This is a genomic window from Algoriphagus sp. AGSA1 (genome assembly GCF_021390545.1).
GTDB lineage: Bacteria > Bacteroidota > Bacteroidia > Cytophagales > Cyclobacteriaceae > Algoriphagus.
Genome location: NZ_JAJUWR010000012.1, coordinates 115343 through 173013, shown reverse-complemented (window position 1 = coordinate 173013; position 57671 = coordinate 115343). Strand labels below are relative to the sequence as shown.

47 protein-coding genes (2 of these 47 running past the window's edge) are annotated in these 57671 nt (G+C 37.6%); 45 read left to right on the top strand and 2 right to left on the bottom strand.

Annotated features, from left to right (window positions below; translation table 11 throughout):
• From LZF95_RS11550 to LZF95_RS11350, 41 genes are all read left to right on the top strand, one after another.
• Positions 1–1705 carry the 3' portion of an ABC transporter ATP-binding protein gene (locus LZF95_RS11550; protein ID WP_233755152.1) on the top strand. Its footprint begins 95 nt before the window's first position, so 1705 of the gene's 1800 nt are visible here — the last part of the coding sequence; its start codon lies beyond the left edge, outside the window; it ends in the stop codon at positions 1703–1705.
• Between the two features lie 6 nt (positions 1706–1711).
• On the top strand, positions 1712–2722 hold the full coding sequence (pseB, locus tag LZF95_RS11545) for a UDP-N-acetylglucosamine 4,6-dehydratase (inverting) (RefSeq protein ID WP_233755151.1): 1011 nt from the start codon (positions 1712–1714) through the stop codon (positions 2720–2722).
• 1 nt (position 2723) lies between these two features.
• Positions 2724–3950, top strand: coding sequence for a UDP-4-amino-4,6-dideoxy-N-acetyl-beta-L-altrosamine transaminase (pseC, locus tag LZF95_RS11540; RefSeq protein WP_233755150.1), 1227 nt, complete (start codon positions 2724–2726; stop codon positions 3948–3950).
• A 38-nt stretch (positions 3951–3988) separates the two neighbouring features.
• Positions 3989–4678 carry a pseudaminic acid cytidylyltransferase gene (gene pseF, locus LZF95_RS11535; protein WP_233755149.1) on the top strand — a complete coding sequence of 230 codons (690 nt, stop codon included), beginning with the start codon at positions 3989–3991 and terminating at the stop codon, positions 4676–4678.
• Positions 4675–5865, top strand: a complete 1191-nt coding sequence (locus tag LZF95_RS11530; RefSeq protein WP_233755148.1) for an ATP-grasp domain-containing protein — start codon at positions 4675–4677, stop codon at positions 5863–5865. Before pseF ends, LZF95_RS11530 begins: the two co-directional genes overlap by 4 nt.
• A gap of 16 nt (positions 5866–5881) precedes the next feature.
• Positions 5882–6862, top strand: a complete 981-nt coding sequence (locus LZF95_RS11525) for a hypothetical protein (protein WP_233755147.1) — start codon at positions 5882–5884, stop codon at positions 6860–6862.
• Between the two features lies 1 nt (position 6863).
• On the top strand, positions 6864–7394 hold the full coding sequence (locus tag LZF95_RS11520; protein WP_233755146.1) for a DapH/DapD/GlmU-related protein: 531 nt from the start codon (positions 6864–6866) through the stop codon (positions 7392–7394).
• Positions 7369–8394 (top strand): pseudaminic acid synthase, encoded by a 1026-nt coding sequence (pseI, locus tag LZF95_RS11515; RefSeq protein ID WP_233755145.1) that lies wholly within the window; start codon positions 7369–7371, stop codon positions 8392–8394. Before LZF95_RS11520 ends, pseI begins: the two co-directional genes overlap by 26 nt.
• Positions 8395–8469: 75 nt before the next feature.
• A complete protein-coding gene (locus tag LZF95_RS11510; protein WP_233755144.1) occupies positions 8470–9720 on the top strand; it encodes a hypothetical protein in 1251 nt (416 codons plus the stop codon).
• A 57-nt stretch (positions 9721–9777) separates the two neighbouring features.
• Positions 9778–10872: a Wzz/FepE/Etk N-terminal domain-containing protein gene (locus LZF95_RS11505; protein WP_233755143.1), complete on the top strand. Its 1095-nt coding sequence runs from the start codon at positions 9778–9780 to the stop codon at positions 10870–10872.
• A gap of 42 nt (positions 10873–10914) precedes the next feature.
• Positions 10915–11811: a glycosyltransferase family 2 protein gene (locus LZF95_RS11500; RefSeq protein ID WP_233755142.1), complete on the top strand. Its 897-nt coding sequence runs from the start codon at positions 10915–10917 to the stop codon at positions 11809–11811.
• Positions 11808–13109 (top strand): hypothetical protein, encoded by a 1302-nt coding sequence (locus LZF95_RS11495; protein WP_233755141.1) that lies wholly within the window; start codon positions 11808–11810, stop codon positions 13107–13109. Before LZF95_RS11500 ends, LZF95_RS11495 begins: the two co-directional genes overlap by 4 nt.
• Complete coding sequence (locus tag LZF95_RS11490; RefSeq protein WP_233755140.1) at positions 13099–14232, top strand: hypothetical protein; 1134 nt, start codon at positions 13099–13101, stop codon at positions 14230–14232. Before LZF95_RS11495 ends, LZF95_RS11490 begins: the two co-directional genes overlap by 11 nt.
• On the top strand, positions 14229–15137 hold the full coding sequence (locus LZF95_RS11485; protein ID WP_233755139.1) for a glycosyltransferase family 2 protein: 909 nt from the start codon (positions 14229–14231) through the stop codon (positions 15135–15137). Before LZF95_RS11490 ends, LZF95_RS11485 begins: the two co-directional genes overlap by 4 nt.
• A 7-nt stretch (positions 15138–15144) precedes the next feature.
• Positions 15145–16800 (top strand): hypothetical protein, encoded by a 1656-nt coding sequence (locus LZF95_RS11480; RefSeq protein ID WP_233755138.1) that lies wholly within the window; start codon positions 15145–15147, stop codon positions 16798–16800.
• A gap of 126 nt (positions 16801–16926) precedes the next feature.
• Positions 16927–17742, top strand: coding sequence for a glycosyltransferase (locus LZF95_RS11475; protein ID WP_233755137.1), 816 nt, complete (start codon positions 16927–16929; stop codon positions 17740–17742).
• Positions 17739–18719 (top strand): NAD(P)-dependent oxidoreductase, encoded by a 981-nt coding sequence (locus LZF95_RS11470; RefSeq protein WP_233755136.1) that lies wholly within the window; start codon positions 17739–17741, stop codon positions 18717–18719. Before LZF95_RS11475 ends, LZF95_RS11470 begins: the two co-directional genes overlap by 4 nt.
• Before the next feature lie 215 nt (positions 18720–18934).
• Positions 18935–20200 carry a hypothetical protein gene (locus tag LZF95_RS11465; protein ID WP_233755135.1) on the top strand — a complete coding sequence of 422 codons (1266 nt, stop codon included), beginning with the start codon at positions 18935–18937 and terminating at the stop codon, positions 20198–20200.
• Positions 20201–20471: 271 nt separating this feature from the next.
• Positions 20472–21887 (top strand): capsule assembly Wzi family protein, encoded by a 1416-nt coding sequence (locus tag LZF95_RS11460; protein WP_233755134.1) that lies wholly within the window; start codon positions 20472–20474, stop codon positions 21885–21887.
• 268 nt (positions 21888–22155) lie between these two features.
• A complete protein-coding gene (locus LZF95_RS11455; protein ID WP_233755133.1) occupies positions 22156–23460 on the top strand; it encodes a nucleotide sugar dehydrogenase in 1305 nt (434 codons plus the stop codon).
• A 38-nt stretch (positions 23461–23498) separates the two neighbouring features.
• Positions 23499–24332 carry a polysaccharide biosynthesis/export family protein gene (locus tag LZF95_RS11450; RefSeq protein WP_306422321.1) on the top strand — a complete coding sequence of 278 codons (834 nt, stop codon included), beginning with the start codon at positions 23499–23501 and terminating at the stop codon, positions 24330–24332.
• Positions 24333–24343: 11 nt separating this feature from the next.
• Entirely contained in the window at positions 24344–26719 is a 2376-nt protein-coding gene (locus tag LZF95_RS11445) for a tyrosine-protein kinase (protein ID WP_233755132.1), read from the top strand.
• A 25-nt stretch (positions 26720–26744) separates the two neighbouring features.
• Positions 26745–27449, top strand: coding sequence for an acylneuraminate cytidylyltransferase family protein (locus LZF95_RS11440; RefSeq protein WP_233755131.1), 705 nt, complete (start codon positions 26745–26747; stop codon positions 27447–27449).
• Positions 27449–28381, top strand: a complete 933-nt coding sequence (locus LZF95_RS11435) for a D-isomer specific 2-hydroxyacid dehydrogenase family protein (RefSeq protein WP_233755130.1) — start codon at positions 27449–27451, stop codon at positions 28379–28381. Before LZF95_RS11440 ends, LZF95_RS11435 begins: the two co-directional genes overlap by 1 nt.
• Positions 28374–29453, top strand: a complete 1080-nt coding sequence (locus tag LZF95_RS11430) for a glycosyltransferase (protein ID WP_233755129.1) — start codon at positions 28374–28376, stop codon at positions 29451–29453. Before LZF95_RS11435 ends, LZF95_RS11430 begins: the two co-directional genes overlap by 8 nt.
• Before the next feature lie 10 nt (positions 29454–29463).
• On the top strand, positions 29464–30858 hold the full coding sequence (locus tag LZF95_RS11425) for a hypothetical protein (RefSeq protein ID WP_233755128.1): 1395 nt from the start codon (positions 29464–29466) through the stop codon (positions 30856–30858).
• A gap of 2 nt (positions 30859–30860) precedes the next feature.
• Positions 30861–32012, top strand: a complete 1152-nt coding sequence (locus LZF95_RS11420) for a glycosyltransferase family 4 protein (protein WP_233755127.1) — start codon at positions 30861–30863, stop codon at positions 32010–32012.
• A gap of 185 nt (positions 32013–32197) precedes the next feature.
• Positions 32198–33577 carry a glycosyltransferase family A protein gene (locus LZF95_RS11415; RefSeq protein ID WP_233755126.1) on the top strand — a complete coding sequence of 460 codons (1380 nt, stop codon included), beginning with the start codon at positions 32198–32200 and terminating at the stop codon, positions 33575–33577.
• Positions 33570–34589 carry a glycosyltransferase family 2 protein gene (locus tag LZF95_RS11410; RefSeq protein ID WP_233755125.1) on the top strand — a complete coding sequence of 340 codons (1020 nt, stop codon included), beginning with the start codon at positions 33570–33572 and terminating at the stop codon, positions 34587–34589. The genes LZF95_RS11415 and LZF95_RS11410 overlap by 8 nt, the downstream gene beginning before the upstream one ends.
• A gap of 12 nt (positions 34590–34601) precedes the next feature.
• Complete coding sequence (locus LZF95_RS27685; protein WP_233755124.1) at positions 34602–35732, top strand: glycosyltransferase; 1131 nt, start codon at positions 34602–34604, stop codon at positions 35730–35732.
• Entirely contained in the window at positions 35729–36808 is a 1080-nt protein-coding gene (locus LZF95_RS11400) for a glycosyltransferase (protein ID WP_233755123.1), read from the top strand. Before LZF95_RS27685 ends, LZF95_RS11400 begins: the two co-directional genes overlap by 4 nt.
• On the top strand, positions 36809–38266 hold the full coding sequence (locus tag LZF95_RS11395) for an O-antigen ligase (protein WP_233755122.1): 1458 nt from the start codon (positions 36809–36811) through the stop codon (positions 38264–38266).
• Positions 38229–39500 carry a glycosyltransferase family 4 protein gene (locus LZF95_RS11390; RefSeq protein WP_245405112.1) on the top strand — a complete coding sequence of 424 codons (1272 nt, stop codon included), beginning with the start codon at positions 38229–38231 and terminating at the stop codon, positions 39498–39500. Before LZF95_RS11395 ends, LZF95_RS11390 begins: the two co-directional genes overlap by 38 nt.
• A complete protein-coding gene (locus LZF95_RS11385; protein WP_233755120.1) occupies positions 39497–40405 on the top strand; it encodes an NAD(P)-dependent oxidoreductase in 909 nt (302 codons plus the stop codon). The genes LZF95_RS11390 and LZF95_RS11385 overlap by 4 nt, the downstream gene beginning before the upstream one ends.
• On the top strand, positions 40402–41697 hold the full coding sequence (locus tag LZF95_RS11380) for a phenylacetate--CoA ligase family protein (protein WP_233755119.1): 1296 nt from the start codon (positions 40402–40404) through the stop codon (positions 41695–41697). Before LZF95_RS11385 ends, LZF95_RS11380 begins: the two co-directional genes overlap by 4 nt.
• Before the next feature lie 52 nt (positions 41698–41749).
• Entirely contained in the window at positions 41750–42769 is a 1020-nt protein-coding gene (locus tag LZF95_RS11375; RefSeq protein WP_233755118.1) for a glycosyltransferase, read from the top strand.
• A gap of 17 nt (positions 42770–42786) precedes the next feature.
• A complete protein-coding gene (locus tag LZF95_RS11370; RefSeq protein ID WP_233755117.1) occupies positions 42787–44592 on the top strand; it encodes an ABC transporter ATP-binding protein in 1806 nt (601 codons plus the stop codon).
• A 27-nt stretch (positions 44593–44619) separates the two neighbouring features.
• Positions 44620–45531: an alpha-1,2-fucosyltransferase gene (locus LZF95_RS11365; protein ID WP_262912237.1), complete on the top strand. Its 912-nt coding sequence runs from the start codon at positions 44620–44622 to the stop codon at positions 45529–45531.
• A gap of 36 nt (positions 45532–45567) precedes the next feature.
• Complete coding sequence (locus LZF95_RS11360) at positions 45568–46608, top strand: glycosyltransferase family 4 protein (protein WP_368670773.1); 1041 nt, start codon at positions 45568–45570, stop codon at positions 46606–46608.
• Positions 46609–46668: 60 nt separating this feature from the next.
• Positions 46669–47658 carry a class I SAM-dependent methyltransferase gene (locus tag LZF95_RS11355; protein WP_233755115.1) on the top strand — a complete coding sequence of 330 codons (990 nt, stop codon included), beginning with the start codon at positions 46669–46671 and terminating at the stop codon, positions 47656–47658.
• Positions 47659–48381: 723 nt separating this feature from the next.
• Positions 48382–49401 (top strand): glycosyltransferase family 2 protein, encoded by a 1020-nt coding sequence (locus LZF95_RS11350; RefSeq protein ID WP_233755114.1) that lies wholly within the window; start codon positions 48382–48384, stop codon positions 49399–49401.
• A gap of 23 nt (positions 49402–49424) precedes the next feature.
• Here the strand turns inward: LZF95_RS11350 and LZF95_RS11345 are convergent, their stop codons facing one another.
• Both LZF95_RS11345 and LZF95_RS11340 read right to left on the bottom strand, forming a co-directional pair.
• A complete protein-coding gene (locus LZF95_RS11345; RefSeq protein ID WP_233755113.1) occupies positions 49425–50444 on the bottom strand; it encodes a DUF563 domain-containing protein in 1020 nt (339 codons plus the stop codon).
• A gap of 6 nt (positions 50445–50450) precedes the next feature.
• Positions 50451–51233, bottom strand: coding sequence for a glycosyltransferase (locus LZF95_RS11340; protein WP_233755112.1), 783 nt, complete (start codon positions 51231–51233; stop codon positions 50451–50453).
• A gap of 187 nt (positions 51234–51420) precedes the next feature.
• On the opposite strand from LZF95_RS11340, the gene LZF95_RS11335 reads away from it, so the two are divergent.
• The 4 genes from LZF95_RS11335 to LZF95_RS11320 all read left to right on the top strand — a co-directional run.
• The gene (locus LZF95_RS11335; RefSeq protein ID WP_233755111.1) at positions 51421–53421 is read left to right on the top strand and encodes a hypothetical protein; all 2001 of its coding nucleotides are present in this window, start codon (positions 51421–51423) and stop codon (positions 53419–53421) included.
• Between the two features lie 217 nt (positions 53422–53638).
• Positions 53639–54625, top strand: a complete 987-nt coding sequence (locus LZF95_RS11330; protein WP_233755110.1) for a hypothetical protein — start codon at positions 53639–53641, stop codon at positions 54623–54625.
• A 123-nt stretch (positions 54626–54748) separates the two neighbouring features.
• Positions 54749–55708 (top strand): glycosyltransferase, encoded by a 960-nt coding sequence (locus LZF95_RS11325; RefSeq protein WP_233755109.1) that lies wholly within the window; start codon positions 54749–54751, stop codon positions 55706–55708.
• A gap of 158 nt (positions 55709–55866) precedes the next feature.
• Positions 55867–57671, top strand: the start of a protein-coding gene (locus LZF95_RS11320; protein WP_233755108.1) for a PKD domain-containing protein. Its footprint extends 6853 nt past the window's final position; the window shows 1805 of its 8658 coding nt (coding positions 1–1805); its start codon is at positions 55867–55869; its stop codon lies off the right edge, out of view.

Here is a 57671-nt window from a genome sequence, read left to right as displayed (position 1 = left end):
AAGCCTTTCAGTTGGGCTCCTTGATGGTTTTGGTTTGGCTATGTTTTTACCATTACTCCAAATGGTAGATGGAGGTACCTCTGCTACATCAGAAGATTTGGGAGGACTGAGTTTTTTAGTTGAATCCCTTGATTTTTTAGGAATTGACTTGAGTCTAACGAATGTTTTATTGGTTATTTCTGTATTTTTTGTAACGAAAGGGATCGCTAAGTTTTGTGAGTCATACTATAACGTACTCGTACAGCAATATTTCATTAAAAAATTACGATATGACAATATTGATATTTTAGGAAAATATAGCTATAAGAAATTTGTGATGGCTGATTCGGGTCGAATTCAGAATACCTTAAGTGGAGAGGTAGGGAGGGTGTCAAGTGCTTATTTAAGTTATTTTGCAGCCATGCAATTTGGAGTCTTGGTTTTTGTTTATGTGATATTGGCATTTTTAACGAATCCACAATTCGCTGTTTTGGTCGCTTTTGGCGGTTTTTTATCCAATTTCCTTTATAATAAGATTTATAAAAAAACGAAAGCTACTTCAAGCAAAATAACCAAGGGGGGACATGTTTTCCAAGGCCTTTTGATTGAAAAAGTAGCTTTCTTTAAATACCTGAGAGCAACAGGTTTAATGACCGAATATGGCCTAAAAATAAAAAAAGCAATTGATTATATTGAGAATAGCAATAAAAAAATAGGGCTTTATAATTCAATACTTGTGGCGACAAGAGAACCCATGGTCATTCTTATTGTAATGTCCGTAATTTTTGTGCAAGTCAACTTTTTTTCTGAAAAAATAGGAGTAATAGTCTTGAGTCTACTCTTTTTCTATAGGTCACTCAATGCCCTGGTTCAAATGCAAAATCACTGGAACAGATTTCTGAATAATTCAGGGTCTCTAGTAAATATGACCGAGTTTATGGAAGTATTAAGAATTGAACAGGAAGATGATGGTGAACTAATGATCAATGGATTTAAAGATACTATTCAATTAGAAGATGTGAGTTTTAGTTACCGTGATACTGAATTGATCTTAAGGAATTTGCACTTGACAATTAACAAGAATAAAACTTATGCATTTGTTGGTGAAAGTGGCAGCGGCAAAACTACTTTGGTAAATTTAATTGTTGGAATGCTACCGGCTAATATTGGTAAGGTATTGGTTGATGATGTACCTTATGAGCAAATTAATAAACTGAATTTTTCAAAACACATTGGATACATTACGCAAGATCCTGTTATTTTTTCTGATAGTATTTTTAACAATGTGACGAGATGGGCTTTGCCCACTTCAGAAAACAAAGCGAAATTTTGGAAGGCACTAGAAAAAGCAGCTATTGTAGAGTTTGTAGAAAGTTTACCCGAAAGGGAAAATTCATTTTTAGGAAGCAACGGTGTAATGGTCAGTGGTGGACAAAAACAAAGAATTTCAATTGCCCGAGAACTTTTTAAGGACGTTGATATTTTGATTATGGATGAAGCAACATCTGCATTAGACTCTGAAACAGAAAGAGTAATACAGGGAAACATTGAAAAGTTAAAAGGGGAATATACAATCCTAATAGTTGCTCATAGATTATCCACAATTAAGAGTGCAGATGAAGTTATATTATTGAATAATGGGATGATATCAGGTAGAGGGACTTATCATGAATTGATGAATCATTCCCAATCTTTCAAAAAAATGGTTGCTTTACAAGAAGTTTAATAAAAGATGTTTACTGACAAATCAATTTTAATTACCGGCGGAACGGGATCCTTGGGCAAAGCACTTACCCAATACATCTTGGAGAACTATCCACAAGTAAAACGTTTAGTGATTTTTTCAAGGGATGAGCAAAAACAATATCAAATGTCTTTGGACTATCCTCCTGATCAATTTCCTATGATTAGGTTTTTTATAGGTGATGTTAGAGACAAAGATAGGCTGATTAGGGCTATGAAGGGTATAGACTTTGTCATTCATGCGGCAGCTATGAAGCATGTCCCCATAGCAGAGTACAATCCTGATGAATGTATCAAAACAAATGTTTACGGAGCTCAGAATGTGATAGACGCTTGTTTCGTGACTGGAGTAGAGCGGGTAGTGGCTTTATCCACCGATAAGGCATGCGCTCCAATTAATCTGTATGGTGCAACCAAGTTGACTTCTGATAAGCTGTTTATTGCGGCGAACAATATTAAAGGAGAAAATCCAATAAGATTCTCTGTTGTTAGATATGGTAATGTAATGGGATCTAATGGCTCCGTAATTCCTTTTTTCCTTTCCAGAAAAGAAAGTGGGGTTTTGCCGATAACAGACCCTCAAATGACCCGATTCAATATATCCTTGCAGGGAGGGGTAGAAATGGTGATTCATGCGTTACAGCATGCTTGGGGCGGAGAATTGTTTGTTCCTAAAATCCCTTCCTATAGAATTATGGATGTGGCTGAAGCAATTGGTCCAGAATGTGAAAAACCATATGTAGGAATCAGACCAGGGGAGAAGATACATGAAGAAATGATCACTTCCTCTGATTCATATTTTACCTACGATCTAGGAAAGTATTACACTATACTTCCTGCAACTCATAAATGGAAGTTGGATGACTTTATCAATGAATTTGGAGCAGTAAAAGTAAAGGAAGGGTTTCAATACAATTCAGGAGAAAACACAGAATGGGAAACAGTGGACAGCATGCGAAAACTTATTCAAGAACACGTAGATTCTTCATTTCATATTTAAGATGATGCCAATCCCATACGGTCGCCAGTCTATTACGGATGAAGATATTGAAGCTGTAATACAGACGCTTAAATCTGACTACCTTACCCAAGGGCCAAAAATCAAGGAATTTGAAGAAGCATTTGCAGCGTACATAGGATCGGAATATGCTGTGGCTGTAAGCAACGGCACAGCAGCTTTACATCTGAACTGCATTGCGCTGGGTGTGAAGCCCGGTGTTAAAGTTATTACCACACCGATTACCTTTGCTGCATCAGCTAATTGCGTCCGCTACTGTGGCGGAGAAGTTGTTTTTGCGGATATTGACCCCGATACATATCTGCTAGATATTTCAAAAGTCCGCGAACTGTTAGAAAAAAGCCCGAAAGGAACTTACAGTGGAATTATTCCTGTGGATTTTGCAGGAAGGGCGGTGGATTTGGAAGCTTTCCGAAAACTTGCCGATGAATATGGATTATGGATTATCGAGGATGCTTGTCATGCACCAGGTGGTTATTTTGTGGATAGTAGTAAAAATCAACAGTCCTGTGGGAATGGCAACTTTGCTGATTTAGCTATCTTTTCTTTTCATCCTGTAAAGCACATTGCTGCAGGTGAGGGCGGAATGACCACTACAAATTCCAAGGTCTTATATGAAAAATTGGTGATGCTCAGAACCCACGGAATTATCAAAGATGATTTGAAATATCAGAATTCAGTCTCATTTGCTACAGGGGTGAATACTGGTAGTGCGCAAGAGGAACAGGAACAGGTGGACTATCCTGGATGGTATATGGAAATGCAGGAATTGGGCTATAACTATCGTCTTACGGATATCCAAGCTGCTTTGGGATTAAGTCAGCTGGGTAGAGCTGAGAAAGGTTTGGTAAGAAGAAAGGATATAGCTGAAGTCTATAGAGATGCTTTTTCTGGACAAGACTTTGTTTTATCTCAGTCAGGTGTTGTGGTAGGGCATGCCTATCATCTATATGTTTTGGAAGTTAAGGATCGAGTAGGGCTTTACAATTTTTTGAGAGGTAAATCAATTTATGCACAGATCCATTATATCCCCACACATTTAATGCCTTACTACCGGGAGTTGGGCTGGAAGGAAGGAGATATGCCCATTGCCGAGGAATATTACAACAATTGTATAAGTCTGCCTATGTATCCTACGTTAAGCTATGATGAGCAGAGGTTTGTGATAGATACAATACTGTTGTACTATTCTGAGAAGAATTGTTCCTGATATCCTTAGCCAAAATTTGAAATTTTAATTTAGAATTAGTGTCTGAATCAACTTTGGAGAAAAGGCTTTGCATTATTCCTGCCAGGGGAGGAAGTAAGCGAATTCCGAGAAAGAATATTAAGGACTTTTTGGGAAAACCAATTATTGCATACTCTATAGAAGCTGCACTTAACTCAGGGCTTTTTGATGAGGTGATGGTATCTACCGATGATGAAGAGATTGCAGATGTGGCTAAAAAGTATGGTGCCACAGTGCCGTTTTTGAGATCCTGCCAGACTTCAGATGATTACTCAACCCTTGCAGATGTGGTGGATGAGGTGCTTGATCGGTATGCATTACCTTCAGAGTACTTATATGGTTGCTGTATTTTGCCTACTGCTCCTTTAATCCAGCAAAAAAAACTTATTGAAGGGTTTAATAAATTGATTTCAGGTCCTTTCGATTCTGTTCGGCCTATAGTGGAATATCCTTATCCTATTCAACGGGCTTTACTGTTGGATAAGCATGGATTTATTACGTGGCAGAATGAAGGCTATGCCCTTACAAGATCTCAGGATTTAGTGCCTACTTTTTATGATGCGGGCCAATTTTATTGGTTTAAACTTGCTTATCGGCTGAGATCAGTGAAAAAGGGCGCTGTTGTAATATCACCACAAGAAGCTCAGGATATAGATAATATGGATGATTGGAAGATTGCCGAGCTTAAATATCAAATGATTTTTGAATGAAGACAGTTTTAATAGTTGGGGCAGGTTTTGGCCAACTACCAGCAATAAAAATAGCAAAAGAAATGGGGCTAAAGGTGGTCGCAGTAGACCAGCGAGCTGACGCTCCTGGAATGCCGATTGCTGATTACGCGTATACCGTAGATACGACCGATTTTGAGGGTGTTTTAACCATTGCGAAAAAACACCAAATAGATGGATTGCTGACCCTGCAAAGTGATTCCCCTGTTCCGACAATTGGTTATGTAAATGATACATTGGGATTAGCTGGGGTTTCATTAGAGACTGCTTTAGATTGCAGCAACAAAATCAGGATGAGAAAAAGGTTAGAGAAATACCAATGTAATCAGCCAAGGTTTTCAGTTATTAAAGATTTACAGCAAGCACTTGAAGCCAGTAAACTAATTGGCTTTCCATTGATAGTTAAAGCTCCCGACAGCTCTGGGAGTAGAGGCGTGGTGAAAGTGAATAACTCTGAAGGGCTTTCAGAGGCAATTGATGAAGCGTTTCTGCATACCAAAGGAGAGGAACTGCTGGTGGAAGAGTATATTAAAGGGTTAGAGCTTGGTGCCCAGACTTTTTCTGAGAATGGTATTTGTAAACTTGTGCTTTTGCATAATGATATAATTTCGCCTCCTCCATTTATGATTCCTGTAGGTCATTCTTTTCCATTCATACAAATGGATGAATCGGAGGTAGAAGGTATTAAAGAGGATATCGCAAAAGCTATTGAGGCATTAGGTATATCGTCAGGACCAAGTAATGTAGATCTCATACTAGATGAAAGAACTGGTAAAATGAAGGTGATTGAAATTGGCGCTCGAATAGGGGCTACCTGTCTGCCGGAGCTTGTTTACTATCACACAGGACTAAATTGGGTCAAAGAAACAATTAAGTCGGCTTTGGGTCAGCCTCTTTCTCTGGATATTGTTAAGAATCAACCGGTTGCTGCCTTTATTGTTTCTTCTGAAGTGGATGGGGTAATTAAGGCTATAGACTTTCCTAAAGAAGAGAACCTTAAGGCATGTTTAGAGGTGGAGCTCACTGTGGCAAAAGGCGATAAAGTAAGTAAACTTCGAAAGGGAACTGATAGAATTGGAAAAGTTATATGCCTAGGGGAATCTGTATCTGAGGCCGAAGAAAATGCAAGAGAAATCTTAGATCAAATTAAATTTTCTGTAATTGAATAATAGGATACTCTTCGTTTTGAACGGAAACAAAGAGATTGGATATGGTCATGTAGCAAGGGGGATTTTGCTAGCTAATTACGCTGTCTCCCAACGTGGCGATAGCATTACATTTATGACTAAATCCACTAATAGCTTTATCCCAGAACTACAAATTATTGGGGAAGTTATTAAAGTGGAAGATTTTTATTCAGAAAGTATTCAGCAAGCGGGTTTAGATCTTTGTGATTTTCAAATTGTTTTGATCGACTTAATAGAAGAAGAGTTTAACCAATTGAGCTGGATTAAAAGTTTACGTGATAAGTTGCTCATTGTATCATTTACTTTGTTTTTTTTTGAAATGAACAAAAGGTATGAGCACTTAACTTTTTTTCCTTCTGTACTGCCAGTGGGCCACTTAGAAAAGGGAGGGATTCAAGTCTTTTCAGGTCCGGCATATTTTACTTTTCGTGAAGAATTTCTTGGATTGGATAAAGAAGTGAAGAAAGAGGCAACACGTTTATTGATAACGATGGGAGGTACTGATCCACTAAACATCACTTATTTATGTTTAAAGGCTGTGGTTAACCTTGACTATTTTATTGAAGTTGTTTTATCTCCTATCAATTCTTACTACGAAGAAATAAAGGAATTAATCAAGGATAAAAGTAATATTCATTTACACAACAAGGTATCATCAATGGCGAAGCTGATGTTAAATAGCGACGTAGTTCTTTTAAATGGGGGACTTACTAGATATGAAACCTGTATGGCTCAAACTCCTTTTATCGCTATAGCTATCCATGAAACTCAGTTTAAAATAACTGAAGAACTTACTCATGCGGAAGTGGGGATGAATCTGGGTATTGTTCATGAGTTGAGTGAAATGCAAATCCAACAAGCAGTAATTGAATTAATGGAAAACTACCATTATAGACTACAGATGTCCAGACGGATGAGAAAGCTATTTGACGGAAAAGGTGTCGAGCGAATTTTTGAATTGATTTATAAGAATCTGTAGGATGAGACCTAAAAAAATGACCAAATGGTCACGGTTTAAAATTAAAATTTTGAACTTATTCATTGTCGATGGACCCGATGGTGATAGATCAAGGGGGAAATTGTTGGAGCCTTATTTGAGAGCTTGTGGGAAGAATTTTAAATTAGGCAGTCAAGCATTTATCTTTAATCCCAAGGGTTTGGTTGTTGGAGATAATGTCTATATAGGTTTTAATTCTTACTTAGGGCAAGGAGAAATTGAATTAGAGGACGAGGTATTAATAGGGAATTTTGTGTCTATTACTGCTTCAAATCATTTGATGAAGGGAAATAGTTTTAGGTTTGGCGGCTACAAGGGGGAGAAAATAAGGATTGGTTACGGTACATGGATAGGAGCACTTTCTTCAATTACAGCTGGTGTTTCTATTGGAAAGTCCTGTTTAGTTGCTGCTGGATCAGTAGTAACGAACAGTTTTGAAGATGGGCAAGTTATTGGAGGAGTGCCCGCAAAAGTGATAGGGAACATGTATGATTACAAAAAAAAATATGAGTAGTAAAGGCACATTTATAATTGCTGAAATGTCTGCCAATCATGGTAATGACTATGAAATAGCCGTTAGAACCATTGAAGAAATGGCGAAGTGTGGAGCTAATGCGGTCAAAGTACAAACATACACAGCTGATTCATTAACCTTAAACGTTGATAATGAATATTTTGGTCCCAGAAAGCAGGGGTTATGGAAAGGCCAAAAGCCCTATGATGTGTTTAAAGAAGGGGCAATGCCTTACGAATGGCAGCCTAGATTAAAAATGGTAGCAGAGGATTTGGGGTTGGAGTTTTTTAGTTCGCCTTTTGATTTTGAAGCTGTTGATTTTCTGGAAAAAATGGGAGTAAGCAGGTATAAAATTGCCTCATTTGAGATTACCGATATCCCATTGATAGAATATACAGCTTCCAAAAAGAAACCTATGATAATTTCTACAGGAGTAGCGGAATTAGTGGATATTGAGCGTGCTGTTAATATATGTAGAAAAGTTGGGAATGAAGATATTACTCTTTTAAAATGCACTTCTGAGTATCCTGCTACAGCAGATCAAGCTAATTTATTGACAATTCCCAACCTCAGAGATACTTTCGGTGTTAAAGTTGGGGTGTCTGATCATAGCATGGGAAGCACAATACCGATAGTGGCAGTGTCTTTGGGAGCTTCAGTAGTTGAGAAGCATTTTATTTTAGACAGGACTTTAGGAGGCCCTGATTCTGGATTTTCCATGGAACCGCATGAATTTGCGGATATGGTAATAGCAATAAGAGAGGCTGAGGCATCTTTGGGTCAGATAACTTATCAAGTAAGTCCAGAATCTAAACTGAGAAGAAGATCCTTATTCTTGGCGCAGGATATAAAAAAGGGAGAATTATTTACAAAATCTCACATAAGGTCAGTCAGACCAGGCAACGGAATTTCACCTATATATTATAATCAAATTATTGGTAAAGAGGCTGTTGTTGATTTGTCAAAAGGTCAACCCATTAAATTTTCCTATTTCAAATAGATTTTAGTCCTGTTAGAAAAGGTGTATAAGATCACATTGGAATTTTTCATTGACTGTAGCTAACTCTTTTCGAGGATGTTTGAGAAGAAAATTGATTTATTCAATCTATTTATTACAGGTAAAAGTAGAAGGTTAAATCTGAATGAAATTCCTCATTTTCTATACACAGTATCAAAATTTATTTTTTTTGACATTCTTAAATTTTTTTCAAGAGAGAAAACTAAAGAGATTCCGGATTTCCGAAATAAAAAAATAGCATATGTAGATACAACTAATAATTATGAGGCATTAAAGTTTCTGAAGAACCATTATGATGTTCTATTTGTGACCTCTGCCAAATCTCCAGTGAATGATGAGCTGATAGGTATATTTGATTATTTGAAAGATTCAACAATTTTAGGAAAGTATCTATTTTTACTTTATTTATCAATAAATAATAAATATGGAATAAAAAGCTATTTGAGCATATTAAAGTATTATAATCGAGACGAGGATCATTATTGCTTTTTCAAAGATAATGCGCCCAGTGCTATTTTCATTTCAAATGATCATGAACCTAAATCACGAGGATTAATTCAAGCAGCACAATTATTGACAATTCCAATATTCTATTTTCAGCACGCAAGTGTTTCTAATCGATTTCCCCCTTTAAATTTTACTGCATCTTTTCTCTACGGTAAGTATAGTAACATGATCTATAAGACAAAATCATGTTCACGTGGGGATACTTACCTTGTAGGAAACCATAAATTCGACATATTTAAACATGAAATCAAAGAGAAAGCTAATGTTGGAGAGATTTCAATTGTAGGTATTGCGTATAATGAGCTAGATAACCTCGACAAGATCCGGTTTTTGGTTAGTTCACTTTCTATGGAACCAAATATTAAGAAAATCGTAGTTAGGCCACATCCTAGAGATAAACGAGAACTTTTCTCAAAGCAAACAGATATTATTGATAAAATAATAATCTCAAATAGTAATATTGAAAGTAGTATTAACTTTCTTTTAAAAGTTGATTTGCTAATAGCGGGAAATTCTTCGATTTTGTTAGAGGCAGCATTATCAAATGTAGTTCCAGTACAGTATTCTTTTGGGGAATATCAATCACATTTAAATGACTACTATGGTTTTATAAGTTATGGTGTAGCAAATTATATGAATAATTATAAGGAATTGATAGATTTTATTACAAAATATGATTTTTCAGCTGTTCATCCTAGAAGGAAAACAAAGTACTATGATGCTTCTGTTGAATCAGATTTTGATTATTCTGTAGAGAAGCAGATAGTTAGTATTCTTAAAAAAAACTATAGTATTAATTAGTGTCTTGCATGATATAATTTGATTGTGTTTTTATTAATAAGTCTTAATAATTGATGAATGAAGAAGTTTGAAAGTGAAGATAAAATAAGTGTAATTAACGTTTTGAGGGCTATCTATAGGTCTAAAATAACTTTAATAATCTCACTATCAATTTTTATTTCAATGGGATTAATATATTATATATTGAGTCCTAAGGAATATTCGTCGAGAGTAGTCCTTTTGCCCGAAGTTAATAGCTCAGGCTCCGGAATCAGTGGTCTTGCGAGCTTGGCAGGCATCAATATTGGAAGAATGGATGGGAAGGAACGCTCCTTGTCCTCTAATGTATATGAGCCTATAATCCGAAGTAGTCCATTCCTTGAAAAAATATTAAAAACAGAGTTTGAATTTCCTAACCTAGGGCAAAGTATGGCTCTGATAGATTATTTCCGTTTTCATAGTGAGCCATCTTTTGGTGATAAGGTTGAGAATTTAGTAAAATTTAGATGGTTTAAATCAAGTGAAGTCACAGATGTTCAATTAGTGGAACTCGATACCATGTCTTTGTCGGATACTTCCAATTCTCCGATTTTCACTAATTCTATCTTGAAAGTAGCAAGTAAGAAAATAGTCAAGGATTTTAGTGAGAGAATTTATTATTCAATAGATATGCAGAATGGCTTGATCACTATCTCCTTAGACCTTCAAGATCCTGATGTTGGGGCAGAAGTATTGCAAAAAATTGTATCGGACTTAATTTTCATTACTAGGAAATATCAAGGGCAGAAAGACAGTACTAGTATAGGCCAGCTAGATAAACAAATTGTTGAGAAAAGAGGGGAATACGAAAAAGCAATGAATTCTCTTGCAAAATTCCGGGATCAAAACTTCAATTTGATTAGGTCTGTGGACAAAATTGAGGAGCAGAGATTGGAAAATGAGATTTCTTTTGCATTCAATATTTATAATTCTCTCCTTCAGCAGAGAGAGCAAGTGAGCATCCAATCACAAAATATTCAAGACCCCATTGCCATTATTGAGCCAGTGCAGATCCCTACTAGTTATTACTCCCCGAATATACTCAAGATCATGGTTATCTGTATTTTCTTTGGGCTCTTGGTTGGAGTGAGTTTTGTTTTGATCAAAAAGTCTATTTTAGTTATAATTAATTGATTTTCAATTGATTAAAATGAGTCAAATTTATATAAGTACGCATTGAAGCAACCCGATTTTTCGGTAATTATCGTTACCTACAAGAGGCTTGAAGAATTAAAACTCGCGATAGATAGTGTTTTGAAGCAGTCACTTACCAATTACGAGTGTCTTGTTTTTAACGATTTTCCGGCAGATAATCCTAAAGTGGAGGAATTGCTCCAGAGAATTCATAATCCCCGGTTTCAATTTTTCCCTTCTGAAAAATCATGTGGAGCCAATCATTGGAGAAACCAAGGGGTACGATTTGCACAAGGTCGGTTTATTGCATTTTTGGATGATGATGATACTTGGTTTCCCAATAAACTGGAAGAACATCTAAAGGTTCATGATGAGCAGCAAGCCTTTTTGGTTTATTCAGATTATTATAAGTCCTGGCCTAGCTCAGATCGCCCGGATCTGTTTAAATCAAACGCCATTTTGAAAGGAGATATTTTCACCGCCATTTCTAGTGGGGCATTTTCCATTTCTACGACTAGTTCAGTTACTATCAAAAATGATATTTCCTGGGAGCTTTTCGATGAAAACTTAACGTCTTTTCAGGACTGGGATGCTTGGTTCAACTTGACGCAAACAAAGCCTGATGGGTTATTTTTTCGCATAGAGAAACCTTTACTTTATTTTATCCAGCATGATAATTCAAGGGTTTCAAAAAATCATGAAAAGAGAATAGCTGCATTGAATCAACTTCTTGAAAAGTATAAAAGTAAGGGCATAAATATTTCCGGGTTTTTTGTAAAAGAAAAATTGAACCTGCTGTTATTGAGTTTTGAGAATGAATCTCCAATGCAGAAAATGCTCAAACTGGGCTACTCATTGTTGAAAAACCCATCATTTTTCAACTATAAATATACCTACAAAAGGGTAGGGAGATTCCTATTCAAGGAGGGAAAGACATGAACACTTGGGGTATCAATAAATCAGAGATTGACTATAAGCTGCTGAATCGGATTTCAGTGATCATGCTTTTCCTATTTATTTATACTCCAAAGTTTTTATTCTTTCCGGTCAATCTTTCCTATGTAGTAATCGTTTTGGCATTTGGCTATCTATGCTATGGTACTAATTTGGGGAGGTTGTTGGTTATATTTCAGCACAAGACCTTTCTGACTTACCTGATCTTTTTTTTATCCTGCGTCCTCTATATACTTTTGATTCCCCTTATTGCGGATTCCGAATTTGATAAGACCTTTTTACTCACCTACATCAGATTACTATTGGATATTGTGCTAGTCCTTCCGGTTTTCGTATTGGTTTTTGGGTTTGACCTTGAGTATTGCACAGATGATTTTTTGGATTTATTAGTCAAAGTGGGTGTAGCACAGGCCATAATGGCCACGCTTATGTTTTTGGTTCCGGATCTGAAGGAAATGGTCTTTAATTTTTTCATAGAACTACCATCCGAAAAACTCGAAACTCAAGCTTATCGAGGCTTTGGAATATCCAATGATTATTATTTCTCTGCACCTTTGTTTCAGGGGCTTGTTTTTGTACTGAACTCAATTTTGTTCATCAAAACTTCCAAAAAGAAATACCTGCTTTATTACCCTTTTATTCTTATTTCATTGATCATTAATGCCCGGATTTCTATTCTGGTCATCCCCATATTTTTTGGGGTTATTTTCTTACTTAGTTTCTATTATGATGATCTAAAATGGCTTCAAAAGCTATCCGGATTATTTTTGATATTTATTGCGTTCCTTGGTTTTATAGGTGTTTATTTCTTGATGAATCCAGAGAAAATGGAATCACTGATTTGGATAGTGGAAGGAGTCATGGGAGGGATCGGTGCAATGTCAGGGAATTTGATGGAGTCCAAAACGCTCTCAATTATGTTTCGAGAGCATATTCACCTTCCTTCAAGATGGTCTCAAATATGGTTCGGAGAAGGAATGGTTGTTTTTGACAATCCACACTCATCGGTTAGGTCTGACTTAGGCTATATACGATATATTTATTTCGGGGGTATCGCTCTGTCGGTACTTGCCTACTTCACGTTGATCAATTTTTCACTAAATAGAATTGTGAATGTGAAAGATTCACTTTTTAAAGCAACGATTTTAACGCTACTTGTCACGTTTTTCGTGGTCCAAATGAAAGGAGATATTCTAAATTCATCGGCATTTCTCAAAGGTTACCTGCTATTATTAATTTTCTCCCTTTTTAACCATAGGACAAAAACATTTGATGCAGAATAAGATAGTTTCACTTTACTTTTCAAATAGGAACCATGGGAGTCTATTGGAAATAGTATTGAAAGCACTTGATAAAATGAATGCCCAAGTGCTTTTGTTTTTGGCAGATGGGCTTGAGCAGTATGTTTTTCCTAAAGAAAGGATCATTTTAGAACAGACTATTTGGAATACTCGCTTTACCCCACAAGGAGTTTTTGAAAAATTGAATGAATCGGATTTTGTAATTCTAGATCAGCTTTATTCCTTGAGGGAGCTCTATTCTTTTTCATCCCATAAAATAGGAAAGCCTACCTTATTGTTGGTTCACAATTGTAATACTTGGTTTCGTCCACGGATTCCGACAAGCCTAGTGCCTTTTGCCAAACATGTGATGACGCAAAAAGTCCGTAAGCAGATTAGTTATTTTGCCGTTGCAGGGGAAAATATGTTGGAATATTCCAAGAAGGAACTTAGGGTGAAAAACGTGGGCTTAATTCCTTTCCGCTACGATGATTTCAACCCTAAAACCGACCTTTCTGAAGAATTGTATTCTCATGGAAACAGGATTCGTTTGGTAGTTCCCGGAATGATTTCAGATAGGAGGAATTATTTGGAATTACTGGAGGTCGTAGCTACCGAGGCTCTCAAAGAGAAAGTTGAACTCGTGTTATTGGGCAAGCCAGATGGGACTTATGGTCAAAAGATCTTGATCGAGGCAGAGGCCCTACAATCCCAAGGATATATGATCCGGTATTGGAAGGGATTTATTCCTCAAGAAGAATTTGAAAAAGAAATTCGTGAGGCACATTTGTTGTTTTCATATTTCCATCCAGAGTACATAACCAATAATGGACAATTGGAGACCTATGGCGTTTCCAAAGAAACAGGTATTGTCCTGTTGATGTATAATAAAGCAAAAGTCGGAATCCTACCAGCTTCCTTTCGACAAATGAAAACCATTCAAAATCAGACACTGACTTTTGAGGATTTTATGGATTTGAAATCCCTTTTGTTGAAGGTTTATACTGGTGAGATTGACTTGCAGGTTTTGACACAAAATGCTATTCAAAATGCAAGGGCTATGAAGCTTCAATTGATCATTGATCAGATATCTATGGCTTTTTCGCATCAAATCAAAAATTCATGATTCAAGGATTAGTTTCGGTAATCATTCCCACCCACGGGAGACCAAAGTTTTTAGTAAAATCAATTGAAAGCGTTTTAAATCAAAATTATCCATCCATCGAATTGATCGTAGTGGATGATAATGGGAAGGACGATGCGGTTCAATTGGAAACTGCAAAGGTGATATCCACTTTTCAGGAAAAGGCATCAATTGAGTATATTATACATGAAGAAAATTGTGGAGGGGGAGTGGCGAGAAACACCGGAGCGAAAGCTGCAAAAGGAGAGTTTTTGACATTTTTGGATGATGATGATGAATATGAGCCGGCTCGAGTGGCTAGGCAAGTGGAGTTTCTCCAGCAAAAAGCAAGAGAAGATCAGACCATCAAATCCAGCTCTTGCTTGGTGATCAGGCGGAAATATGGGGAGGAAATTGACCGCCAGGAACCCAAGAAAAAGGAGAATTACATGGTGGAATTATTAGCTTTGGATGTCAGCTTCTACACCTCAACACTCTTGATATACACAGATGTGTTCTTAGGCATGGGTGGTTTTGATGAGAGGTTTCGAAGAAATCAGGATGTAGAATTTATGGTCCGTTATTTCAGAGAATATAATGGAGCGATGCTGAATGAATATTTGACTGTGTTGAATATAGAGGACAGATCCCATATCCCATCCAATCAAAAGATCGTGGAAACGAAGGAGATGTTTTTGAGTAAGTTTGAACCGATTATTTCTGAGCTTAGTGCCGAACAACAAAAGTTAATTTATAAAAACAATGCCCTCGAAATTGCAAAAGTAGCTTTGTGGAATAAAAACTTGTCGGGCTTTTTTAAGGGAGCTTTTAAAGCCAAATTAAGTTTGGTTGAATGGATAGGTTTTTTGACAGATGTCGGGAAAAAAGCATTGATGCACCTTAAATAGACACGCTATGAATTTTTTATTATCAAAGAGTGGAAAAAGGAACTGGGGATACCTGGCTTGTTTCTTATTATTAATCTTTTTACCTATAAGTAGCTTTGGACAAAAAGGCAACTTGGCTCCTAATCCTGGGTTTGAGCAAGGAAGTAAAAACTGGGTCATTCGTACAGCAACCCTCGATGAAAGCATCAAGCATGGAGGGAAAGCAAGCCTCAAATATTCAAATTCTGACCCTGACAATTATAAAGTAATAGTAACCCATGTGCCTGTGAAGGGTGGTGAATTATTGGAGTTTTCTGCATGGGTAAAAGGAAAGAATATCATGCCTGCAAAATTTGGCGATAAAGGGGCTGGAATTTATTTACATGCCTATGATGGAGCTGAAAAATCCCTAGGTGGATCCAATCCGCCTACACCTTCAGGTACCTTTGATTGGACTCAGGTTCAAGGTCTTTTCAAGGTCCCACCAAAGGCCAGAAAAATAGCAATAAGCCTGTATATAGTCAGAGGAAATACAGGGACCGCTTGGTTTGATGATGTATTGGTTCGACCCTATTCTGGTGAATTGGATATAATTAGTAAAAAAAAGAAAATTGACAAAGGATCGTATATAGATGAGGAAGGGTTTACTATCAAGGATGGGCAGAGGATATTTCCATTTGGTATTTATCTTGGAAAAGCCCAAAAACAGGGCCTTTGGGACAATCAGGAACATCACTTTAATCAAATTAAATCAGCAGGGTTTAACACGGTATTGTCCTATTTGCACGGAGATAGAAAAGATGGGCGGGCCTATTTGAAACTGCTTGAAAATGTAGGTTTGAATTCTATTTATAGCTTGTCCAACATGTATGACGGCAATGAAAGTTTTTACCCAAAATCCGGACAAATAGCCTCACAACGAATTGGTGAGTTGGTGCAAGAATTACAATCGAGCCCAGCTTTACTGGCTTGGTACACCGGTGACGAGATCTCTCTTAGCCACGTGATAGAAGCTCGAAAAACATATGATATAATTCAAGAGAAAGACGGGAAACATTTGGTTTATCAAGTAGCGAATAAAAAGGAGATGGTTCCTTATTTGAAAGGAATTTCGGACGTGATGGGAATGGATCCTTACCCCATAGGGAAGAAAAATACTTCGCCTAACCTTGGGCTGGTAGGAGAAAGAACAAACTATACGGTGCAGCAGGCCGGAGGGGACCAGGGAGTTTGGGGAGTGGTTCAGATTTTCAATAAAGGGTACTTCCAAAAGTATCAGCCGGAAGATTATAAAAGTCCCTCAGATTCTGAAATTAGAAATATGCTTTTCCAAACTGTCATCAATGGTGCCAGGGGAGTGATGTTTTATGCCTATCATCTTTTATGGTTTGACACAGCATCTGGTAAGGTAAATTTTGGGGAGGAAGTCTACCAAAAGCAATGGGGCAAAATTTCCAAAATATCAAGAGAATTCGAAGCCATAATTCCAGTTATTCTTGCAAATCAAGTTTATGAAATCCCGGGTTTGATAAAGGATGAAGGGATTAACTGCAAAGCTTGGAAATATGAAGGAGAGGTTTATTTGATGGCAGTAAATCTTTCAGAAAAGAAAGGTACCCTCAGCTACCCAGATGGGAAAGTGCTGGAGTTGGAAAGCGGCGGAAGTTTATATTTGAAACTTTGAGTTTACTTCCAGATAATTTCATTAGGGAGTTTTTTTACATAAAATTTGTCTGAAAAGACGGTAAATACTGAGATAGTTAAATTGAGAAAAAAACCAGAGAGAGTGCACCCTCAAAGTGAAGTAGGTATGAAGTTTTCGTGTTTGATGTCTTGCTATTTTAAAGATGATCCAGAGGAACTAAAGACTTGTTTTGAAAGCCTCATCCATCAAAAAAGAAAGGCAGATGAGCTGATTCTTGTCAAAGACGGGCCTCTTACTGAGGAACTTGACCTGGTCATAGAAAGCTACAAAGATGAATTAGCTATTGAAGCTATTCAATTACCAGATAATAAAGGTCTTGGATTTGCTTTGAATTTGGGAGTCAAATCCTGTAAGTATGAATTGATTGCCCGAATTGATGCTGATGATATTTGTATTCCACAAAGGTTCGAAAAGCAAATTTCCCTATTTGAGTCCCACCCAAAACTCGATGTCGTGGGGAGTTGGATCAGTGAATTCGAGTCAGATCCTCTGGAGATTTATGCTTATCGGGAGCTACCAGTTCAGCATGAGGAGATTTTGGAATATGCCAAAAGGCGGAATCCTATGAACCATATGACCGTAGTTTTTAGAAAAAGTGCTGTGTTAGATTCGGGGAATTATGACCCAGTTTTTAAGTTTGCACAGGATTATATTCTTTGGGCGAATATGTTGATGAAAGGATATATTTTTCAAAATATTCCCGAGTATCTGGTTAATGCACGGGCCGGAATAAAAATGTTGGAAAGAAGAGGAGGAAGTGGGTATTTTGGGTATGAAATCAAGCTTCAAAAGCAGTTTTTAAAGTTGGGCTTAATCAATAGGTATGAAATGCTTTCCAACCTACTGGTTAGGGGTTTTGTGAGATTGATTCCCAACAAATTAAGAGGTGTTATTTATCAAAATATACTAAGGAAAAAATGATCAGTGTCATAGGTGGATCTGGATTTATTGGATCTCGACTTTGTAAACGATTGAACAAAAACGGGTTTGATTTTCAGATTGTTGATAAAAAGGTAGGTGGTTCTTTCCCTGAAAAAACCCAAACCGCCGATGTTAGAGATTACGAATCACTTGTGAATGCAGTAAATGGGGAAACCATCATCAATTTGGCTGCAGAACATCGGGATGATGTGAGTCCCAAAAGCTTGTATGATGAGGTAAATATAGATGGGGCTAGAAGGATTTGTGAATTGGCTGAGGCCAAAGGGATCTCCAAAATTATATTTACCAGTTCCGTGGCTGTTTATGGCTTTGCACCTTTGGGAACAGATGAGCAAGGTGAAATCAATTATTTCAATGATTACGGAAGGACCAAGTTTGAGGCGGAAAAGGTTTTTTGTAAATGGCAGGAAGCAGACCCTGAAAATAGAAGTTTGGTAGTTTTAAGGCCTACTGTAGTATTTGGAGAACAAAACCGGGGGAATGTTTACAACCTTTTGAAACAAATTGCTTCAGGTAAATTTATCATGATAGGAAATGGAAAAAATGTCAAGTCCATGGCCTATGTCGAGAATATTGCTGCATTTCTGGAATTTAGTCTAGGTTTTGGTCCAGGGGTTCATGTTTATAATTATATAGACAAGCCGGATTTTGACATGAATACTCTGGTGCTAAAAGTGAACAAGGCCTTGGGAAAAAAGGAAAGGATAGGCTTAAAGATCCCTTATTTTGTAGGATACACAATGGGTAAATTTTTAGACTTAGTCGCCGCAACTACCGGCCGAAAACTACCTATTAGTTCAATTAGAATTAAGAAATTTTGTTCAAATACCATGTTTAATACTAAGGTTTCAGAAACAGGATTTAACCCTCCGGTTAATATTTATGAAGCATTGGAAAGTACTATCAGACATGAATTTTTGGAATCTCCGGATGAGGAGGTTTATTACACTGAATAGCGAAGTATAAACTTTGTCCGTGACTCTTAAATAGGCTGCCATCCAGATTAGTAAAGAGAATAATACTAAGTGCATTGTTAGAGATTCCCAATAAATATTTACTTGCTCATTATAAAATCAAAAGCTGTACTTGGCAGCAAATATAAATTAGTGGAACTTCTTGTTATTCAACATCTATTCAGAATCAACTCCTTAACTAATATTTCGGTATTTTAATGGCTTCAAATTATAGTAAAACTGAAAGGATTGTTGCTGAATTTCTGAACAGCTTTCCTAGAATAAAAATTTTTGTAAAAAGGCGATATCAGTTCTTAAACGCTATTTTATATAGCAAGAACTATCGTTTTCAATGTGATTTTGAACTACATACCATACCAGTAGAAGGAGAGACTTTTTATGGATACTATGACCATTCTCCTGAGTCAGAAGATGGGCGATATATTCTTTTTCACCTAGTAAAGAATCAGTCTACAAAATCACTTCCGGATGCTAGGATGCCTATTGAAGTGGCTGTCTATGATACCCAGAATAAGAATTTAGCCTATCAAAATTCGACCGTTTCATTTAACTGGCAACAAGGGGCAAGATTACAGTGGCTGGATAATCGTAATTTTATTTACAACAAATTTAGTGAAAAAGACGGTTATCAATCTGTAATAGTTGATTTGGAATCAGGATTTCCCATTGAAAAAATTCGGCCATTACCAGTATATGATTGCTATCAGATGAAATTTGCTCTGACATTAAATTTCAGCAGGCTGGATAAATTTAGGCCGGATTATGGGTACAGAAACCAAAAAAAAACAGATCTTCCTCACTATCAGGAAGATGGTGTTTTTTACTTGGATCTTTCAACAGGAGAGAAAAAATTGATCATAAAGATATCTTCCTTAAAGGAGTTACAGCCAAATCAATTAATGGATGCTGCTGACCATAAAGTCAATCATATAATGATTTCTCCTAGCGGGAGGCATTTTATTTTTTTGCACAGGTATATGGTTAGTGGTAGAAGATTTGACAGGTTGATTTTATCCGATATTGAAGGAAACAAACTTAAAGTATTGGCGGATGATGATATGGTAAGCCATTGTTGTTGGGCAAATGACAATGAGATTATTGCTTACCTCAGAGATTTTGAAATTGGAGACAAATACTATAAAGTGAACATACATAATGCATCCAAAACCATCGTGGGTGAAAATATAATAGATAAGTTTGGAGACGGACATCCCAGCGTATATCAGGATAATTTGGTATTTGACACCTATCCTAATAAATCCAGAATGAAAGACTTATTTCATTTCAATTTGAATAATGATAATCTGACTAAACTTGGAGAGTTTTACGAAGGAATGGAATATTATGGTGAAACACGATGCGATTTACATCCAAGGCTAAACAAATCTGGAAATAAGGTATTCTTTGATTCAGTTCACGAAGGAAAACGGGGCTTGTATTGGATTGGAATATATGATAAATAGAGTTTTTCTGCTCATCTTCATAATTTTTTCATTTCAGACCTATACTGTTTCTCAAACTCTTCCCGCAGGTGAACCTGTTTTAGAGGAAGCCATTCGCAGAGGACAATTGTTGAATGATGTCGACTCCGTAATTTCCTTTAACATCCGTCCTCTACAGTCTATAAAGCTGAAGCAAAATGGGACTATGGTTAATTCTTTGGAATCTTTTAGTCATCCAGCTTGGGTTAAGAAATCTAATGTGTTTTTTACTTTGATGCCTATAAGAAACACAATGGCTGTTAATTCAAAGAGACCATATGGTTGGGGGGATGGGCCTATGATCCCCAATGTCGGGTTTCAGAATTATATAACCACTGGTTTTTTTGCACAGCTGAAATTCCTAAAAATTCAGTTTCAGCCTGAATTTGTTTTTGCCCAAAATTCCCCCTACCAAGGTTTTCCAGATACCTATTCCCAAACTATCACCAGAGATCGTTTTTTTTATTGGAATAATGGGGATTACCCTGAGAGATTTGGTAAAGAAAGCTATAAAAAATTTTGGTGGGGACAATCCAAGGTTAGTTTAAATCTTGGCCCTGTAGAGCTAGCTGCGTCTTCTCAGAATATATGGTGGGGACCAGGTCAATTTAATGCATTGACTATAAGTAATAATGCCCAAGGATTCCCGCATCTTTCTTTAAATACAAGCAGGCCTTTAAAAACTTTTCTTGGAAATTTCGAAGCACAAATAATAATGGGCAGACTTGAATCTTCGGGTCTTGAGCCTTCCCAGTTTGATAGTCTCAACAGTAAATATTTCGAGAAACTGTCGAATGATTGGCGTTATTTAAATGGATTTTCCTTCAGTTATCAACCTAAGTGGATTCCAGGCTTATTCATGGGGATGACCCGTACTTTCCAGCAATACAGCGAGGACAAGGGAGATTCTTTTTCAGACTACTTCCCTGTTTTTGAGTTCTTAACAAAGCAAAAATTATATGACGAAGGCAATGTATTGGAATATGACCAAAAGGGGCAAGATCAGCAAATATCTATTTTTGGAAGGTACCTATTTTCGAAAGCTCATGCTGAATTCTATTTTGAATTCGGGCGCAGAGATCATTCATACAACTGGCGTGAGTTTATTTTAAATCCAGAGCATGCAAGAGCCTATATTTTGGGATTTCAGAAACTTTTTCCGATCCAAAAATCTGAGACTTATCTTCAGATAAGAGGAGAAATTACCCAGCAGCAAGAATCTGTTAATCGCTATATAAGGTATGTGGGATTAGATGGGAATCAAACTTGGCATACACATGGTAGAGCTAGGGGGTTTGCAAATTATGGGCAAGCACTCGGGGTGGGTTCCGGAGTAGGGTCTAATGTCCAGACTTTGGAAATATCCCAGATTTCCGGATTTAACAAAAGGGGGATTTTGTTGGAAAGGCTCGCCAACAACCAAGATTTTTATTACAGAGCCTTCGGTCAAAATCCCCTTGTAAAACCTTGGGTTGACCTTAGTCTAGGCTTTCTTTGGGATCAGCAATGGAACAACCTCATTTTGAGTGGGAAAGTCCAATTCATAAAAAGTTATAATTATCAATGGATCCAGCAGACCTCAGGGCCTGCAGATTTGCATAAAGGGTATAATCCCTTCGCTTTTTATGGCACCCTGAATCTTATCTACAGAATAGGCAAGACAGAATAATTCGCTGTTCATAATCACATAAATTCTGTTAGTTTTGCGCTTCCATGGTAATGAGTAATTTTGGTACTCGCTTTTGATGGAGAACAAGTTACTGTGGAACAGTGAAACGGCTGTTTTGGTAGGCTCTTCTGAGCAGCTGGTTTCAAAAAAATCTCTCGGTTCATAGCTAAGTCCTTGTGACTGAAAGGGCGAAGCTTTCATTTGATAAGAGGGCTTCAAACAAATTTGTTACATCTCTACACAATATCTTGATTGAAGAATATCAACTATGACTTTTGAATTAAAAGATTTGAAAATTGCCATTATCGGCCTTGGGTATGTTGGACTTCCGCTCGCTGTGGAGTTTGCCAAGAAATATCGTACTGTCGGTTTTGATATTGATACAAAAAGAGTCGGAGAATTAACTGACGGTATAGATAACACCCTTGAGGTGGAGAATGACCTGCTGAAAAGTGTTTTGATTGACAATTGGTCAGAATCAACAGGTGCGGGGCTACTGCCTACCAATGACTCAGTTGCTCTTTCAGATTGTACCGTCTATATAGTTACCGTTCCTACACCTACAGATAAGCACAACCGTCCTGTACTCACGCCTATGCTTAAGGCTTCCGAAAATATCGGGAAGTATCTGAAAAAGGGAGATGTGGTCATTTATGAATCCACCGTATATCCAGGAGTTACTGAAGAAGAGTGCGTCCCTGTACTGGAGAAGGTTTCAGGATTAAAGTATAATGAGGACTTCTTTGCTGGATATTCCCCTGAGCGTATCAATCCGGGAGATAAAGAACATACCGTTGCCAAGATTTTAAAAGTCACATCAGGCTCTACTCCGGAGATTGCTGAGTTTGTGGATCAGCTATACCGTACAGTAATAACGGCGGGGACTCATAAGGCTTCCTCTATCAAAGTGGCTGAGGCGGCGAAGGTCATCGAGAATTCCCAGCGGGATATCAATATTGCCTTTGTCAACGAACTCTCTAAAATATTCAATCTCCTAGGAATAGATACTCAGGAAGTATTGGAAGCAGCTGGAACCAAATGGAATTTCCTTAAATTCAAACCTGGTCTGGTAGGGGGGCATTGCATAGGGGTAGATCCTTTTTATCTTGCCCAGAAGGCCCAGGAGATGGGCTATCATCCTGAAATCATCCTTGCTGGCCGTAGGTTGAATGACAGTATGGGGAAGCATGTGGCCACGGAGGTGATCAAGCTCATGATGCGCAAAGATCTTAAGGTTATCGATGCGAAAGTTTTAATTCTTGGATTTACATTTAAGGAAGACTGCCCTGATGTCCGAAATACAAGAGTTATTGATATTTACAAAGAATTATGTTCCTTTGACATTCATGTAGATGTATATGACCCGTGGGCAAATCAGAAGGAAGTGAAGCACGAATATGGAGTTGATATTATCTCAGGGGCCCAGACTCCCGATTTATCTGGCTATTCTGCTATTATTTTGGCTGTGGCACATAAGGAATTTAAGTCTCTTGAGATAGCAAAATCCCAACAGCAAGTAGTATTTGATGTTAAAGGGGTTTTGGAGAAGGAATTGGTAGATGCCAGATTATAATGGCCTTTAGAAATCTAAGAATGTAACTCATCATTTTAATGAAAAAATATTACACAAATCGCGCCTATTTCATCCTTCTTATTTTAATTTCAACATCTTGCATCTCAAATAAGCAGATGATGTACATGCAGGATTTGCAAGAAGATGCCTCTCCTACATCATCTTCTGGAGAGAAATTGCCTTACAATTTTGAGTCCTATAGAATGCAATATTTTGATATTGTGGATGTGAATATTAAAACCACAAGCGAAGAACTAAATAAAATATTCGAAATCACAGGAAATGCAGCAGCAGGCGGGGCTGCAATGATCGGAGGAGGGGGTGGTCAAGCAGGCGGGGACGCATTTTTCATGAATGGATATACAATCGATGAAAATGGAGAGATTGAACTGCCCTTGATGGGAGATATAAAACTTGTAGGGTTAACAACTAAAGAGGCTAAAAATCTGATTGAAAGGGAATTAATAAACTATGTGAATGAAGGGCAGTATTTTGTAAGGGTGAGACTTGGAGGAATTAGATATTCAGCCCTTGGTGAGTTTAATAGCCCAGGTAAAAGAACGATCCTACAAAATAGGGTTACTATTTTTGAAGCTATTGCTGCAGCTCAAGACCTTACGGTATTGGCCAAAAGAGATAAGGTAGTGTTATTACGCCAATATCCTGATGGACAACAAATCCACAGAATAAACCTAAATGATAAAGAATTACTTTCTTCTGAGTTCTTTTTTATACAACCCAATGATGTCTTATATGCCGAGCCACTTAAAGTCAGGGAAATCGGAAATACAACTAATTTCATACAGACTTTGACACTTCTTACCACGACGGTGACTGCTATTGCATTGATCCTTAATTTGGTAAATAAATAACTAATAGACCTATGAGTTTTGAAAGGGATGACCAGGATTTTTCTGGAAAAAATGGAACTGGTTTTGAAATTAAATCTTTAATACCAAAAATAGTCCAGATTTGGCCATGGATCTTGGTGTCTATAGTCGTTTGTTTTAGCGTAGGCTATCTAATTACAAAGACTACTACCCCTCTGTATAAAGTAGAATCAAAATTCTTCATCAAAGATAAGGAGAGCGGCTTGGCGATTTTTGAAAAACCAGCCATAATGGATGTGGGAAATGTTGGCATGCAAAATGAAATTATCATTTTGAAGTCAAAACCTGTCGCTTACCAAACTTTACAAGAGTTGGATTTTGATGTGGAGTATTACAAAGAAGGGACTTTCATCAATGAACGATTGTATAAAAATTCACCTATTTTAATTCAGGCAGATTGGACATCACCTCAGATTATAGATGGTATAGTAAAACTTTCCTGGGAGTCTAATGAGTCATTTAGGTTGAGTTTTGAAGAGGAAGGTTATACCAAGTTTTTACCTGACGGATCTAAAGTTCCGCTTTCAAACTTCCCTGAGGACTTGGAATACCCATTTAATGAATGGGTAGAAAATGAACAGTTTAAGTTAAAAATAACAAAGCTTGACGTTGCAGAATCGGGCTCTACATTATTTGCATTGAAGGACCTTAAATCTCTGGCTTCGGCTTATGCATCCGACTTAGAGGTTGCTGAAGTTAGCCCTCAAGCTACAATAATGAACCTGTCCCTAAATACGACCAATACTTTATTAGGGAAAACCTATTTGGATCAGTTAATGGAATCTTACCTTAAGATGGAGCTGGATGATAAAAATTATGTATATGCAAATACCATTGCATTTATAGACAACCAGGTTTCCGGTGTTGCAGATTCATTACGGTATTTTGAATCCCAGTTAGAAAATTTTCGTTCACAAAATAAAATATACGATATCAGTACTGAAGGGGCGGCGGTTTATTCTCAGCTATCAGAATTGGAAGCAACTCTCAGAACAGAAGAATTTAAGCGGGAATATTATTCAAACTTGAAAATCTATCTGGTGAATGAGAATTATCGGAATTTGGTAGTTCCTTCAGGGATAGGTATAGATGATCCTATTCTTCAGGCTTTGATCGAGAATCTGATGGCTATGCAAGTGGAAAAATCCCGCTTATTAGCTACTCAAAAGGAACTTTCTCCTGCTGTGCAGGAGGTGAATAGAAAAATCAATGATGCTAATCAATCCATTCAGGAATTACTTAATAATATAGATTTAAATTCACAACTTCTAATCAATGATCTAAAGAATCGGATAGGCCAGATAGAGGGAAACTTTAGAGAACTTCCACAAACAGAACAGAGCCTATTGCGGATTGAGAGACAGTTTGTTCGAAATGAAAAGCTCTATACATTTTTGATGGAGCGAAGGGCTGAGGCAGCAATTACAAAAGCTTCTAATAAAGCCGTTAACAAAATAATAGAACCGGCTACGCCGTCAGGTAAGGTTAGTCCAAAGCCATTGAGGAATTTTATTGCTGCCATTGTTCTTGGCTTCTTAATACCAGTACTTTTCGTGTTTTTAAAGGAAGCCTTAAGAACTAAAATAGAAGACGTTAAATTTTTGGAAAGCAGACTGAATGTACCTTTACTTGCTACCATTCTTTTGAACAAAACCAATAGTAGCTTAGTAGTTTTGAACCAGGGTAAATCAGGAATTTCTGAAGGATTTAGATCTTTGCGCGCTAATCTGAAATTTGTACTTCCGTCTGATCAGCAAATCACTCTGATGATCACTTCTACTATTTCTGGAGAAGGCAAAACGTTTTGTGCAATCAACTTGGCTTCAGTGTATAGCCTTACTGGTAAGAGAACATTGCTAGTTGGCTGTGACATGAGAAAACCAAAAATATTTGATGATTTTAATCTGAAGAACAATAATGGCTTATCCACGATTTTGAGTGGTCAAGAGTCTGATTGGAGGTCTGTCATTAGCCCTTCTGGCTATGATAATTTGGATGTTCTGCTCTCAGGCCCTACACCACCAAATCCTGCAGAATTATTATTTACAGAAAGGTTTGACACACTTATAAAGGAAATAAAAGAAGAATATGATGTGGTAATCCTAGATACTCCACCTGTGGGGCTGGTAAGTGAAACATTAGATCTACTTAGCCATGTTGATCTAACGCTTTTTGTATTCAGACAGAACTACAGCCAGCGTAATTTTGTTGAGGCTCTGAATGGCATGAAATCTAGCAAGGACCTTAAAAATATTTATGCTGTGTTTAATGGTGTGGACGGTAGTAAGGTGACTTATGGGTATGGTTATACCTATGGTTATGGATACGGATATTATGACGATGATAAGAAGAAGACTTTCTTGTCATAAATCATTTTTCTGAAATAAATTAGATTTGAAAAAAAAGGTCTTAGGAATAATTCCCGCAAGAGGAGGTTCCAAGGGAATTCCCAAAAAGAACCTTCAGGAAATAGCTGGGAAGCCTTTAGTTGCTTATCCGATTACTGAAGCAAAAAGGAGTGAATTTATAACAGAACTAGTCGTGTCAACTGACTCAACAGAACTTGCTTCTTATCTGGATAACCTAGGTCAAAAATACATACTTAGACCCAATGAAATAGCTCAAGACCAATCACCAGTTATTGAGACGGTATTTCATGTGTTAGAAGTACTTAAGAAAGAAGGGAAGGAATTTGACCTGGTGATTTTGTTACAGCCCACCTCTCCCTTTTGGAAAGGAGCACAGTTAGACGAGGTGATCGGCTTATTTGAAGATGATGCTATAGAAGGAGTAGTTTCAGTGGTGCCATCCACAGAGTCTCACCCTGCTAGAATGTACGACAAGGAATCTAACGATTTTTTAAAACCATTGATCGCTGATGCTGAAACTTTAAGGAGACAGGATTTATCGCCAGTTTATTCTAGAAATGGATGCTTTTATGCAGTAAAAACTTCCGCATTGTATAAGCACAATAGCTTAATGCCTCCGGTTAAAAAGGGTTATGTGATGGATCCGTATTGGTGCTTGACCATAGATACCCCACGTGATTTACTTCTTGCCAGATTTATGGCGGAGGAATGGAATTCCTTAGAATCCTAATGAACACGCATTTACTAGAGCCTGACAGGTTTTCTCTGAAAGCTTTGGCTAGTCTTCAGTCCCTAGGAGATGTTAGTTATGGAGAAGATCACGATAAGCTTCTTCAGGCTGAAGTACTTTTTGTTCGATTAGGTAATAAAATCAATCAAACATTTATTGAGTGTTATTGTCCCAAGGTGAAATATGTCCTTTCGCCAACGACAGGACATGATCATTTGGAGATTGAATATTTTGAAAAAAAAGGTATCCACTTAATTTCTTTGCGCGGTGAATATGATTTTTTGTCTTCGATTTCTTCTACAGCAGAGCATACCTGGGCTTTGTTGTTGGCCATGCTTCGCAACCTAAGTCCGGCCGGTAAGCATGTGATTGAAGGGGGGTGGGACAGAGATTTATTTATCGGCAACACTTTGAAAGGGAAAAAGCTGGGGATACTTGGTTATGGTAGAGTAGGTAAGCAAGTAGCAATTTATGCCAAGGCTTTTGGTATGGAAGTCCACATTTTTGATACCTCAGAAGTCGCTATTCCTGAAGGAATTATTAATCATTTAGATTTTGAAGAATTTGCCACTCAGGTAGAAATTTTGAGTGTGCATATTCCCATGACTGAGGCTAATCAAAATTGGTTAAATACGGAGAGGTTAAACCTTCTGAATAGTGGAGTGAAATTAGTAAATACATCCAGAGGTGGAGTTTGGGACGAAGATGCAGTAGCACAGTTGGTCAGGTCTGGATTTTTATCAGCTGTGGCCACAGATGTCCTAAGGGATGAGCTTTCGGCTGAAGAGCGTGTAAATTCGGCTTTATTGAAATGTGCGCAGGATGGCTTTCCCGTGATCATTACTCCGCATATTGCAGGTGCTTGCTTTGAGAGTATGCATGCTACTGAAGAGTATGTGGTAGAAAAATTGCTGAAGCAGATTTATGAATAATCCTATCAGTATTTTATACCCATATAGAGAAAGAAGTCTTGAAATGGTAAAGGTGAGTTTGAATTCGCTTGCACATCAAACATGGAGTGATTTTGAAGTTATATTTGTGGATTATGGCTCATCGCCCTCCCATCTAGAGGAGCTTAGAGTCTTGTTGAAGGATTTTTCATGTGTCAGACTGATTTCGGTGCCTGTTTTCGGGAAACTATGGAGCCGAAGCATTGCGTTGAATTTAGGGATTAAAGAAGCCTCCTACGAGATCCTATTCATAGTAGATGTAGATTTATTCTTTGCCAGTTCTACTCTAGAGTCAGTTTTGGCTGAGTATGACCCAAGGTTTTACTATGGCGGGTACTGGCATTTTTTAGACCAAGAAGATTCTAAAAGATTATTGGCTAACACCACTGCCTTTGAGGCTAAGTGCTTTAAACTCTCAGACGATAATGGAATGCTGTTGATTAGTAAAGAGCATCTTTTTGCAGTCCATGGGTATGATGAGTTTTTCCATCTATATGGAGGGGAAGATACCGACCTTAAGAATAGGTTGAAGCGATTGGGGCTTCAAAAGCAAATTCTCAAATCTCCATCTATCTATCACCTTTGGCATCCTCATGTTATTCAGAAAAGGTCGAAGAGTTTGATAGCTCAGCCATTTGCATTTAATGTGAAAAGAATAAATGAAAAACACGTGTTTTTCAATGAGTCAGAAAAGCTGACTATCCCATCGGGTCAGTCTCATTGGGGAACAGTCAAAAGTATAGATCCCCAGAAAAATGCAGATAAGATCATTCAGCTGGAAAATGTGCATTCTCAAATTGTCCATTTTTTTTATCATTCTATTTTTCAGTTTTCAGGTAAATTCATAGAGGTAATTATCCGAGAGTCTGAAAAGTATGGGAATGCAAAAACCAAGTTTAAAACCTTAATAAAAGGAAATTCAGAACCATTTATGACGCTTCAAGAAATTAATGAGTTGATAACGGAACAGCTTATTTTTGCCCATAGGCATCGTGCGTATAGTTTTAAGGTAGATCTCACAGAAAAGAAGTTGCAACTGAAAATTGCTGTTTGAGTAAATAAATATGAGTGAAAAGAAAATCTGGTTTCTAATTTCTGATGGCCTAGGGGTGAGGAACTTTGCCTATAATGGACTGGATCTCCATGCAAAAAATAGAGGGTTCGAGTTGACCTACTGGAACAATACGGTTTTTAGGCTTGATGAACTTGGCCTGAAAGAACTGGAGATTTCCAATCCCAAAAATCATCCTATGGCGGATGTTTATAAAAAATCTATTAAGGAAATAGAGCTAAGTCATTTTTTTAATAAAACGAATAATCCTGTTTACAATGCCTACAGGTTTCCCTTCAGGTATAAGGGGATAAAAAGCCAAATAAAAGAGTGGCTCTCTAAGCTTCTTGAAGCTAAGTACAGTTCCGGTAAGGGAATAATTAAACTTAGACACAAAATTAAGGATTTAGAGAGGAGGACAGATTACTATCAGCGTTGCTTGGGGCAATTGAAAGAAGGTAGTCCATCATTGGTATTTAATTCCAGCCAGCGACATATTACTTCATTAGCACCTATTCTGGCTGCTCAGGATTTAGGAATACCTACTGTGACTTTCATTTTCTCTTGGGACAATCTACCCAAAGCTACCTTGGTAGTAGAGGCAGATTATTACTTTGTCTGGAGTGATTATATGAAAGAACAGTTGCTCTTTTATCATCCATTCATCAAGGAGAACCAGGTTTTTGTGACAGGTACTACCCAGTTTGACTGGCATAGACAGAAAAATTTTATACAGCCGAAAAAAGATTTTTTTGAGAGCCAAGGACTGGATTCCAGCAAAGAATACATTTGTTTCTCAGGAGATGATGTAGTCACTTCGCCCAATGATCCTGCTTATTTGAGAGATCTAGCCGAGGCGGTAAGAGGACTCAATCAGGAAGGTAAAAATCTGGGTATTTTATTCAGAAGATGTCCAGTTGATTTTTCGGATCGATTTGATCAGGTTCAAAAAGAATTTAGTGATGTGATTTTCCCCATGAGACCAAGATGGAAAAAAATGGGAAAAGACTGGAACTTTATTCTTCCCGAAAAAGAAGATCTTCATATGCTCTCCAATGTATGCGAGCATAGTTTGATGGTGGTCAACGTCGGATCTTCTATGGTATTTGATTTCAACAGTCACGATAAGTCCTGCTACTACCTCAATTATGATGTTGCCGATCCTATTAACCAAGAATGGACAATTCGGAAGGTTTATAAATATATCCATTTTGAATCAATGCCTTCCAAAGAAAGTGTGGGTTGGATTAATGAAAAAGAGGATTTCAAAAAAGTAATTTTACAGGAACTGGACGGTACTGCGGTGCAAAAAGACCTAACAAAATCATGGTTTGAAAAAATAAACGTTCATCCTATTGAGCAAAGCAGTGAGCGGTTTTTTCAGGGTTTTGACAAAATCATTTCCTAAGTATGCATATAGGGTTCTTGACTCCCGAATACCCTCACCCTCAAGTCCAGTATTCTGCAGGGATTGGTACTAGTCTGAAGAATTTAATCGAATCCTTGGTGCTGCTGGATTGTACGGTCTCTATTTTTGTATATAATCAGAGGCGTTTTGATTATATAGAGGAGGGGAATATCACCATTCACCTACTTCAAAATATTTCTACTGGGACTATGCCTTGGTTGGAAAATAGGCGTAGAATCAATAAATATGTACAATACTACATCACCACGGAGAAAATTGACTTAATTGAAGTTCCTGACTGGACAGGGATTTCAGCTTTGATGTCTTTTTCCTGCCCTGTTGTGATGAGACTTCATGGCAGTGACGGTTTCTTTTGCTATCTGGAAAACAGAAAGCAGAAACTCAAAAACAGGTGTTTGGAAAAATTTGCACTGCGCCAGGCGGACGCTTTGATTGCCCCGAATGCATTTACTTTACAAACAACCAGAAAAATTTTCAAGCTAAGTGAAAATCAAAAAAATAAGATAATAAACCTAGGAATTGATTTGGCAGTTTTTAATGGGCCTGATTGGGAGAAATTTGAGCCATTCACCATTTGCTGTATAGGTACTATTATCCGTAAAAAGGGAGTCTTTACACTTCCTTCTATTTTTGAAGAGATACTGAGATTAAATCCTGAAGTCAGTTTTTTTTTCATTGGGAATGATTCACCTGATGTGTTTTCGGGTTCTGAATCTACATGGAGCTTACTCGAAAAAGAGTTTTCCCCTGAGGTTATAAATAGGGTAACTTACCTTGGTAAAATAGATTATTCGGAAATATCGTTTCACTTGAAGAAATCAAACCTATGTGTTTTCCCTTCTAAGGCTGAAACTACCGGAATGGTGACTTTAGAGGCTATGGCAATGGGAAAAGCAGTGATCACCAGTAATGAGGATTGGTCCGCTGAGATCATTAATAATGGTGAGAATGGATATAGACTTGACCCTTTGGATTGCAAAGAATTTGCAAGAGTAGCTGTTGATATTCTTTCAGACAGAGAATTGGCCATTTCACTTGGCAAAAAAGCACGGAGCATTATTGAAACTGAATTTGATGCTCTGATCACAGCAAGAAAAAATAAGGCGTTTTACCAAGAGCTAGTTAAGGCTTGATACTAATATATCATAAGCAAGGAGTTATCCGGCAGGTTGAATCAGAGGTTCTAAATGAGTCCATAAATTTCGAGAATTGGGTCGGGAAGAAATTAGTAGAAGGGTTATTAGAAATAGGTGACTCGTATCCAGAAGCTAAATTGATATGGTGCCGATTAGAGTTAAAAGAATGGCTTAATTTAAACGTGATTCCTGAAATCATTCATCATCACTTAGAAATGGTTTCCTATCGCCTTGAAGGAGATCCTTTTGACTTTGATCTTGATTATATTGATTACTCCACATCTATTAAGGTTCAGAAGGGAGTGAAATACCCTACTTGGAAGATGTCTTCCACAGTAGGTGTTGCATTTGGAAGTCTATTCAAAGAATTGGAAATTGTCAACATAGAACATGAGGATTATTTTTTAAATGCAATTGCTAAACGACTTCAGCCCTATGGGTTATTATGTTATCAGGATCCCAGCTTGCTCAAACCTAATGCACCAAAGGTTGAAGAGCCAATTTTGGAATTTCCTGAAGTTTTCAGATTTATATGGAGTGAAGTAGCAGCAAAATGGGTGTACTTCTTTTTTATTGCAAAAATTCATTTTGAGAAAAAATGGATGCTTGCCGATTTAGTACGAGCATATGCCAAAAGGAAATCTGGTAATAGTTATAAACTCAATCAGAAAAGGCGACCTGCTCCTATATATCAAATAGCTTCAGATATTAAAATTGATGTACTAATTCCTTCACTGGGTAGAGAGGAGTATGTGGAACAATTTCTGAATGATCTTAAATCCCAGAGTATTGTACCTACTAAGATCATTATCGTAGAGCAAGAAAAGGAGATGAACGCTGGGTGTCAAATGGCCTTTTTGACAGAGAAGGACTGGCCTTTTGAAATTAAACATATTTTTTCTAGAAGAAGTGGGGCTTGCTATGCCAGAAATGAAGGCTTAGGATATATCGAGTCAGAATGGGTGTTTTTAGCAGATGATGATATTCGCATTCAACCTGATTTTTTTAAACAGGTGCTCAGTCAGTTGCTCAGTATGCGATTAGAAGCTGCTACTGTCAGTTGTCTGCAAAAAGACCAGAAAGAGACCCATGAGCAAATTCACCAAACTAGGATATTCGGGGCTGGATGTAGTATGGTGAAAAAGCATATTCTTGATTCTGTCAGATTTGACCTTGCTTATGAATTTGGCTATGCGGAGGATTCTGATTTTGGTGCCCAAATAAGAAATCTAGGCCATGATGTTGTGTATTTGCCAAACCCCACCATTTTACATTTAAAAGCACCAGTTGGAGGTTTTAGAGAACCTGTGACGTTTCCTTGGAATACTGAAGATAAAAGACTGAAACCATCACCTACTGTAATGTTGTTTTGGTACAAGCATTTTTCTGAGAAGCAGTTTCTAGGGAATAAACTGATGATTTTCATCAATTTTCTCTTGAAGATGGGTAAGAAAAATCCCTATGCCTTTCTTTCCAAGTTTAATAAAGATTGGGATCTAAGTCTTCAGTTTGCTAAGAAGTTACAAAGTGGTCAATTGCAGTTAATCAAGACAAATGAATAATCCTGATTTGTTGAATATCAGTCTTGTAATCTGTACCTACCAGAGAGCCCAATCTCTCCGAAACTTGCTGAATTCAGTGCAAAATCAAGTTCTGTCACCTTTTGAAGTGCTAGTAATAGATGGGTCTGAGGATGAAGACACCGGAGTGATGGTGAGGGAGTGCTTCCCACATGAGGTAAATTATTTTAATGTACCAGTTGCGTCACGTGGATTGACCCGTCAGAGAAATTTTGGTATTAGCAAAGTCTCTGCTGAATCGCATATAGTGGCATTTGTAGATGATGACACTGTTTTAGAACCAAAGTATTTCCGCAACTTGGAACAAGTATTCAGAGAAAATCCCGAGGTAGGTGGAGTGGGTGGAGTGGCTATTAATGAAAATGCTTGGAAAAAAACCACATCATCTACCAAACTAGGCTTCAGCACCTATGAAATAGACGGGTATTTTATTCAAGAGACTTCAAGAACTAAAATCAGAAAATTAATTGGCCTAGACTCTCCTCTCCCTCCATTTTGCATGCCAGATTTTTCTCATGTAAGGGCATCCGGATATCCTATCACAGGGAAGTATTATGATGTAGATCTATTGGTGGGGATGTCTTTTTCCTTTAGAAAATCCATTACCGATCAGCTAAAATTCTCTTTGTTTTTTGATGGGTATGGATTATATGAAGATGCAGATTATTGTATTCGGGCATTGAAATACGGCAAAAATGTGATGCATACCGGGGTTCAGTTATCCCATTTTCATCATCCTTCTGGTAGGCCAAATACTTACAAATACGGTAAAATGGTTGTCAGAAATGGATATTATGTTTGGCGGTTAAAATACCCATCTCCAGGTATGAAAGCTAAGTTAAAGTTTCATGCTACGACAGCATTATTGACCTTGATCAGAGGAACCAATGTGCTGACTGGCCCCAAGCGAATGGAAGCTTTGCAAGAATATTTTGGGAGGATAGTAGGATGGTTTAGCCTCTGGATAAATAAGCCTACACCAAGCCAAAGTTAATAAGGAAAAGCTGTGAATAGAACCAAAAGGTTTCTTATAATTTCCCATGTTCCACATGTAAAAGTGGGCGGTAGGCTATTTGCGTACGGACCTTATGTTCGTGAAATGAATATCTGGCTTCAACATATAGACAATTATGTTTTGATCGCCCCCATAGTTCATGACGCCCTTCCCTCAAGGATCGATGTGGCTTATGAAAAGGATCCCTTGCTTTTCAGGACCACTCAAGAGTTATATTTCCACTCTTTTAGTAAAGTAGGTCAGTCTATTTACTGGGGTATTAAAGCTTTTTGTTTTATGATAGTGGAAATGAGTAAGGCGACTCACATTCATATAAGATGCCCTGGTAATATGGGCTTGATTGGTTGTTTTGCTCAAGTGTTTTTTCCTTTCAAAAAGAAGACTGCAAAATATGCGGGAAATTGGGATCCAAAGTCCAAGCAACCTTTGTCCTACCGAATTCAGAAATCCATACTGAAGTCTACTTTTTTTACGCATAACATGCAGGCATTGGTCTATGGGGACTGGCCAGATAAAACCAGAAACATCAAGCCTTTTTTCACTGCAACATATTCTCAAAAACAGGTGAAGCCTATAATCAAACCAGGGTTTGAAAATGGTGTTAACTTGATTTTTGTGGGAGTTTTGGAGGCTCATAAGTCTCCTGGGACAATAATCGAGGTAGTGAAAATCCTCCATGAAAATGGAATACAGGTACAAGCAACATTGTGTGGTGATGGTAAAGAAAGAAGAATATTAGAGGAAATGGTGACTTCTAATGTATTGGATGAACAAGTAAATATCCTTGGAAATGTGCCCTCTTCCGAAGTGCGGAAGCTCATAGAGAAATCCCATTTTCTTGTTTTTATCTCCCGTTCAGAAGGTTGGCCAAAAGTAGTGGCAGAGGCTATGTTTTGGGGTTGTGTTCCTTTGACCAGTAGGGTGAGCTGTGTGGAGAATATGGTAGGTGAAAAGGGTGAACGTGGTTTTTTGATGGGAAATAATCCACAGCAAATTGCAGATAAGATTTCTTCACTACTTGCATCGCCTGAAAGATACAGAGAGATAAGTGTAAATGCCAGTACATGGTCAAGGCACTACACTTTAGATTATTTCGACACTGAAATCCAAAAAATAATTTGAAAATACTCCAGCTCATAGATACTTTAAGAAGTGGTGGAGCGGAAAGAATGGCTGTGAATATGGCAGCTATTTTTTCTGAAGCAGATATTGATAATATGCTGATTGTATCTCGAGAAATCGGGATGCAGGGAAAGCGTGTCAATGAAAAGACCCAATTGAAATGTTTGAATAAATCAGGTACTTTGGATTGGAAGGCTTTCTCAAATCTTCTTAAATATGCAAAAGAGTTTTGTCCTGAGGTAGTTCATGTACATTCTACATCTTTATTTTGGGGAGTGTTACTTAAAGGGTTATTAAAAAATGTGAAACTTATCTGGCATGATCATTATGGACTCAGTGATCAGCTTAAGCCTGGTGATAGAAAGGCTGAGCGTATTGCAATAAAAGGGGTGGACGGAATTGTTTCGGTCAATGATCGCTTGAGGTCCTGGGCTGTAGAGGAACTTGAAGTTTCTTCAAAACGAGTGATTTTGATTGAAAATTTCCCATATTTAAAATATGTAGAGAAACGGGAAAGTGAACTAGGTAGCCCAGTAATTCTACTTCAAATGGCTAATTTTAGACCTCAGAAAAATCATTTGCTGGCTATTGATGCACTGCATGTCTTACGATCTAAATATTATATAGATGTAGAATTATGGCTTGCAGGTTCTATTACTTTGGATCAGCAATATACCAAAGAAGTATATCGGGCTATTGCAGCACATGGACTTGAGGATCAGGTTAAAGTCCTTGGGGAAGTAGAAGATGTAGAATTGATTTTGGGAAAGGCTGACATAGGATTACTTTCTAGTAGATCAGAAGGGCTTCCGGTAAGCTTATTGGAGTATGGTCTTGCTGGACTTCCTGTGGTTACTACCGATGTGGGTTTATGTAAGCAGGTATTGCAAGCAGGTAAATTTGGTAAAATTGTAGAATCAGATGATCAGGAAGGCTTTGTCCAAAAAATCAAAGAGTTAATTGACGATTATAGAGGTGCTATTCAAATGGGGGAATCTTTCCACGAGCACATTTTAAACTCCTATGGAGCTGCTCAGTTTTTGAGAAAATACAGGGATTTTGTAGCTAAACTATAAATGTCTGGAAATAACCAATATATCCTCAAATCTATTTTAACCTTCCAGAATGGTTTTGGGTGGGCCTTGTTTCATATGGTTTTGGGGGCTGTGGCTACTGTAGCTCCTTATCCTATTATTTCTTGGTATTACCTACTTATGCTAGATACTATCCGGGCATTTATAATGGTTGATAGTAAGGAGAGAAATTATGTATTGGCTTATTCCCTGGTCTATTTCTCCGCTTTCGAGCTTATTGGGAGAATGTCTAGTTCTTCTCCCTTTATTCCTTACGAATCGAGTAAATACCTGATGATGTTTATCTCCTTGGTAGGCATTACATTGAATTTAAATCGTATCAAGGTTTCTCATGTAGGATTCATCTTGCTATTGCTCTTAATCCCCTCTCTTTTAATCGATAAGAGTGGATTGGTGAAAACCAGTGATATAGTGTTTAATCTTTTTGGTGTATTCAATATTGCATTTGCTATTATTTTTTTAAGTGTTTTAAAAGTCAACAAGTGGAAATTTGTTCCTTGGATTAGGCTTATGGCATTTCCGATTATTCCAGTTTTGATATATGTCTTTCTCAAGACTCCGGATTATTCAAAGTTAGAATTTGAGCTTTCTGCTAATTTTGATACCACAGGTGGATTTGGTTCCAATCAGGTTTCTACGGTGCTCGGATTGGGAAGTTTCCTATTTGCAGTGGCGTTCGTATTGAATTACCGTATCACTACCAAAAGACTATTAGACATAGCATTCTTTTCTGCTTTTACGCTTCAAGGCTTTCTTACCTTTTCCAGGGGAGGTATGGTAGGAGCAGGATTAGGGATTATTACACTTATCTATTTTTTGATGAAGTTAGGTCCGGCCCAATTGAAGTCTATGCAAATCTCCAATCCCAAGAAGTACATTTTACCTACAATTATAGGGCTAGTTCTTTTTTTTATTGCTGGAAATATTATTACCGGTGGTAATCTTGCTTTGCGATATCAAGGACAGACCGCTGGTACTATGACTGGGAAACATGAGGTTGATTTCAATAAATTCACTTCGGCAAGATGGTTGTTGTTTTCAGAAGATATGTCGGTTTTTTTTGAATATCCAATATTCGGATCAGGAGGAGCTTCGTCCAAATACTTAAGACAAATGACCAAATATGAGATTACTCATGTGGAGCTATCTAGGCTTATAGCTGAGCATGGAATTTTTGGGATATTTATAGTCCTGCTATTTCTTTATATGTTTTTTAAAATCCGTGATTCCAAAGCAGATGGAATAAATAAGGCAGTCCAAATGAGTTTCTTTGTTTTGGCCATATTTACATCCTTTCACGCTGCCACTAGAACCTTTTTGTCACCATTATTGGTATGTCTTTCCATGGTGACGATCGTTGATAGTCCACCCAAAAAAATCAAGAAGACGACACAATCCTCAAATGAAAAACAGCCATCGTTTCTTGCTGGCCAGATTTAAGAAAACATTGAAATCTTCAAAGACCAGGTCTTCCCATATTTTGATATTCTATCAGTATTTTGGTACTCCGGCAGGAGGGTGGAGTACTAGATTCTACGAATTTGCTAAGCGCTGGGTGAATGCTGGGTATGATGTAACAATCGTAACCTCACCTTATTATAAATCTGATATAAAAGCCAGTGGGTTTATCTCTAAGAAGGAGGTGGAAGGAATAAAGCTAATTGTTATAGATGCTCCTGACTCTAATAAAAGCGGAATTTTAAAACGAGCCTTTAATGCACTTGTATTTGCTTTATGCTCAATTTATTATGCATTGACATTACCCCATGATCTTGTTTTGGGTAGCTCAGGACCTATTACTATAGGAATACCGGCTTTAGCTTCGAAGATTTTCAGGAAAAAGCCAATGATCTTTGAGGTAAGGGATCTGTGGCCGCGCGGAGGAATTGAATTAGGGAAAATCACCAATCCTTTAGTGATAAAATTTTCACTATGGTTTGAAAGTTTTTGCTACAAAAATGCTCATTGCGTGGTTGTTTGCTCAGAGGGGATAGAAGCCGGTGTGAGAAAAGTTTCGCCAGAGACACAAACTTTGATAATTCCCAATTCATCTGATGTGAAACTTTTTTCCCAGGAAGGAATAATTCCAGATCTTTTGCCAAATAATTTGTGGGGTTTTCCCTTGTTTTTATATATAGGTTCCCTTGGGCTAATGGATGATTGTAGTCAGATCGTTAAGGGCTTATCTCAAGCCAAACAGCTTGGAGTTCAATTTAAAATGGCTTTTATAGGCGATGGCAAGGAAAGAGAAAAGCTGGAAGAAATGGTTAAGAAAATGGGCTTGAACGAAGATGTGATTTTTCTAGGCCTTATTCCGAAAACAGAAGTAGTCAAATGGTTAAAACTTGCTCAGGCAACTTTTGTCACTTTCATGGATTTTCCGGTTCTGCATACCAGCTCACCGAATAAAATGTTTGATTCATTTGCGGCAGGTGTTCCAATCATTCAGTCTACAGGAGGTTGGATTAAAGAATTGATTGGAAAGCATAATGTTGGCTGGAATGTGGATCCTGGATCACCGGAATCTTTTGCAGTAGCGATAAAGGAAGCTGTGGAGAAGCCCGAAATCTCAAAGATTAAAGGTGAAAATGCAAAGAAATTGGCTCAGACGAAGTTCAGCAGAGATGTACTAGCTGAAAAGTATATTAAACAAATCCAAGAAATCATAGGATGAAATCCGCACTGATAACAGGCGCCAATGGATTTCTGGGTAGTTATATAGCTGAAGCCTTTGGACAGCAGAGTAAAGTTTTAAAATTAGGAAAAAGTAAATCTAATGATATAGTTGCTGATTTGGGCAGTGGCATATTTGAATTACCAGAAGTAAGTACTGTGATTCATAATGCAGGTAAAGCACATGCTATTCCAAAGACCAAATCAGAAGCCGAAGAATTTTTCCAAGTTAATGTAAGAGGTACACAAAATTTATTGGCTAGCCTACAGTCATTGGCCACACTGCCAGAAAGGCTAATCTACATAAGCTCAGTTTCAGTATATGGGGTGGATCAGGGAATTGATATTAAAGAAAATCTTCCTTTGAAAGGAGAAACACCCTATGCACTATCCAAAAGTGAGGCAGAAATAAACGTTAGGGATTGGGGGGTACAGAATCAAGTTCCTGTAGTCATACTCAGGTTACCTTTGGTGATTGGTATAAGAAACCCAAAGGGAAACCTAAGAGCCATGATAGAAGGACTGAAAAATGGTAGATATGTGCGACCTGGTAAGGGGTTAGCGAAAAAATCCATGGTCATGGCAAGCGACGTAGCTGAACTCCTCACTACACTCGAAAAGCAATCGGGGACTTTTAACCTTACCGATGGCCACCATCCAAGTTTGGCAGAATTGGATACAGTAATTGCAGTCTGCTTGGGTAAGCCAGTGAAGGCTCTACCTGAAATCCTATTGAAAGTAGCTGCGAGAGCTGGGGATTATCTTCCCGTAATCCCTTTTAATTCTTATGGCTATTCTAAAATGACTTCAACGCTCACTTTTAATGACGATTTTGCAAGAAAGACGTTAGGTTGGAAGCCTAGGGGAGTTTTGGACGCAATAAGAGATGAGTTTGAAAAACTATGAGTTGGCTTCATGAGAAAATATTCTGGATAGGCTCGAAAAAGAGAAATCCAAGTATGTATCGGCAGTTCTTGGAATTGAAAAACTCTGAAGGAAAATCCAAAACCCAGTTACTAGATCAGCAATTGGAGGATTTGAAGACCTTTGTTAGGTTCGCTTATCAAAACAGCACATTCTACAGGAAGCATTTTGAAAAGGCTGGCTTCGACCCAAATGAAAACTGGAGTTTGGAGAATTTTGAGAAAGTACCTCCTGTTAGCAAAAGAGATTTAATAGACTTTAACACAGCCATTCATACACCAGTAGCAATGAAGGAAAAGACATTTTACGTTGAAACTTCAGGTACTTCTGGTGAGATTCTTACATTCCATAGAGACGAGCTTTGGGATTCTTTTAATCGTGCAGCCATCTGGCGAGGAATTAGTTGGTATGGTGTTAATCCTTGGGATTTCAGCCTTTATTTTTGGGGGTACAATTCGGACAAGTATAAGAGAATTAAGCTGAGTGTAATGGATTTTTTAGTGAATCGATTTCGCATATTCGATTATGACCCAAAAACTATGGCATCGGTAGGGCATAAGCTGTCCAAAGTAAAAGCGATAGAAGGCTACAGCTCTATGATTTATGAACTAGCTCAAGTTAACGAGCAAAACGGGATTGATTTCAAGGAGCTTAAATTAGTCAAAGGGACTTCGGAGAAAATAATGCCTCATTATCAGGAAGTTGCCAAGAAAGTATTTGGGCGTAAGATCAGTAGTGAATATGGAGCTACGGAATGCAGCATCATAGCATTTGAGTGTCCTAAAGGGAATATGCATATTACAGTGGAAGGTCTTTATACCGAAACAGATCCAGACTCAGGGGGGATTTTGGTGACAAATATGAAGTCAAGATCTTTTCCGATAATCAGGTATAAACTGGGAGATCAAGTAAAATTTGCAGATTCTAATTTCAAATGTCCATGTGGGCTGAATCACCCAGTGATAGAAGAGGTCACTGGTAGAATAGGAAGCAAGATATATGGTTTAAGTAAAAACTACCCCAGCTTAACATTATATTATATCTTTAAAAATATCTATTTCAATAAGAGGAGAAAAATCGATTTTCAAGCTCATCAGTTCGAAAAAGGGAAATTGCAGATCTGGGTAAAAGAGAGCGTAACTGAGCAGTTAAACTTACTAATCAGAGCCGAATCATCTCAGTATTTTTCTGATATAGATCTAGAGATTATAGAAAATCATGATTTTCGGGCAAACGAGGGCAAATTAAGAGATTTTATTTCTCACTTGCTTTAACAACAATAATCAAAGCCCACTTAGTTTCCTTGCTATAAATCCATCTTTATTCTTGAAACCTAGAATCACTGTTTATTTTAATTCCACTATGGCCCATGCAAGCCAGATATTTACTGGCTTAGAGCTTTTGAAAATAGAAGGACGCCTGGAATTGGATTATAAGTTGGCAGTTGGGGAATTACCCAATAATAAAATGCGGATGGAGTATCAAGGGAAGCAGGTGATTTTTGATATGGCTGATGATAGTGTGATTGATCAGGATATTTACCAACAGTGTGATGCTTATGTGAAAAGAATGTTGTTGAAAGTAGACAGGAAAAAGTATGAAAAAGTTATTCCTTTTGGTTTGAACTATTCAGTGATGGTGCCAAATTCCAATCTTAGAGGGATATGGACAAGGAATCCATCGTTACTAGGGTATTCCATCAAATATAATCCCTTTTTATCCAAGCTATTGGACATCAACGATGCGATCTATAATGTTCAATTGGAAAACATGGAAGGTGCACCAAATGAAGATGGGGATATTATCTTTGGCACCCGGCTTTGGAACCCCATGAATAATGAGATAGCTTGGAAAAAAGAAGAAAGAAAAAAAATCAATCTTCAGAGAATTGCCATAATAAGGCGTTTGAAGGAGATATACGGACCCTTATTCAAAGGTGGGGTAGAAAAAAGTAGCCTATCGCAGATTATTTGCCCTGATCTTTTGATAAGCAAAGCGATGTCAAATAAAAAGGCCTATCTGGATAACTTGAAGGGTGCACTCATAGGTATAGCAAACTTTGGACTGGAAGGGAGCATTGGCTGGAAATTTCCAGAGTACATCGCTCATGGAATGGCGATAATAACTACACCGATTGATGAGTACCTTTTGCATGGAGAGCTCCTTGAAACCCAGAATTACCTGAAATTTGAATCTGTGGAAGAATGTCTGGAGGCAGTAGATTTACTAGTCAATACCCCATCATTAAGGAAGAAAATGCAAAAAGAAAATTGTGCTTATTATCAGCAATTTCTTCACCCCAAGAGAAAGATGGAATTGATTTTAAATGATTTGGCCGACCTATAAAGGTAATAGCAGGAATAATGAAAGTAACCTTTAAAAAAATTACTGAAAAATATCTTTCCAATTTTTACTATTTCTTTGGACATCTTCGGCATAGGATATTCTTTGTGATAGGCTTTAGCTTATTTGTGGGGATTTTAGATGGATTTGGATTGGCGATGTTTCTTCCATTGCTAGAGATAGCAGACGGTGGGAACCCCTCTTCAGAGGATGGCAACATGGGTAAACTGGTTTTTTTAGTTGATGGCTTGAGCAAACTTGGTGTAGAATTGACTATTCCTATTGCCTTAGGTATAATTTGCTTTTTCTTTATTGTAAAGGGTGGTTTTGCATTTTTGAATGGTTATTACAAAATAGCAGTCAATCACTTCTTTGTCAGGAAAATCAGAGTAGAAAATTTAGACTTACTAGCTGGATTAAAATATAAATACTTTCTAACCACTGATCAGGGGAAAATTCAAAATTCATATACAACTGAAATAGACAGGGTAGGTAATTCATACTCTACTTATTTCATGTCCTTTCAAAATGGGATACTTGTTTTGGTTTATATGGGATTTGCATTTTTAGTCGATTGGCAATTTGCAGTATTGGTCAGTTTAGGGGGCTTCGTTTCTAATTTGCTTTTTAAAAGGATCTATGCCCGAACCGAAAAATCTTCCAAAAAACTAACACGTGGAGGGCATTACTTACAAGGACTTATGCTCCAAGCTGTGTCAAATTTCAAATACCTTAAAGCCTCAGGAGGATTGAGATTTTACACCAACCGTGTAAAAAAACAGTCGGTAGAGGTAGAAAACACCAATAATCAGATTGCAAAATATGGTAATATTATCTTCGCTACCCGTGAACCTATTATCATCTCGGTTGTGTGTACAGTTATATTAGTTCAGACTACTTTTTTGAACACACCATTAGAAGGGATTTTAATCAGTTTATTGTTTTTTTACCGAGCACTTACATCTCTGATGCAGGCACAAGCATCTTGGAATAATTTCCTGCAGGTATCAGGTTCATTGGACAATATGACGGAGTTTACCCAAGAACTAAAAAATAATCAAGAAAAGTTGGGGAAGGTGAAATTTGAACGTTTGGAGGATCGAATCGAACTGCGAAACGTATCCCTTTTCTATGGCAAGACTAGAGTGGTGAAGGAAATAAGTTTTGAGATTCCCAAATCCTCAGAAGTAGCCATAGTAGGAGAGAGTGGGTCTGGCAAGACTTCTATAGTAAATATGATAGCTGGACTTATTCCTTCAGATGATGGTCAGGTGTTAATAGATGGTGTGCCTGTCAATGAACTGCAAATAGCGGCATACCAGAAAAGAATTGGCTATATCAGTCAAGACCCTGTAATTTTCAATGATACAGTCTTCAACAATGTGACATTTTGGGATTATCCAACTCCAAAAAATCTTGAAAAGTTTAGGTCGGCTTGTGAACGGGCTGCGATTTATTCCTTTATCAATACACTGGAAGATAAAGAGTTCGAAATGCTAGGTAATAATGGTTTGAATCTCAGCGGAGGTCAAAAACAGAGGATTTCCATAGCAAGGGAATTGTATAAAGAGATAGATATTCTTATTCTCGATGAGGCTACTTCTGCCTTGGATTCGGAGACAGAGAAGGAGATCCAGGTGAATCTTGAACAGTTGAAGGGACATTATACCATTATAGTCATTGCCCACAGACTTTCTACAGTGAAGAATGCTGATAATATTATCTTCCTGAACAAGGGAGAAAAAGTTGCTATGGGTAATTTTGAGACTTTATTAAAATTAGAACCTAATTTTAAAAGAATGGTCCAATTACAAGGTGTTAATTAAGTTTTTAGTGGAACAAACTATAATATATTGAAAACCCCGTCTAAAGGTAAACTTTTCGTTAAGCTCGAAGGTGGCTTAGGAAATCAGTTTTACCAGTACGCCTCTTGCAAAGCTTTGGCAAAAAAGTATGGGTTTCAGTTTGAAGTATTGGCCAGAATGGATTCCCCAAATGATTCTAGGAGGCATAATCATCTAGGATTATTTAACATTCAAAGTCCCTATACTGGTAAACTAAACACCCTCTTGGTACGGATGCTATTTATCCAAAAGTTCAATATAGGGAAATGGCTAAGAAAACGGCTCAAATCCAATAAGCTTCTTACATTGGTGCATGACCCAGAAACGGGCTATCATCCAGAGCTGCTCCAAGATGCAATAGGGAATGTTTTACTTCTTGGCTATTGGCAATCCTTCAAGTATTTTGAGAAGATCAAATGTGAGTTAGTAGAGGAGTTCAAATTAAAAGAAGTACCTCGGGACAGAGAAAATCAATCATTAAATGAATTGATCCCAAAGTGTGAATCCATTGCTATTCACATTAGAAGGGGGGATTATGTAAGTGAGGAGTACTTTTTGAAAAATTTTGGAACTTGTTCGCTAGATTATTATCAAAATGCCATTGCGTTAATTGCAGAGAGGGTTCAATCGCCACAGTTTTTTATCTTTACTGATGATCCAGTTTGGGTAAGAGACCGTTTGAAAATAGATTATCCGCATACCTTCATTACACATAATTTAGGTAAAAGTGATTACGAAGATTTTCGTTTAATGTCAGTCTGCAAACATTTCATTGTGGCAAACAGCTCTTTCAGCTGGTGGGCAGCATGGATAGGGAATTATCTCGATAAAATAGTGATAGCCCCCACCCCTTGGTTTGTGAAAGATTCATTACCCCAAGAGGATCGAATTCCAAATGAATGGATAAAACTTCCGATTTAACTGTCTGGCTTCCAAAGGATTTAAGTCTATATAATATTGAGTAGAAAGAAAATCTTATACCTGGGAAACCAACTAATGGCCAGAGGATTAAACCCTACTTCGGTTGATACCCTAGGAACTAAACTTGGGGATATGTATGAAGTTAGAAAAGCCTCAAACCGTGTCGCTTTTTTACCAAGACTCCTACATATGTGGTATTCTATCCTGAAGAACAGGGCAGAGACCAAGGTGGTATTAATAGATACTTATTCTACTCTGGCTTTTCATTTTGCATGGACTTCAGCATACTTGTGCAGGTTTTTCAAAATTCCGTACATACCAATTTTGCATGGAGGTAGGCTCCCGGATAGGCTCAGAAAGAGCCCTAAACTGATGAGTGGATATTTAAAGTCAGCATACAGTATCGTGTCTCCTTCACCATACTTGAAAACAGAATTACAGAGGCAAACTATTTCAAGTCATGAGATTAAAGTTATTCCAAATTTGCTTGAAATCGAGAGTTACCCTTATACTGCACCTACTAAAAACAGTAAACTTGTTTTGTTTTGGCTACGGGCATTTGCCGAGATTTATCGTCCAGAAAATGCAATCAAGCTGGTAAATTATCTTAAATCAAAATGTATAATAGATGTGGAACTTTTTATGGTAGGGCCTAAAAAAGATAGTTCCTTGGAAAGGTGTCAGGAGCTGGTTAAAGAATACGGTTTGGAACAATGCGTGCATTTTCCAGGTAAATTACCAAAGGAGCAATGGGTGCCACTCGCTATCAATAGTGATATCTTCATCAATACCACATCAGTAGATAATATGCCAGTTAGTGTGCTGGAAATGATGGCATTAGGAATTCCCGTGGTCAGTACTGCAGTTGGAGGTATCCCGTATATTATTGAAAATGGAATAAATGGTATTCTAGTGGATTTGGATCAAATTGATCAGATGGGCGATGAAATATTGAAAATATGGAGCGATCCTCAGAAACAAATAATTCTATCAGAAAATGGCAGACAGAAGGCAGAATCATGTGCATGGGAAAAGGTCAAATATAAGTGGAAAAGCCTAATTGATCAAATTGATTAGAATAGTCAATTCAGCAGTTTTTGCCTTAGAGAAACTTCACGTAATCTTGTTAAATCACACATGGCATTAGATAATTTATTGCCGATAATTCGGAAAACTGGCTCAAATCTATCTCCCGAAGAGTTTCACCATCGGGTAAACGTAGTTTTTCATGATATTGAAGCCGAAGATTATGATCAAATCCATAAGGATATGTGGGAGGTTTTGCTTCTTCAGTTTAAGTTGATAACAGGTGATTTTTCTAAGTATTTTGAGAAGCATTCAGAGCTTAAGTTACTGGATGTAGGTTGTGGTACAGGACTAGGTACGGAATTGCTACTCGCTACCGAATTAGGTAAAAAAATAAAGAAAATAGTCTTGGTTGATATTTCTTCAAAAATGATTGAAAAGGCAGTTGCCAGGAGCAAAAATTGGGGTATAAATACTGAAAGTAGAATATCGATGCTAGATTCTTTGGATGAGAAAGCTGACATTATTTTGACCTCATCAGTGCTTCACCACATTCCTGATCTTTCGCAGTTTGCTTCAGATATACAAAAAAGACTAAATCTTGGAGGCGTGTTTATGCATATACATGACCCAAATGGAGACCAATTAATGAACCCAAATTTAGTGGCTAGAAGAAAAGAGATAGCAGCTACAGACAAGGTAACTAGCTTGTATCAATGGCTAAACAGCTCTGAATTTTATAAATCTGTATTTCACCGTCTCAACAGAATGCGCGGTAAGTATAATCACATTGATTTGGTCAATAACTATCTATTAAAGGAAGGCGTGATCAAAAAAAGGATGACTGCCAAAGAAATCTGGAGTATTACAGATATTCATGTGGAGGGATTACCGTTTTCGAAGAAAAAGGGAATCCGTTTGAGTGAAATGGTAAATTCATTGGATGAACTAAGTTTGGTTGCTCATAGGTCTTATGGGTTTTATGGAAGGCTTGGATTTGAATTGGACGAAGAGTTTGCTACCAAAGAGAAAGAATTGATTTCCAGTGGATCCAAAGAGGGGCGGTATTTAGTAGCTGCTTGGAGAAAACCGGTTAGCTAATGTTGTTAATAGGTAGGCTACCAAGATTTCCATTTCAACAAATAAATTACTTTCAATTTTTAGTCCTACTGGAAATATAATCTATTTTAAGCATTTTGCAGGTATCAGGATTGGAAAAGATTTCAAACTCATAACTTTCCATAAGGCTGATTATCTCCAAAAATCTTGGTTCACTTTTATATAAGGGTTCGAAGGAAAGTTCCAATTTAACTACCTGTGTTTTTTTAAGTGCTTTTTAAGCATCATTTAAGATCGGTTTTTCATCCCCCTCCGAATCAATTTTTAGCATCACATGCTCCACTTGAGGGCATATGTCATCATATATTTGATTCAACGAATTATCTTGATCATTGAAAGTTGGATTGTTATGCTTTTAAAAAATTAATTTTATGCAAATTTATTCATTTCATGGTTCTTCACTTTAAACTCCTTTCGCTTCACACAGGTCAAGTTTTCCATCAATTTCTTTTCAAGAACAATTGGGATTTAGAGGCTCTTCTGATCCCTTCTATAGGAGGTGTCACTACTTTGTTTTATATGAGAATTACTGAATGTAATGGAAATGGCAGTTTCGAAACGATCTAAGAGGTTCAGAAACCAAAAATTCAGTTTACCCGTAAAATTTATAGTGGTTTTTCAATAAAAACTGTTTAAGTTTTTATGATCACCTTTGAAACATTGATTGTTACATATAGTTGTTTTAATTAGTAAATATTTATAATTATGAGTTATAAAGTTACGATTATTATTTCAGTATACAATACGGAGTCGTTTATAGAAAGGTGTTTGAATTCCGCTTTGAATCAAACATTTGAGAGCATTGAATATTTGTTGATTGATGATGTAAGTACAGATAATACGATTGCAAAGATTAAGGGGGTTGTAGAAAAATCTCCACGTCGAAAAGATGTAAAGCTTATTCAGAACAAAGTTAATAAAGGGATAGGTGCTGTTAGGGATTTAGCATTTAGAATTTTTGAAGGGGAATATTTGTTTTTTTTGGATGGCGATGATGAATTGTTTGTGGATTCCATTGAAAAATTATATAATAGAGCCCTACATTATGATTCTGACATAGTTATTGGTTCTATTGAATTTGTAGATACTCTTAATGAGGGTAAAGATGGAGATTGGTTTATGAGAGATTTGATATCTGATAAGCCGGCAGATTTGTTTTTTATGGGAAGATTTTATCCCATGACTTGGAATAAGCTGTATAGAAGGGAATTGATTGTTTCAAATGACATTAGGTGTATTCCGACAAATCAGGAGGATGAAATCATTTCATTACAAATGTTTATTCATGCCAAGAAAGTTGTATCTATTGCTGATATTACATATAAGTATTTTTATAGGACTGATTCACTTTCGAATAAAATGGTTCTTAAGAATTTTATAAGTTATAGTATTTCTATTCAATACCTTCGAGATTTGCGAGTTAAATTATTAGGTCATCCCTATTATTTGTCCTACCTTCAATATGTTTATAATTTGAATTATTCTCTTATTTGGAGGTTAAAAAATTCAACTCTTGTTTCAGAATATGAAAAAACTAAGTTGACTGGGGAATTTTCAAAACCCTTTTTGACAATCAAAGAAATAGTGTCCTTAGATTCTCCGCTGTCTTTAAAAATGAAATTTTCGTTTCTCTTTCTTCCAGATTCACTATTGTTTTACTTTCTAAATAATTTCAGCCCGTTTTTTAGAAAATTGAAGAAGAAGTATAATCGTAAAGCTTTTTGACGTTGACAATTTACTTTATTACTTTATCCTTCTTTGGTTAAAGATTCCATATCAGCTATTGCCTGTAGTGTGTCTTCTATATCCAAGATCATATTTGAATTTAAATGAATATTAGGTGTTTGAAAATCATTTTGGGAATAATAATATAAATGGCCTAATTCGGATGCTAGGGTATAAAAGCAGTTGTTTGTCGTATCTCCCCTAAATCTAAACTCAAGCACTTTAGCCCCTTTTTCCATAAATAGCATATTGGTCAGACCCGCTCCGTGCATACTGATGAAGTTACTGGTTCCATTCATTAGCTGGATTTGTTCGGCTAGGGAATAGTCCTCGAACTGATGGATTTCGTATCCGGATCGCATGAGTTGCAGGATGAGTTCTTCCTCGTTGACAATTTTCCGTTTTCCTGCTTTTCTTCTCGAGACATAGATTTTGCGGTCAGACACTTTGCTCTTCTCTACTTTCATACGATTGCGGATCGATTTTATCACTTGCTGGTGATAGTTGAAGCTAGGAGCGGTTCGGTCAAAAGAAACCAAACTTGCGATGGTCAACTTTTGGTCCTTAGAGAAAAATAGGTGGTCATATCCCAATAAGTTCAAAGAATCGCTAACATAGTTGAAGTTTTCCAATCTTTTTGGCAAAACCACCTTATGATCTTTATAGTCACCTTCCAGTGCTATGAGTCTGGGGATAGATTCTGTCATCCAATGAAAATAATTGTGAGCCCAGGTATCTGTCATCCAGATGGCTTTTTCCACGAAGCGACTTGGCTTCAGCAGGGATGGGAATCTTTTAATTTTCGCTTTTTTGCTCAGCGGGCTTGGGTGGCTGAGTTGATCAAGAAATGAAAATGTCTTCCAGTCCCAAATAGTCTCGTCCACAATCACGGCTGCCTCCAAGACATGGGCTTTGCTCGCTTGGATGTATCTCTCAAATTCCTTCTCAAATAGTTCTCTATCATCTTTTTTGAAGTTTTGTGGCAAAGACCGCTTAGAGTAATAGGAAGGTAAAGCAGGCAAGGATGTTTCTTTAAGGTTCATTAGTTCCTACTTTGAACGGGTTAGGTACTTTTTGTAATTAGAAAATAGACTATATATCAGAAATTTGTAATAACCAGGTGGTCGAAATGGATTTGACTTTAGTTTTTTGAATAGAATTGAAAACCCCTTTCGAAATTCTTGTATGGAAAAGTAGCTGAATTCATCATACCAGGATTTGTACCACAAATGTGCCGTATAGGTATTGGTAGTCTTGTATTTATCTAAATTTTCCAGAGGATATTCTTCTTGATAAGGGACAGGATAGAAATATTCAGGAGGATAAACGGTAAGGTTTTCGGAAGCATTTATTTTAGTAGAATCGAGCCCGTTAGTATATTCCTTGATGATAGGAGTGACCACCGATGTTATTACTTTGAAATCTCTGTCCTGAAAATAATCGGTGTACCTGTCCAAGATTTTTCTGATCAGTGGATGTCCAGGCTGACAACCTAAAATAGCTGTATTGATATGAACATGATCTTCATAACCCATAAAACAGGAATGGTGCAACAGATGATCCAAGGGCTGCAGCACGAGCATGTCAGTGTCTAGATATATTCCTCCAAACTGGTACAAGGCTCTAAATCTCACATAATCTGCCACAAACGCGTATTTCTTTTGTGCCAAAGCTTTCTCGAGCCAAGGGTTGTCAAATTGAGTATTGGACTCGTCCCAGCGGATGATTTCATATCCACTCAGTTTTTGACTCCAAGTCTCTATGCATTTGGCAAGCAGTTCGGGATAGGTTTGGTTTCCATACCAGCAAAAATGAATTTTCTTGGGGATCATTTTCAAAAATTATGAGGATTAATCGTGATTTGGAGTGTTGTTGAAATGCGTGAATCTATTCGTATTCTTTTAGATTTCTATTGAAAAATCTTAATTTAGGGCATAGAGTCTAATCAGTCTAAAATCAATTCTTTTTGGCGAAGTTCTAATCTAATCATCGTCAATTATAACTAAACAAATTTTTAAAATGAAAATCCAGTTCAAATTTAATGGATTAATTCAGTTGGAAGGAGATTATGAAGACCTTCCAAAGGAACTGGCAGAAAAAGCAGTCATGAGGACAGGTCTGATGACCTTAAGTCTAGAAGAAGGCTCAGAGGTACAGACTAAATATGAACCCGACGATGAATTGAGTCCATACTTTAAGTACTTAAACCAATTAACCTTCGAAGGCAATATAGTGAAATCTGCAGTTCCGGTATTTTCAGACTCAGACTTTGGAATGGAGTTTTGTGGCCTATTTGCTCATAATAATCCAAGTGTACCCGATAAGGATAGGTATTTTCCAGGTATTCGCGGTAGTAGATATGCCAAGGTTACCCAAGTGTTATCTTCTACAGAGATTGTCACGGATTTTCATTTTAATTCCAGGTCGCCATTTGGCTATATCTTTAAAGACAATTCTAAGGTTTTCTACAAAAAACTGAAAACAGGTGGGAGGATAAACTTACCTGAAGGAGTAATAGTAGTTAAGGATTTGGTTACTACTCAACTCTATAAGGATACCTATTTGATTGGTGCTCCTAATGGAAGCAGCCTGATGTTTGGGATAGAAGATTACTTCAGGTACACTTCTGAGCACCAATATCAGTTTGATCCAGTGTTATTTGATTTTGGTGATAGGACTGTAAATTTCGCTTCAATCAATGTTAATTTTCTTCCTCCTTGCCGAATCATCAAGTGTACGGAGTCTTATTTCCCTAGATTATTTGCCAATACCAGAAAAGCCAGTCAGAAACTTCGAGTGGCAGTCATTAATTGTGACGCAACTTTAAATCAAAGAAACCCCCTATGTAATTCATTTGGATTCGGGATAGGATATATCTATGATTCCGATAATTTGTTCTATTTGAAAAATTTCAAAAATAGAGGAGGGTCTTTCACTGATTTTAAAGTGCCGGATGGCGGCAAGCTTTGGTTGGTTTTGGATAACGTCCAGTTAGATTTTGAAGACAAAAAGGATTTTCAGAGCACTTATTTTCTTAGCAAAATCAAGTTTACAAAAGAACGCAAAGAATTACCTGATCATCCTGCCTACCCCCAATATGTGGCGGAAACCACAGATTCCAGTTTTTTTTATTTCAACAATCAGTTTTATGCTCGAGGATGGAACAATCGACTCAATATGATTCATATTGATAGATTTGTTTTTTTATTGCCTTCTGCGCAATATTTCAAGAATATTCACGACCCTCTCTTCGGGGGGATTGAGAGATGGCAGATATCAGACCTTTTTACCCAGACCATGAATGGATCCCAGGTGATGATGTTTGATATTCCAAGAGTAGGGCAAAAATACTGGGTTCAGAAAAATGGTCACGATACCATCCGTACCTTTGTCAATTGGTGTCAAATTCAAAACAAATCTGTCCATGAAGTTTCTGTCCCAGATAATGGACAACCCGTAGAACTACAGCCAGGAGATATCCTTGAAATCCAAGGTGAGGATTATAAGATTGTCATGAAAGAAAGAGGAGAGTACCCTTCCATGCCTGGAGGATATCAGGACTTTAACAGAAAAGAGGAGAGCCAGTATATTTTTTCCAATTGCAAGCTAGATAAGCCGCTTCCAGATGGAGAGATTTTTGAAATTTTGGTAAAAAAATCCTGCTCTGAGTATCTGCTTGATGGGAAAGAGTACAAGGCGTATTTTATGTATAAAGGGAATAGCCAAATAGCCCTTACAGAGGATAGTAAATTTGGAGGAGATCAGATATTGTACACCGCTGGATTGGGACATCTCAGCTATAACCATAAAGAAATAGGACTTTGGGCGAAGGATACAGAACATAAGGGTTTCTATCGACAGAGCTCGGGCAAAGGGGAGAGTCCGGGGTACACATTGATTAATTGTACGGGTTTTGAAAATGAATTTAATCCAGATGTATCTGTCAAAGATTCTGGAGAAATCCCGCAAGAGCTCAAGGAATACCTAGCTGAGCTTAGAGGATTGGGCGTTTGGAGTTAATAATCGGGCTTATTCCAATTTGAGTGAATTGTGAATTGGTAGTTGATGGGATGGATAAGGATACTGGGATTTGCCCTCAAGGAGAATTTGGAAGATACTCTGCTTCACAAAAGTTTTTTTATCCATGAATTATATTTTTGCGACCCGTAGGAGTAATTGTTCATCTGTAATCCAGATAAGAAGATTGATTTTTTTTAAAAATGCTAAAGCTACTTAAATGAGAAAAATTTACATTTTGGCCCTATTCATAGTATTGGTTGTACTTGGGTTCTTGACATGGGACAATCGTATATCAGGGTATATGGATATGACTGGTCCATGGAGCGTAGGTATAGGTAAGGTAGGTGCATTGGAGGATTTGCAAGAGGCTATTGGTGATTACATTCTGGACTCTGTAAATAGCAAGTCTCCTGTGAATGCCGATTTTGTAGCAGATCCCTTTTTCATCAAGGATTCTGTAGGATATCATCTGTTTGTTGAGCATGCCTTTAAGGATCACGGTGATATCACTTATTTTTTCACTCAAGATTTGGAGCAACCATTTATTTATAGAGACTTGGTGCTGGATGAAAAGTTTCATTTGTCCTATCCACAAGTATTTGCTTATCAGGCAAAATACTACATGCTGCCTGAGACCCAGGGGGCTGGAGAGGTGCTGCTTTACAAGGCTGATTCTTTCCCTACAAAGTGGAGTAGGGATACAGTTTTGATCGATGAGACCATGCAAGATCCCACACTGCTGATACGAGCGGAAGATGAGTTTTACATCTTTGGCTCTTATGATGCAAAGCTCCACTGTTGGAAAGCAAAAGATTTGAGAGGTCCCTACGAATTAGTGGCCAAAAATTTATTGGTAGGCTCCGAATCCAGAGCAGCAGGGAGAATATTTCAATGGGAGGGAGAGTGGTACCTACCCGTTCAAAATTCCTCGAGAGGATATGGGACAGGGCTTTCTTTGTACCAAATCAGCTTAGAGCCAAGTATTAAACTTGAAAAAGCATATCCGTTTTTTCTTGGTCCGAGGAAAGACATTGAGGAATTTTCCCATGGGATGCATCATTTGGATGTTCAATTTATCGAAGGGAAATATGTGGTGGCCTATGATGGAAATATGGCCTTTGGAGATCCTGTGTTCAATTGGAAGTTCTTTTTGAAATACAACCTGCTCAACCTCTGGAATGAGTGGAATATGCTGGTCAACTAAGGAGAAATAGATTTAGGTTTTTCAACATTGTAGCCAATGGGAAGATTTAATCTTCAAAAAATTTAAGATGGGTTTTTTTAATATCTTCGTGTGATTTATTTATACAAAACATTCCAAAAGCAATTGGAGACTTTAGAAATACTCAATATACCAAATTATTACGCATCGTATTACCTGTATGGGTTTTCCAGGAAGTTTAAGTTGAAATATCGCTTTGATGCAAGATTCGAAAGATTTAATAATAGACCATTTTTAGTTTTTCAGTACAAAGAAAAAATTGGGGTTATCGACAATAACGATCCTCATGGAGTAAAACCGGATTTATATGATTATGTGTCAGATTATTTTGTCACGAACAAACTCAAGACACATTCTTCTTATAATCAGGAAAAAATAAGACCTCTATTTCCTCATTACCCAATCAATGTTGTGGGGCTATATCTGAAGACCTTTGGATGGAATCTTCCCAAGAGAATTCCATTGAAAAAGCTAGTGCATCAGTTGCATATACTGAGAAAACGACCGACCTACACCGCAGCAGAAAAGCCTTATCACTTTCACAATTACGTGTTTTTCTCAGCGAATCTTTGGAAGAAAGAGCAGGAAACCAATCAAATACGGGCTGATTTTATGCAAGCTTGCCGATCTGACGAAAGGATCGAATTTGAAGGTGGATTTGTAAAGCGGGGAGATGGAGACAGTATGGGGTTTGAAAATTTTCTTTGTAAAAAAATCTATAAGCCGAAGGTGTTTTCAGAGCTAAGTTCCCGGACACTTTTGGCATTGAATAATCCAGCGGTTTTGGGTGCGGTGAGTTGGCGCTATGCAGAATATTTGACCTCTGGCACATTTGTCATCAGTTTTCCTGAGGCCATTGAGTTTCCGGTAGCTTTGCGACATGGAGTGGAGGTTCACTACGTACAAAAGACGGCTGATTTCAAAGAGGCCATAGAGACAGTTTTTTCAAATCCAGATTATCATCGGACCATCAGTGAGGGAGCTCGTACCTATTTTGAAAAGTATTGTACTCCTGAGGCTCAGACCCAGTACATTTTAAAAATGATGGGCCTCATCGAAGGATAGTGCTAGCTGAATTATAATTCAGTGAAATATTACCTTCATTGGTTTTAAAGAATTCTAGTGATTGTATATTTGTTTCTGTACCAAATAGGTGGTTTGGCTTGGGATTTGTCCCTATGCTTTAGAAGTCAATACAGCTTACACCCTAGCCCATTTCGATTTTGAATAAAGCTTTAGTAATAGTTTTCATATTTGTTATTGGATTGGTTCCTGGCTGGATACATGGACAGGTCTCGGTTCCTCGGGAGGGCTTTCCATATTGTGAGCCTTTTACTGGGACTGCAGCAGCTTTGAGGGCAGAAACGATCATAGGAGGCGCTGCTTCCGTAGGAAATGGCTATTTGGAGTTGACTGCTAATGACACTTCTGAGTCAGGCTATGTATATATTGATATTCCTTTTTCATCCGAGTATGGGATAAAAGCTTCTTTTGAATATGTGAGCTACGGAGGCTCTAATCCTGGAGCGGATGGATTTAGTTTTTTCATGTTTGATGGTAATCTCGGTCCTGATCCCGGTCCTAATCAATTTGCCATTGGTGGGTTTGGCGGGTCATTGGGATATGCACCAAGAGAATGGCCGGCTAATGTTTTATCCAGAAGTGATGGATTAAAAGGTGCTTATATCGGAATCGCCTTTGATGAATGGGGGAATTTTGTGCGAGAATTTGAAAAAGATTCTGCAGCACATGCACAAAGTGAATTTATAGACTCTCCTCATGGATTAGGAAACAATCTCCTGACAGGCAACGGGACCTATCCTCACACAGTCTCCATAAGGGGACCTCATAATGCTAGTGGGCCAAATGTTCCTTATGGATTGATTGATTACCGTCAGGTTAATTTTCCTACTTATACTCCATTCCCATTTAGAATAGATGTCCCAAGTAATGTTATCCCCGATTTGTTTAATTGTGGTGATGCCAATTACCGAAAGGTGTTTATAGAATTAGTACCTATAGGAGGGTTTTATCAGGTTTCCGTCACAATGAAAGTTGGAAATCAGATTGTTGATATTTTTAATGGTCCTGTAAACTATAATTTCAATGCTCCAAATAGCATTAAATTGGGTTTTGCAGCTTCGACAGGTTGGAACACTAACCATCACCTGATCAGAAATCTTGCAGTTGACGTATCGACCATTGACGAGGCCTTAAGGCCTGAAGTCAGCGAAAACGAAAAACGTACTTGTGTCAACCAAGGAATCGAAATCACCATTGATGACATCAATCTAAAGACGGGCGCAAATGCGTTTATTCAATGTGTTCAGTTGTATGATCCTGCTCTTTTAGGAACTTCAAATCCTCCCTGGGAAGAGACTACCGCAAATGTCAACCATTTGGATTGTGGACCGGCTGATATTTGCAAGGAATGTAGCACAACTAACCTGCAGCATATCGTGCCTGGATTGGGAGTTTTTGTTTTGGAGCCATTGGGTGATTTGGAGTTTGACTCCAATGGCAATTTGATCGGTTCGATAAATGATGTAAAAGTAACTTTCACTCCTGAGCCAGATGCAATAGGCACTGCTGAAGTACTTTACACAGCTCAAGATAACTATGGTCTGATTTCTGAACCTGCCGTTATTCGGGTAATTATTAACCCTATACCCGAAATCCTCGAAGAGGTAGTTGTCAACCCTACTTGCGACGGGCAGGATGATGGAGAAATCTGGGTTAGAGTCGGTAATTTGTTGGATGGTGCCACTTACAGATGGATCTGGGATGGAAATCCTATCACTACTGAGGCTCCAATTCCCAATATTGTCAACGATGAAGCTGAATTGACTTTAACTGGGGTAAATTTAGGAGGCTATCGATTGGAGGTATTTAATCCTTTGAATGATGGTTTGGGAGGAAATTGTCCGAATCTCTTAGACGAAATTATCATCGATTTGGAAAATGGCACTCCGGTAGAACTCGAACCTTTTGATACAGAGATTTGCGAAGGAACACCTGCAGAAATCAC

What these genes read in the sequence shown, in the direction of transcription:
- pseB (WP_233755151.1), top strand. Translation starts at nt 1,712, where the DNA reads ATGTTTACTGACAAATCAATTTTAATTACCGGCGGAACGGGATCCTTG.
- pseC (WP_233755150.1), top strand. Translation starts at nt 2,724, where the DNA reads ATGATGCCAATCCCATACGGTCGCCAGTCTATTACGGATGAAGATATT.
- LZF95_RS11530 (WP_233755148.1), top strand. Translation starts at nt 4,675, where the DNA reads ATGAAGACAGTTTTAATAGTTGGGGCAGGTTTTGGCCAACTACCAGCA.
- LZF95_RS11520 (WP_233755146.1), top strand. Translation starts at nt 6,864, where the DNA reads ATGAGACCTAAAAAAATGACCAAATGGTCACGGTTTAAAATTAAAATT.
- pseI (WP_233755145.1), top strand. Translation starts at nt 7,369, where the DNA reads ATGATTACAAAAAAAAATATGAGTAGTAAAGGCACATTTATAATTGCT.
- LZF95_RS11510 (WP_233755144.1), top strand. Translation starts at nt 8,470, where the DNA reads ATGTTTGAGAAGAAAATTGATTTATTCAATCTATTTATTACAGGTAAA.
- LZF95_RS11505 (WP_233755143.1), top strand. Translation starts at nt 9,778, where the DNA reads ATGAAGAAGTTTGAAAGTGAAGATAAAATAAGTGTAATTAACGTTTTG.
- LZF95_RS11495 (WP_233755141.1), top strand. Translation starts at nt 11,808, where the DNA reads ATGAACACTTGGGGTATCAATAAATCAGAGATTGACTATAAGCTGCTG.
- LZF95_RS11490 (WP_233755140.1), top strand. Translation starts at nt 13,099, where the DNA reads ATGCAGAATAAGATAGTTTCACTTTACTTTTCAAATAGGAACCATGGG.
- LZF95_RS11485 (WP_233755139.1), top strand. Translation starts at nt 14,229, where the DNA reads ATGATTCAAGGATTAGTTTCGGTAATCATTCCCACCCACGGGAGACCA.
- LZF95_RS11480 (WP_233755138.1), top strand. Translation starts at nt 15,145, where the DNA reads ATGAATTTTTTATTATCAAAGAGTGGAAAAAGGAACTGGGGATACCTG.
- LZF95_RS11475 (WP_233755137.1), top strand. Translation starts at nt 16,927, where the DNA reads ATGAAGTTTTCGTGTTTGATGTCTTGCTATTTTAAAGATGATCCAGAG.
- LZF95_RS11470 (WP_233755136.1), top strand. Translation starts at nt 17,739, where the DNA reads ATGATCAGTGTCATAGGTGGATCTGGATTTATTGGATCTCGACTTTGT.
- LZF95_RS11465 (WP_233755135.1), top strand. Translation starts at nt 18,935, where the DNA reads ATGGCTTCAAATTATAGTAAAACTGAAAGGATTGTTGCTGAATTTCTG.
- LZF95_RS11460 (WP_233755134.1), top strand. Translation starts at nt 20,472, where the DNA reads ATGGCTGTTAATTCAAAGAGACCATATGGTTGGGGGGATGGGCCTATG.
- LZF95_RS11455 (WP_233755133.1), top strand. Translation starts at nt 22,156, where the DNA reads ATGACTTTTGAATTAAAAGATTTGAAAATTGCCATTATCGGCCTTGGG.
- LZF95_RS11450 (WP_306422321.1), top strand. Translation starts at nt 23,499, where the DNA reads ATGAAAAAATATTACACAAATCGCGCCTATTTCATCCTTCTTATTTTA.
- LZF95_RS11445 (WP_233755132.1), top strand. Translation starts at nt 24,344, where the DNA reads ATGAGTTTTGAAAGGGATGACCAGGATTTTTCTGGAAAAAATGGAACT.
- LZF95_RS11435 (WP_233755130.1), top strand. Translation starts at nt 27,449, where the DNA reads ATGAACACGCATTTACTAGAGCCTGACAGGTTTTCTCTGAAAGCTTTG.
- LZF95_RS11430 (WP_233755129.1), top strand. Translation starts at nt 28,374, where the DNA reads ATGAATAATCCTATCAGTATTTTATACCCATATAGAGAAAGAAGTCTT.
- LZF95_RS11425 (WP_233755128.1), top strand. Translation starts at nt 29,464, where the DNA reads ATGAGTGAAAAGAAAATCTGGTTTCTAATTTCTGATGGCCTAGGGGTG.
- LZF95_RS11420 (WP_233755127.1), top strand. Translation starts at nt 30,861, where the DNA reads ATGCATATAGGGTTCTTGACTCCCGAATACCCTCACCCTCAAGTCCAG.
- LZF95_RS11410 (WP_233755125.1), top strand. Translation starts at nt 33,570, where the DNA reads ATGAATAATCCTGATTTGTTGAATATCAGTCTTGTAATCTGTACCTAC.
- LZF95_RS11395 (WP_233755122.1), top strand. Translation starts at nt 36,809, where the DNA reads ATGTCTGGAAATAACCAATATATCCTCAAATCTATTTTAACCTTCCAG.
- LZF95_RS11390 (WP_245405112.1), top strand. Translation starts at nt 38,229, where the DNA reads ATGAAAAACAGCCATCGTTTCTTGCTGGCCAGATTTAAGAAAACATTG.
- LZF95_RS11385 (WP_233755120.1), top strand. Translation starts at nt 39,497, where the DNA reads ATGAAATCCGCACTGATAACAGGCGCCAATGGATTTCTGGGTAGTTAT.
- LZF95_RS11380 (WP_233755119.1), top strand. Translation starts at nt 40,402, where the DNA reads ATGAGTTGGCTTCATGAGAAAATATTCTGGATAGGCTCGAAAAAGAGA.
- LZF95_RS11370 (WP_233755117.1), top strand. Translation starts at nt 42,787, where the DNA reads ATGAAAGTAACCTTTAAAAAAATTACTGAAAAATATCTTTCCAATTTT.
- LZF95_RS11355 (WP_233755115.1), top strand. Translation starts at nt 46,669, where the DNA reads ATGGCATTAGATAATTTATTGCCGATAATTCGGAAAACTGGCTCAAAT.
- LZF95_RS11350 (WP_233755114.1), top strand. Translation starts at nt 48,382, where the DNA reads ATGAGTTATAAAGTTACGATTATTATTTCAGTATACAATACGGAGTCG.
- LZF95_RS11345 (WP_233755113.1), bottom strand. Translation starts at nt 50,444, where the DNA reads ATGAACCTTAAAGAAACATCCTTGCCTGCTTTACCTTCCTATTACTCT.
- LZF95_RS11340 (WP_233755112.1), bottom strand. Translation starts at nt 51,233, where the DNA reads ATGATCCCCAAGAAAATTCATTTTTGCTGGTATGGAAACCAAACCTAT.
- LZF95_RS11335 (WP_233755111.1), top strand. Translation starts at nt 51,421, where the DNA reads ATGAAAATCCAGTTCAAATTTAATGGATTAATTCAGTTGGAAGGAGAT.
- LZF95_RS11330 (WP_233755110.1), top strand. Translation starts at nt 53,639, where the DNA reads ATGAGAAAAATTTACATTTTGGCCCTATTCATAGTATTGGTTGTACTT.